The sequence below is a fragment of the Streptomyces mesophilus genome (assembly GCF_040300965.1).
GTDB classification, from domain to species: domain Bacteria; phylum Actinomycetota; class Actinomycetes; order Streptomycetales; family Streptomycetaceae; genus Streptomyces; species Streptomyces mesophilus_A.
The window spans coordinates 57,038-99,891 of the sequence record NZ_JBEPEW010000010.1 but is presented as its reverse complement, the minus strand read 5'-3'; the positions used below and the strand labels follow the sequence as shown (position 1 = coordinate 99,891).

Below are 42,854 nucleotides of genomic sequence, written 5' to 3'. Positions count from 1 at the left end.
GCGGCAACTGGGGCGGTGGCTCCGGTGGCGGTCAGCCTCAGGGCGGCGGAGCTCCCTCCGACGACCCCTGGGCGACCAGTGCGCCGGCCGGCGGCGGTCAGCAGCAGGGCGGCGGCGGTGGCGGCTGGGGCGGAAGCTCCGGCGGCTCCGGTGGCGGCTACTCGGACGAGCCCCCCTTCTAGGCCTCACGGCCAAAGGTTGGGGCTTACCCAAACTTCTTGATCACACAGGAGAAACACCATGGCGAAGCCGCCTGTGCGCAAGCCTAAGAAGAAGGTCTGCGCTTTCTGCAAGGACAAGGTCCAGTACGTGGACTACAAGGACACGAACATGCTGCGGAAGTTCATTTCCGACCGCGGCAAGATCCGTGCCCGCCGCGTGACCGGCAACTGCACGCAGCACCAGCGTGACGTCGCCACGGCCGTCAAGAACAGCCGTGAGATGGCGCTGCTGCCCTACACGTCCACCGCGCGATAAGGGAAGGGTGACCGGAAAATGAAGATCATCCTCACCCACGAGGTCTCCGGCCTCGGCGCTGCCGGCGACGTCGTCGACGTCAAGGACGGCTACGCCCGCAACTACCTGATCCCGCGGAAGTTCGCTATCCGTTGGACCAAGGGTGGCGAGCAGGACGTGGCGCAGATCCGCCGCGCTCGCAAGATCCACGAGATCCAGACCATCGAGCAGGCCAACCAGGTCAAGGGCCAGCTCGAGGGCGTCAAGGTTCGCCTTGCCACGCGCTCCGGCGACGCCGGTCGTCTCTTCGGTGCCGTGACCGCGGCCGACATCGCCTCGGCGATCAAGGCTGCCGGTGGCCCCGACGTCGACAAGCGTCGTATCGAGCTGGGCGCGCCGATCAAGGTGCTCGGTGCCCACGAGGCGTCCGTGCGTCTGCACCCCGAGGTTGCCGCCAAGGTGACCATCGAGGTCGTCGCCGCGTAACGCTGCGCTGGCTTTCAGTGCCTGGAGGGGCCGTACCCGTTTTCGGGTGCGGCCCCTTCCGCATGTGCGGCAGCATGGGTCGGGCTGGCGTTTCACGTGAAACGTCAGCCGTAGGGCTCCGCCCACGCGCCCCCGCATCCGAACTTCGTACGGATCTGCTCAAGCGCGGCAGGGGCTGGGTTTGCCGGACGGGCTGAGTGTGCCCGGACAGCTGGGGTCAGCGTGTAGCGCCTGTGACGATCCAGCGGCCCGAGCGGGTGCGGGTCCACAGGGTCAGCATGCGGACGGCCATCATCAGTGTCATCGCCAACCAGAGCGCCGTCAGGCCGCCGCCGAAGACGGGGACGAGCAGGGCGACCGGGGTGAAGACGGCGAGGGTGGCAAGCATGGCCCAGGCCAGATAGGGCCCGTCGCCCGCGCCCATCAGGACGCCGTCCAGGATGAAGACGATTCCGCAGATCGGCTGGGAGACGGCCACCACGATCAGCGCCGGCAGTGCGGCGTCATGGACCGTGGTGTCGCCGGTGAACAGCGGCAGGATCAGCGGGCTTGTCGCGACGACCAGGAGTCCGAGCACGATTCCGGAGGCGATCCCCCACTGCACCATCCGTCGGCAGGCCCCTCGGGCGCCTTCCTCGTCGCCAGCGCCCAGATAGCGACCGATGATGGCCTGGCCCGCGATGGCAATGGCGTCCAGGGCGAAGGCCAGCAGGCTCCACAGCGACAGGATGATCTGGTGCGCCGCGATCTCGACGTCGCCCAGGCGGGCGGCCACGGCGGTGGCGATCATCAGGATCGCGCGCAGCGACAGCGTACGGATCAGCAGCGGCGCTCCGGCCTGGGCGCAGGCCCGGATGCCGGCGGCGTCGGGCTTCAGCGAGGCGCCATGGCGGCGCGCTCCGCGCACCACGACGACGAGATAGGCGGCCGCCATTCCGTACTGGGCGAGGACCGTGCCCCAGGCGGAGCCGGCGATGCCGAGGTCGGCGCCGTAGACGAGGCCCGCGTTGAGGGCGGCGTTGGCGGCGAAGCCCGCGATGGCCACGTACAGCGGGGTCTTGGTGTCCTGCAGTCCGCGAAGGACGCCTGTCGCGGCGAGGACGATGAGCATCGCCGGGATGCCGATCGCGGAGATCCGCAGATACGTGATGGCGTAGGGCGCCGCGGTGTCGGAGGCGCCGAGCAGATCGACGATCGCGGGAGCGGTGGGCAGGACGACGGCCAGGGTGGCGACGCCGAGGAGTATCGCCAGCCAGATGCCGTCCATGCCCTGGCGGATCGCCGACGGGAGGTCTCCGGCGCCGACTCTGCGGGCGACGGCCGCCGTGGTGGCGTACGCGAGGAAGACGAAGATGGCGACGGCAGTGAGGAGCAGGCTCGAGGCGACCGCCAGACCGGCGAGCTGAGCGGTGCCGAGATGACCCACGATGGCGCTGTCCACCATCACGAAGAGCGGCTCGGCGACAAGCGCGCCGAAGGCCGGGACGGCGAGCGCGATGATCTCGCGGTCGTGTGCCCGGCGGGCAGCCTTGGGGGTCGGAGGAGCCTGTGTCATGAGCACCAATCTAATCTTCCACAGGTAATGGACGCAAGTAGCCTTCAGCTATTACATCGCTGCTCGTCGGGCGGATCGTGGCGCACCGTTTGTTCTGATCTTGGTCCGACTGGGGAAGTTTTTTCTCTGCACAGCGGGTGGACAAGGAAGCTGCAGGTCAGGCGCTGTTTGTAGAAGACCTTGAGGGCTTGTTCACAGGACTGTCCACCGGCCCGTGCACAGGATTGGCGGGGTTCTCCACAGCATCGGGTCCACTATCCACAGTGCCTGTGGATAACCAGATTGGCTGACGGTGCCAGGGGCCCTACCGTGGTGCGGCGCCCGCGTCTGGTCTCCTGCCTCGAAAACCCTGTGGATCTCTCGCGTCAGAAGCGGAGTCGGGCCTCTTTTTTGTCAGTGTCGTGCCGTAGGAATGAGGGCATGGCGAGGTCCGCTCGGCGGACGGGAGGAGGTGGCCCGGTGAGTATCTCCGAGCCCTTGGACGACCCGTGGGCCGACAGCGGTCCGGGTGATCGTCTGCCTGCTTCCCGTCAGCGTGCCAACGGTGGCCGCGGTCGCGATGATCAGCACGAGCGCGGTCGCGACAGCGGCTGGGACGGTGGTTCGGCCTTCGAGCGCGTACCGCCGCAGGATCTCGACGCGGAGCAGTCGGTGCTCGGCGGCATGCTGCTGTCCAAGGACGCGATCGCCGATGTCGTCGAGGTCATCAAGGGCCATGACTTCTACCGGCCCGCGCACGAGACGATCTTCCAGGCGATCCTCGACCTCTACGCCAAGGGGGAGCCGGCCGACCCGATCACGGTCGCGGCCGAGCTGGTCAAGCGTGGTGAGATCACGAAGGTCGGCGGCGCTCCGTATCTGCACACGTTGGTGCAGACGGTCCCGACCGCGGCCAATGCCGAGTACTACGCGGAGATCGTCCATGAGCGCGCGGTCCTGCGCCGCCTGGTCGAGGCCGGCACCAAGATCACACAGATGGGATACGCGGCCGACGGCGATGTCGACGAGATCGTCAACAGCGCCCAGGCCGAGATCTACGCCGTCACCGAGCAGCGCACCAGCGAGGACTACCTCCCGCTCGGCGACATCATGGAAGGCGCGCTCGACGAGATCGAGGCGATCGGCTCCCGCAGCGGCGAGATGACCGGTGTGCCCACCGGGTTCAGCGACTTCGACTCGCTCACCAACGGTCTGCACCCGGGCCAGATGATCGTCATCGCGGCCCGTCCGGCCATGGGTAAGTCCACGCTGGCACTCGACTTCGCGCGTGCGGCCTCGATCAAGAACAATCTGCCGAGCGTCATCTTCTCCCTGGAAATGGGACGCAACGAGATCGCGATGCGTCTGCTGTCCGCGGAGGCGCGGGTCGCGCTGCACCACATGCGCTCCGGCACGATGACCGACGAGGACTGGACGCGTCTTGCGCGCCGTATGCCCGAGGTCTCCGCTGCCCCGCTCTACATCGACGACTCTCCGAACCTGTCGATGATGGAGATCCGCGCCAAGTGCCGCCGGCTCAAGCAGCGCAATGACATCCGCCTCGTGATCATCGACTATCTGCAGCTGATGCAGGCCGGTGGCTCGAAGCGTTCCGAGTCCCGTCAGCAGGAAGTCTCGGACATGTCGCGAAACCTCAAGCTCCTCGCGAAGGAGCTCGAGGTCCCGGTGATCGCGCTCTCGCAGCTGAACCGTGGCCCCGAGCAGCGTACGGACAAGAAGCCCATGGTCTCCGACCTGCGTGAATCCGGCTCCATCGAGCAGGACGCGGACATGGTGATCCTGCTGCACCGTGAGGATGCGTACGAGAAGGAGTCCCCGCGCGCGGGCGAGGCGGACATCATCGTGGGCAAGCACCGTAATGGTCCGACGGCGACGATCACCGTGGCCTTCCAGGGCCACTACTCGCGTTTCGTGGACATGGCGCAGACCTGAGCTTCGGGCTGAACGGGCGCCTTACGCGGGGGACATGAGCTCGTACAGGTTGCCTGCCTCGTCCGTGAAGTAGAGGCCGCGGGCGCACAGGGGATGGTCCGTGCGGCCGTTGTCGGGGGTGCGGGGGTCGTTGCCGTACGGGATCGAGGCGCTGCGCAGGCGGCCCAGGACGGCGTCGAAGGTCGTGGGATCGACGTCGAAGGCCAGGTGGTGTCCTGTGGGGCGGTCGACGGTGAGGAAGTCCAGGGTCAGGGAGCCGTTGACGCGGACCGGGGCGAAGTGGCGTTCGGGGCCCGCATAGTTCAGGCCCATGATGTCGGCGAAGAAGCGGGCCTCGCGGCCGTTGTCGTGGGCCTCGACGATGGTGTGGTTGAGGCTGATCGGCATCTCAGGCCTTTCCGGTGTCGGGGGTCAGGGCTCCGTGCAGGAATACGTCGACGAGTTCCGTGGTGTCGCCAGGCTCGCCGCCGCCCGCGACCTCGGTGAGCAGCAGGCCGAGGAAGAGCTGAGCGGTGCGTTCGGGGGTGAGGCGCAGCGCGTCGCGTTCGGGGGCGAAGAGGTCGGCCAGGGCGTCCCGGGTGGAGGCCATGGCAGCGGCGCGGTCGGGGAGTCGGGGCTGCTCACGGCCGGCTCGGGGCTGAGGCCGTGCGGCGCCCGGGGTGTGAAGCGCGCCGAGGACCGCGCCCATACGGTCCAGATCGGCTCGCAGGGCTTCGGCGGCCTCGGTCAGGCGCTCGGGCAAGGGCTTGGCGAGGTCGATCGCGGCCAGTTCGGCGAGGGTGTTGCCGGGGCCGAGCACCGCGGTCACACAGGCGTCGAGCAGCTCGTCCTTGTCCGCGAAGACCCGGAAGATCGTGCCCTCGCCCACCCCGGCCGCCTGGGCGATCCGGCGGGTCGTGACGGCCCGGCCGTAGGCGATGACCAGCGGGATCGTGGCCTGGACGAGCATGGTGCGACGCTGCTCCGGGCTCATGGCGGGAGCGCGCTTCTTGGCCGGGGGCGGAGGCGGGGTCATGGACTGCCTTTCGGCGGGGCGGCTGTCTCGCCATGGTGCGGAGTGAGCACTCACTCCGTCAAGTCCCTCGGCCCTCGGGGCTGCTCAGGAGTACTGCGTGACCGCTGCGGGGAAATCGGCTCGACCTCGTCCCCGCCGCACGATGAACTGGGCGCATGACGTCAACTGGTTTCAGCGCAGACCCTCGTACCCCCGAAGACCCGCGAGCCGCCTTTGCCCCGCTCCTCCCCTCCACCCGCCGCGCCCTTCACCACCGTGTGGCCGTCGCCCAGTCCGAGGGCCGGGCGCCCTCCGTCGTGGCCGCCGTGGTGCGGGACGGGGAGGTCGTGTGGGAGGGGGCGGCAACGTCGGTCGACGGGCACGGGCCCGACGGTGACGTCCAGTACCGGATCGGATCGATCACCAAGACCTTCACCGCCGTACTGGTCATGCGGCTGCGCGACGAAGGGCTGCTCGAGCTCGGGGATCCGGTCGAGAAGCACCTGCCCGATACGGGGATCGGTGACGTGACCGTCGGGCAACTGCTCGCCCACACCGGCGGGTTGGCGGCCGAGACGCCCGGTGCCTGGTGGGAGCGGACGCCGGGGACCGAGCGGCCGGAGCTCGGGGATGTGCTCGGCGAGAGGCCGTTCCGGCATCCCGTGGGGCGGCGGTATCACTACTCCAACCCCGGCTATACGGTGCTCGGCGCCCTCGTCGAGAAGCTGCGCGGTGCTCCGTGGGAGGACGTGCTGCGGCGCGAGGTGCTCGAACCGCTCGGGCTCACGCGGACCTCCGGCACGGCGCAGGCGCCGGCGGCGGGCGGTTGGGCCGTGCACCCTTGGGCCGATGTGATGATGCCCGAACAGGTCGAGGATCTCGGTCTGATGGCGCCGGCCGGTCAACTGTGGTCCACGACACGGGATCTGGCGCGGTTCGCGGTCTTTCTCGCGCAGGGGGACGACCGGGTGCTGAGCGCCGAGACCGTACGGGAGATGCGCGCGCCCGCGGCTCCGCCGGAGGACGGGGACTGGGAGGGCGGGTACGGGCTCGGGGTGCAGCTGTTCCGGCGCGACGGGCGCTCGCTGGCCGGGCACACCGGGTCGCTCCCGGGGTTTCTGGCCTGCCTGGTGTTCAGCGTGGAGGAGGGGCTCGCCGCGGTCGCGCTGGCCAACTGCACGTCCGGGCCGCTGGTCGGGGCGCTCGCCACCGATCTCGTACGGATCGTGGCCGATGCCGAACCCCGCTTCCCCGAGCCGTGGCGGCCGCTGCCCGAAATCGAGCCGCGCGTCCTGGAGTTGGCGGGTCCTTGGTACTGGGGCACGAGCGGCTATGGGCTGCGGGTGCTCGCCGACGGGATCGAGTTGGGGCCGCTGCAGGGCAAGGGGCGGTCCTCGCGGTTCCGGGCCGAGGAGGACGGGACCTGGACCGGGCTCGGCGGGTACTACGCGGGTGAGACGCTGCGGGCGGTACGGCGGCCGGACGGGACGGTCAGCCATCTCGACCTCGGGTCGTTCGTGTTCACGCGGGAGCCGTACGACACGGGGGCGCCGGTGCCCGGCGGGGTGGATCCGGAGGGCTGGCGGGGGCTGAAGCTTCCGTAGGCGGTGAGGTGCTCGGGGGTTTGCGGTGCTCGGGTCGTGAGGCGTTCAGGGGCGTGAGGTGTTCAGGGTCGTGAGGTGTTCAGGGTCGTGAGGTGTTCAGGGTCGTGTTTCACGTGAAACACGACCCCGAACCGGGTCACAGCGCCAGCTTGAAGCCCACGTGGGAGGGCTCGAAGCCGAGCCGCTCGTAGAAGCGGTGGGCGTCGGTGCGGGTGGCGTCCGAGGTGAGCTGGACCAACTGGCAGCCCTGGCGCCGGGATTCATCCACCGCCCACTCGATGAGCCGGGTGCCGAGTCCGCTGCCGCGCTCGTCCGCGTGGATCCGTACGCCCTCGATGACCGAGCGGGTGGCACCACGGCGGGAGAGGCCCGGGATCACCGTCAGCTGCAGTGTGCCCACGACCTTGTCCGCGCGGGCCGCGACCATCAGATGCTGGTTCGGGTCGCCGGCCAGGCGGTCGAAGGCCGTGCGGTACGGGGTGAGGTCGTCGGGGGACTCCCGCTGGGCGCCCAGCGGATCGTCGGCCAGCATGGCGACGATGGCCGGGATGTCCTCCAGGGAGGCGGGACGGATCTCGAGATCGCTCATGGGGCCGACCCTATGCAGCGGCCCCAAGCGGCGTACTACGCGGGCACCTTGAGCTCTTCGACGGCCCGGACAAGGGGGGCCAGTTCCGGGTCGCGGGCCGCCTCGTCGAGGGCCTCGCGCAGGGCGCCGTCGTTGGTGGGGCGGGCCGCGGTCAGGAGCGCCTGGCCCGCTTCCGTGACGTCGGTGTAGATACCGCGGCGGTCGGTGTCGCAGATGTAGCGCGTCAGCAGACCCCGGTCCTCGAGGCGGGCCACCAGGCGGGTGGTCGCGCTCTGGCTGAGCACCACCGCGTCGGCGACCTGCTTCATCTGCAGATGACCGCCGGGGCCGCTGTGCTGCCGGCTCAGTACGTCGAGCAGTGAGTACTCGCGGACGCTGAGGTCGTGGGCGCTCTGCAGCGCCTTCTCGATACGGGTCTCGATCTGGCCGTGGAGCAGCGAGAGCGCGCACCAGCTCTGCGCGAGGGCGGTCATCGCGGGGTCGGTCGCGGTCATGGCTCTCTCCCTTCGGGCACTGCTGTTCACCAGGATAGGGCACGGATGCAATAGCCCGCGTTTGCAATTAACCAGCGTCTGCAACTATTGTGAACGCTCGTAAGGCGCCGAAGCAACAGTACGGCGCATCCTCCTGTGAAGGTGAACCCCTCATGCCTCTCGCACTCCTGGCCCTGGCGATCGGGGCCTTCGGGATCGGCACCACCGAATTCGTGATCATGGGTCTGCTGCCCGAGGTCGCGGCGGACTTCGATGTCTCCATTCCGCTCGCCGGCTATCTCGTCACGGGCTATGCGCTCGGTGTGGTCCTCGGCGCCCCGCTGATGACGGCGCTCGGCACCAAGATCTCGCGCAAGCGGATGCTGATGCTCCTGATGGGGCTGTTCATCGTGGGCAATGTGCTCTCCGCTCTGGCCCCCGCCTTCGGCGTCATGCTGGCCGGCCGGGTCGTCGCCTCCCTGGCGCACGGCGCGTTCTTCGGTATCGGCTCCGTGGTCGCTGCCGAGCTGGTCGCGCCGGAGAAGAAGGCCGGTGCGATCGCGATGATGTTCACCGGTCTGACGGTGGCCAATGTCGTGGGCGTCCCGCTCGGCACCCTCGTCGGGCAGAGCCTCGGCTGGCGCGTGACCTTCGGGATCGTCGCGGTGCTCGGTGTCGTCGGGCTGCTCGGTGTGGCCAGGCTGGTGCCGGATCTGCCCAAGCCCGGGGGCGTACGGCTGCGGCATGAGGTCGCCGCGTTCCGCAATGTGCAGGTGCTGCTGGCCATGGCGATGACCGTGCTCGGCTTCGGCGGTGTCTTCGCGGCGATCACCTACATCACGCCGATGATGACCGATGTCGCCGGCTACGCCGACTCCTCCGTGACCTGGCTGCTCGTCCTGTTCGGGCTCGGCATGGTGGGCGGCAACCTCGTCGGCGGCAAGTTCGCCGACCGGGCGCTGATGCCGATGCTGTACGTCTCGCTCGGCGCCCTTGCCGTCGTCCTCGCGCTCTTCACCCTCACCGCGCACAACAAGATCGCGGCGGCGGTGACCATCGCGCTGGTCGGTGCGCTCGGGTTCGCCACGGTTCCGCCGCTGCAGAAGCGGGTGCTCGATCAGGCCGCCGGGGCGCCGACGCTGGCCTCCGCCGTCAACATCGGCGCCTTCAACCTCGGCAACGCGCTCGCCGCGTGGCTCGGTGGCGTGGTCATCTCGGCCGGGCTCGGCTACACGGCGCCCAACTGGGTGGGTGCGCTGCTTGCCGCCTCCGCGCTGGTCCTCGCCTTCGTCTCGGCCGGGCTCGAGCGGCGGGCCGGGTCGGTGGGACGGGTGGTCGCGAGCGGCTCGGCGGCGGCTTCGGCTGTGGCGGCTGCTCGGCGCTGACCGGTCCGGCCGGCCTCAACGAGGCTGTTCCTCACGGGGGTTCAGCCCTCTCGTACACCTGAACAATGTCGGGTGCGGGTGGGTGGCGCCTGCGGCGGGCGGGATTTCCCCTACCCGCCCCTTCCCGAAACTGGGGCTTCGCCCCAGGCCCCGGCATCCGAACTTCGTTCGGATGTCCTCAAGCGCCGGACGGGCTGGTTGATTGCCGCCGCCGTGCGACGGCGGGGGGGGGCGGGGAAGTGGGTTCGTTGGCGACGGGGGCTCTGGCGGGGGCTCCGCCCCCTGCACCCCCGGATGCGGGACGCAGCCGCTCGACGGCGGAAGGGGGCGGGGGGGTGGGAAGGGCGCGTTGACTGGTTGGGCCTGGGCGGGGGCTCTGCCCTCTGCACCCCTGGGTGCGGCACGAAGCCGCAGCCGCGCGATGGCGGACGGGGTGGGGTGGGGAAGCGGGTCCGTTGACTGGCCGGGCTCTGGCGGGGGCTCCGCCCCTTGCACCCCCGGATGCCGAACGAAAGCCGCAACGCGCGACGGCGGACGGGGTGCGGTGGGGAAGCGGGTCCGTTGACTGGCCGGGCTCTGGCGGGGGCTCCGCCCCTTGCACCCCCGGATGCCGAACGAAAGCCGCAGACGTGCGACGGCGGAACGGACCCCACCCACCCGCGGGGTGGACCAGCACCCCCACCGGCCGTCAGCCGCGTACCGGCGGAAGGGGACGGGGTGGGGTGCATTGTCATTCGGGCACCCCCGACGACAACGGCAACCCTTCGCGGAGACGGTGCCATTGCCCGAATGAGCAAGCACCCCACCCCGGCCCCGACCCACGACGAAACCGCACGCGCAAACGCCGCACCGGCGGTAAGAGGCAGACGCAGCAGAACCCCGACAGCAGGCCTCGGGAGGCGCCGTGACGGGCCGGGGCGTGGCCCGATGGCAGGTCCCCGGGCTCAGCCCGCCAGGCCCCCCGGACCCAACCCGCCGCTGAGCCTTGGACTCAGCCCGCCGCCGAGCCCCGGGCTCAGCCCGCCAGGCCCCCCGGACCCAACCCGCCGCCGAGCCCCGGACACAGCTCACCCCCGAGCCCCGGACACAGCCCGCCCCCGAGCCCCCGGGCTCAGCCCGCCGCCACCGTCAGCGGTGTGAAGCGGCGGGGCCAGTCGCCGGGGAGTTCTGGGATGCCGTACGTCATCACCGCGTTGAAGGCCACCGGCTCCAAGCCCTGGGACTTGATCCAGGTGAGGAGCTCCTCGTGGCGGACGTCGATGTCCGTGCGCAGCGGTCGGTCGGTGTGCGCCGCCAGGGAGGCGACCAGGGACTTCGCCGTCTCCGTGTCGCGGGCGATCAGTGGGCCGATGACGTGGGTCTCCATGTTGGGCCAGGCGGCCGCGTAGCCCAGGAGTTCACCGGAGGGCGACTCCGCCACCCGCAGCTGGTCGGCGAAGGCCGGCAGGCGTGTGAGGACATGGGTGCGGTCCGGGCCGAAGACCTCGGCGTCCAGGCGGAGCAGCGCCGGGAGGTCCTCCGCCGTGGCCGCGCGTGTGGGGACGGCCGGCGCCGGGCCCGAGGCGCGAAAGAGGCCGCGCACCATCTCGGCGCGGCCGATTGTCTTGAAACCGAGCTCCTCGTACAGCGGTTGACCGTTCGGCGTCGCGTGCAGCGTGACCGGAGAGCCCTCAAGGAGCGCGAGCACCTCCTTCATCAGCCGCCGCCCCACACCTTGCCGGGCGTGCCGCTGAGCCACCAACACCATGCCGATCGCGGCCAGTTCGGGCTGCTCCGACGTGCCGTACGACATGACCGTGCAGGCGGCCACCAGGCCACCCGCAGGGTCGTCGATGCCGTAGCCCTGTCCGGCGGAGAGAAGCAGGCCCCACTTGTGTTCTTCACGCGGCCATCCACGGTCCTCGGAGAGGTCCGCACAGAGAGGCATATCGCGTGGGGTGAGGCGGCGTACGGGCAGGTCAGCAAGGGAAGGTGTCGACACGCAGGTCAGGCTGGCTGACGGACTGCCTTCGCGTCCAGTGCTTTCCGGGAGCCGGGGCCGTGCTTTCGGCCACGCTCCGCCGAGCCAGCGCGGTGCTTGCGGCCGCGCTTCGTCAGACCCCAGGGCTTGAGCACCGAGATCACGGTCATGAAGAGATACGCGGAGAGGGAGACGATCGGGCCCATGATCAGGTCCGTGGGGTCGGGGAGCGCTCCGCCCGCGGAGACGACCGCGGCGTTGTGGGTCACTCCGGGGCGCAACGCGAAGGTGGAGGCCGTGGTCGTGGCCAGGGTCAGCCAGAACTTGGTGTAGACCCACCGGTGCCGCGCGAGACCCCAGGGGGTGCCGAGCGAGAGCAGCACTCCGCTGAGCAGCGTGAGCAGCGCCAGCGGAAGCACCAGCCAGTCCGCGAAGATCTTCATCGAGCGGACCGCGGCCTCGGTGGTGGCCGCGGAATCGGTGGTGATCGCCGCGGTGGCCAGGGCGAGCAGCCCGAGCGTGAGCCCGAGCCAGCCGGCAGCGGCGGCGACATGGACGACGAGGGTGGCCCGGCGTGCGGGGCGGCTTAGTTTCACGTGAAACACAGTGCCGCCGAGGCCGGACCCGGGTCGTCTGACAGCGGGAGTAACCGCGCGTACTAGCGTCGGCGTATGTCACGCCTTCACCTCTTCGACCTGGACGGGACCCTGCTCCACGGCAGTGCGGCCCCCGTGGAGATCTCCCGGCAGCTCGGCCTGGGTGCCGAGATTGCCGAGATCGAACGGACCTTCGTCGCCGGGCGGCTCAGCCCGGTGGAGTACGCGGTGCATGTGCGCGAACTCTGGGCGCAGCTGACCGTCGCCGATGTGACGGCCGCCTTCGAGGGGGCGCCCTGGCTGACGGGTATCGAGGAGGCCTGGGCCACGATCAGGGCGCGCGGGGAGTACGTGGCGGTGGTGTCGCTGTCGCCCTCGTTCTTCGTGGAGCGACTGCTCGGCTGGGGAGCGCATGCGGCACACGGCTCGGTCTTTCCGAATGTGCCGTTCACCTCACCTGTCGATCCCGCCGGCATTCTCGATGCTGGAGGAAAAGTGAAGATCGCGGACGCGCTCTGTGAATCATTCGGGCTGGCCAGAACCGACTGCGTCGCGTACGGCGACTCACGCTCGGATGCCGAACTGTTCGCCGCGGTGCCTGTCTCGGTGGCCGTGAATGCGGATCATCACGTGGCTCAACTGGCCACTCATGCCTATACGGGCCGTGATCTGCGTGAGGCTTGCGAAATCGTGAAGCCGGTTCCGTAAGGGAAATTACCGGTGAGTAGTAGTCGAATTTCGCGAACAGGGGAAGGGGCTTGTGCGGGGGAGCGCGGCCGGTATGGTCGACTCCGGTTCGTGCCAGGCCCCTTGTGGTTCCCGGCACGCAGGTCACTGCAGCCTAACGTCATGGAGGGATCGGTTACCCGGACTTCCCGCTATTTGTCCGATGTCCACGCAATGCATGCCACGCTGCCGTGGCGGGACTGCGGCCTATATCACTTTCACCGGTGCGTCGGTAATGACGGTATGTCCGGAGGTGAATGCGGCGGCCGCATTGCTGCAGAGCGACGTGTGACACAGCACATGTGATGCAGAGCGGGGAATATCGCGCAACTTCCGTCAGGGAAGTGCACAGACCGACCGAAAGATGTTCGAGGCGAGGCACAACATGGACGCTCCGACCACCACGTCGGCCGATAACGGCATTTCAGGTGAGGGCGGCGGCTGGTTCACCCCGCACAAGCCCGTAAGCCCGCCGAACCCTGAGCCGGCCGCCCCGACCGCCGCCGCTCCCGAGGCCGGTGCGCCCGAGGCCCGCACCGCCGAGCCCGCGGCGCCCAAGCCCGGGGCTTCCCACCCCATGGCGCCCCAGCCCGAGGCTTCCCACCCCACGGCGCCCCAGCATGAGGCCCCCGAACCCAGCACCCCCAGGCCCGCGGCACCCCGGCCCGCCCCCTCACCGGACGCCCAGCTCATCCAGCGCACCATGGCCGAGATCGGCCCCATCGCCGACAAGGTCACCTCGTACTTCTACGCGCTGCTCTTCGTGAACCACCCGCACCTGCGCGGCATGTTCCCCGCCTCGATGGACACCCAGCGCGACCGGCTGCTCAAGGCGCTGCTCACCGCTGCCGAGCACATCGACAACAAGCAGGTCCTGGTCACGTATCTCCAGCACCTCGGCCGCGGCCACCGCAAGTACGGCACGCATGCCGAGCACTATCCGGCCGTGGGCGAGGCCCTGCTCGGCGCCCTGAGCCACTACGCCACCGACAGCTGGAACGCGGAGACCGAGGCCGCCTGGGTCCGCGCGTACACCACCATCTCTCAGGTGATGATCGACGCCGCGGCCGAGGACGAGCGGAAGTCGCCGCCCTGGTGGTACGCCGAGGTGGTCTCGCATGATCAACGCACCCCCGACATAGCGGTGGTGACGGTCCGGCCCGACCAGCCGTACCCCTTCCTCGCCGGGCAGTACACCAGCCTCGAGACCCCCTGGTGGCCGCGAATATGGCGGCACTACTCCTTCGCCTCCGCGCCGCGGACCGACGGGCTGCTCTCCTTCCATGTGAAGGCCGTCCCGGCCGGCTGGGTCTCCAACGCCCTGGTGCACCGCGCCCGGCCCGGCGACACGCTGCGTCTGGGGCCGCCCGCCGGCACCATGACGGTCGACCACACCACCGAGAACGGGATGCTCTGCCTCGGCGGCGGCACCGGCATAGCGCCCATCAAGGCCCTGATCGAGGATGTAGCCGAACACGGCGAGCGCCGGCCCGTGGAGGTCTTCTACGGCGCCCGCAGCGATCACGACCTCTATGACATCGACACCATGCTCCGGCTGCAGCAGTCCCATCCGTGGCTGGCCGTACGTCCCGTCGTGGACCGCCTGGACCGGCACCATGTCCAACTGCCGGACGCCGTACGCGACTACGGGCCGTGGAACGAGTACGACGCCTATCTGTCGGGGCCGCCCGGCATGATCCGCAACGGTATCGACGCGCTGCTCGGTGCGGGGATACCGTCCGAGCGCATACGGCATGACGAGTTCGAGGAACTGGTCGCCGCGGCGCACTGACCTCGCGTGACGTGCGGAGTGCTCAGCCCAGGTCGGGCGCGTGCATCGCCCGTACGCCCTCGATGTTGCCGTCGAGATAGTGCCGCAGCGACAGCGGTACGAGATGGACCGAGGCGATCCCGACCCGGGTGAAGGGGATCTTGACGATCTCGTACTCGCCGATGCCCTCCTCCATCTCCGGGCCGTGCCGCAGCGAGGGGTCCATGGACTCGAGGTGGCAGACGAAGAAGTGCTGCACCTTCACGCCGGTGGCCCCGCCGTCGGCCCCGATGTGTTCGACGGTGTCCACGAAGCAGGGCACGACATCGGTGATCTTGGCGCCCAGCTCCTCGTACACCTCGCGGTGCAGGGCGTCGACCACGGTCGCGTCCCCGGCCTCGACTCCCCCGCCGGGCGTGACCCAGTAGGGATCGATGCCGGGCTTGGTGCGCTTGATGAGGATCAGGTCGTCGTCGTCGAGCAGGACGGCTCGTGCGGTGCGCTTGACCACGGGTCGGACGGTCATGGTGGAAATGTGGCCCGTCATGTTCCACGTGAAACACGACGGAAGTCCTGAAGCGTCCCGAGCCGGGGCTCGAGGCCGGTCCGCCGGCGCTCAGCACCAGTCGGTTGCCGCCCCCAGAAGCCACTCGTGCGCCCGCGCGATATGCGGCATGGCGAGGGTGCCGGTGCGGACGACCAGGAAGTACGTGCGCAGCGGAGGCACCGGCGGTTCGAGGAGCGCGACCACGTCGCCGCGTTCCAGGGCGCCTTGGCACAGGTAGCGCGGCAGCACCGCGAACCCGGCGCCCGCGGCGGCGCAGGCGAGCACGGCCCGCAGATCGGGGACGACCACGGTGCCCGCGGTGGCGGGCCGGGTGTCGAAGACGGCCGCCCAGTAGCGGGCGACCAGCGGCAGTGATTCATGCACCTCGACGACCGGCAGGCCTTCCAGGGCGAGCGCGCCATGGCGGCGTATCGCGCCGGCACCGAGCTTCTGCTGCCAGGAAGGCGCCGCGACCAGGACATGCTCCTCGTCGCAGAGCGCCGTGGCGGTCAGCAGCCTGCCGCGTGGCCGGGCCGCGGAGATGGCGAGATCGTGATGACCGGCGGCCAGGCCCTCCAAGGTCTCCTCGGCTGTGCCGAACGAAGCCCGCAGAGTGAAGCCCTGACCGTCCTCGCCGGTCAGGGCGGTGAGCGCGGGCAGCGCGCGCTCGGCGGTGAACTCGGGCGGTCCGGCCAGATGGAGCGTGCGTACGGAGGACTCCTCGGCGATCCCGCTCTCGGCTATCTCGACCAGCGCGTCCAGATGGGGCGCGGCCTTGTGCGCGAGCTCGTCGCCGATCGAGGTGGGGGTCACACCCCGTGCCTGCCGTAAGAACAGCGGGCGGCCCAACTGCCGCTCCAGGGTGCGGATCTGTGAGGTGACCGCCGGCTGCGAGAGCCCGAGGAGTGCGGCGGCGCGGGTGAAGGAACCGGCCCGGTGCACCGTGACGAACGTCCGCAGCAGGGCCAGATCCATGCGTCCCCTCCCCCTCACGGCCGGGCGGACCGCTCTCGCGCGGCGCCCGGACCCGCCCAACTATAAATAAGTCGATAGGTCGCTGTCGCTACCGTGATTGGACACTGACACAGAGTCAACTAGCCTTATTCGAGCGGTTCTTCGCGCGCAGAACCGGGACGGTCCGAGCCACGAGGGGGGAGGCTCGGGCCGTCCGTTGTACGTAGCCGGGGTACTGCGTGGCAGTGAGCGGCGTACTAGGCGGACGACACTTCCAGCGCGCGCAGCACATCCCTCACCAGATCTTGCGGGTCCTCCGCGCCCACCGAGAAGCGGATGAAGCCCTCCGCAACGGCATCCCCGCCCCACCGTCCACGGCGCTCGGCGGTGGACCGTACGCCCCCGAAACTGGTGGCCTCGTCGACCAGCCGCAGCGCCGTGAGAAAGCGCTCGGCCCGCGCCCGCGAGCCGAGCGTGAAGGACACGACGCTGCCGAAGCGCCGCATCTGCCGGACCGCGACCGCATACGAGGGGTCGCCGGGCAGCCCCGGATAACGCAGCCCCGACACCTCGGCCCGGGTGCTCAACGCCTCGGCCAGAGTGAGGGCGTTCGCGCACTGCCGCGCGTGCCGCAGCTCGAGCGTGGCGAGGGAGCGGTGGGCGAGCCAGGCCTCCATCGGCCCGGGAATCGCCCCGACGATCTTCCGCCACCGCCGTACCGGCTCGAGCAGTGCCGCATCGCGCGAGGTCACACAGCCGAGCAGCAGATCACCGTGCCCGGTGAGGCCCTTGGTCGCGGCGGCCACGGCGAAGTCCGCGCCGAGGTCGAGCGGGCGCTGGCCGAGCGGAGTGGCCAGGGTGTTATCGACGGCGACCAGCGCACCTTGGGCGTGCGCTGCCTCGGCGAGGGCGCGGATATCGCATACGTCGAGCCCGGGGTTGGACGGCGTCTCCAGCCAAAGGAGCCGGGCGCCGTCGAGGAGCGCACGCTGAGCGTCACCGGAGCCGCCCGTCGGGGCGGTGCGGACCTCGATGCCGTACGCGGTGAGCTGCTCCCGTACGAGAGGGAGTGCCTGGTAGCCGTCCGACGGCAGCACCACGGCGTCACCGGCGCGCAGCTGCGAGAACAGGACGGCGCTGACCGCGGCCATCCCGGAGCCGAAGACGAGCGCCTGCGCACGGGAGTCCGCGGGGGACTCGAGCTCGGCTATGGCCCGCTCGAGCAGGCTCCAGGTGGGGTTCTCGTCGCGGCCGTAGGTGTACGGGCCGGTCGGATCGCCGGCCAGGTGGTAATGCGAGGTGAACACCGGCCCGGGAAAAGGCGGTTGAAACTGAACGGGCTCGGGGAGACCGGCGCGCAGCGCCCGTGTGCTCTCCCCGAGCCCGTCCTTCGGCTCACGTATGCCCTCGGGATCCACATCCCCGCTCATGCGGCCCCCCTCTCACCGAGCGCGCCCCGCACAGCCGAGAGCAGGCCCGGGCAGGCCGCCTCGACCAGTTCCAGGCAGGCGTCGAAGCCGTCCCGCCCGCCGTAGTACGGATCAGGGACGTCCAAGTCCCCTTCTGCGCCCGGGTCGTACGCGCGCAGCAGCCGCACCTTGGCGGCGTCCGCCGGGGTCGGGGCCAGGCGGCGCAGATCGCGCAGATGGCCCTCGTCCAGGGCGATCACCAGGTCGAGGCGGGCGAACCAGCCGGTCTGGAACTGCCGGGCGGCGTGCTCGCTGCCGTAGCCGTTCTCCTCGAGGACCGCGACCGTGCGGTGATCCGCCCCGTCGCCCTCGTGCCAGCCGCCCGTGCCCGCGCTGTCCACCTCGACCAGACCGTCGAGGCCGGCCTCTGCCACGTACGAGCGGAAGACGTGCTCGGCCATCGGCGAGCGGCAGATGTTGCCGGTGCAGACGAAGCAGACGCGGAAGGCGCCCTCCGGATACGCCGCCACGCGTCAGTCCTTGTCCGGCAGGACCATGTGCATCGCCCAGGACACGATGCTGATGATCAGGCCGCCGACGATGGCCGTCCAGAAGCCCTCGACATGGAAGCTGAGATCCAGCTTGTCGGCGAGCCACGAGGTCAGCAGCAGCATCAGGGCGTTGATCACGAGGGTGATCAGGCCGAGCGTCAGGATGAACAGCGGGAGCGTCAGCAGCTTGACGATCGGCTTGACCAGGAAGTTGACCAGGCCGAAGACCAGCGCGACCAGGATCAGCGTGAGCACCTTGCGGGGCGTGCTGTTGCCGGGGAGCGTGATGTCGTCGATCAGCCAGATGGCCACAGCGAGGGCGGCCGAATTGGCGATCGTCTTGACTACGAAATTCTTCATGTGTCTGATCGTGGCAGACGTGATCGCGGCCGGGCACCGGCGTGCGGCACCAGGTGTACGGCGGGCAGGGGAGCAGACGGGTATGAAGGCGTTCCGACTGGATGAGCTCGATGCGGAGCGGGCCGCCAATGACGGGGCCTACCTGCAGTTTCTGCGCGAGCGGAACATGTCCGTCGGGCTGTACGCCCTGGACGCCGGGCAGAGTGATCCCCAGCAGCCGCATCAGCAGGACGAGGTCTACCTCGTGGTGAGCGGGCGGGCCTCGCTCACCGTGGGCATGGAGACGACGACCGTGGCGCGCGGGAGCGTGGTCCATGTGCCCGCCGGAGTGCCGCACAAGTTCCATCACATCAGCGAGGATCTGCGGGTTCTCGTGGTGTTCTCACCGCCCGAGGGCTGAGGCCGGACCAGGCCCGCCCCTAGGGGGTGCTTCAGGGAAGGACAAGGGCTGCGAGGGCCCCGCTGGGCACCCCCGTCCGCCTAGCATCGAGGCAGGAGCTCACAGGGAGGTCCCAGGAATCCGGGCCGGAGATCGGCCGGGGCAGAAAGGCAGGACGCCATGAAGGAGATACTCGCGGGGATGCCGTGGTGGGTGAAGTGGATCGCGATCCCGGTGATCGCCCTCGTGGTGTTCGGCAGCGTCCTGTGGACGCTCGTCAGCTTCGTCGTCGGCCTGCTCTTCAAGGTTCTGGTCTTCGCCGCCCTGGTCGGTGGACTCATCTATCTCGTACGGAAGTTCAAGGACTCGAGCGCGTCTTCGCGTAGCGAGTGGTGACGTTCCCGGTGGGGTGAACCGGCATCCGGTTCCCTCGCGCGAGGGAAGTTTCCGGCCAGGGCCTGCACATCAGGTCCGCTGCCGTTAAAGTCCGGAAACCGACGCGGGGCGACAGGCCCTGGCCCCGCGCGATCGGACCGCCCACCCCCGCACCCCACAGGCGGGGGATCCCTCGCGCCTGGGGAGTGCACCGTGGCCTCGGCAGAATCCGTCACCGCCCCGACCCCCGCCGCCTCGACCGCCTCGCCCGCGCCGACCCTGATCGGGTCCGTACAGCGGGCGATGCGCCTGCTCGAGGCGGTCGCGGCGCATGCCGGCGGCGCCCCGGCGAAGCAGCTGGCCCGCGAGGCCGGACTGCCCCTGCCCACCGCGTACCACCTCCTGCGCACCCTGGCCCACGAGGGCTATCTGCGCCGCGACAAGGGGGTCTTCGTCTTCGGTGACGCGGCCGAGCGCCTTGCCAGCAACGGGGCGAAGGAGAAACGTCGCGCCATGATCGGCGAGGTCATGGAGCACTGGCGCGATGTGATCGGTGTGCCGGTCTACTTCGCGGTCTACCGCGACGGCGAGGTCGAGATCGAGTCCGTCGCCGACAGCCCGGGCAACAGAGCCGTCGAGGAGTGGGCCGCCTTCCGGCAGACCGCGCACGCCCATGCGATCGGCCAGTGCCTGCTCTCCCAGCTGGACGACGAGGCCCGGCGCGACCATCTCGCGCGCCATCCCGTCCAGCCGGTCACCCCGTACTCCGTACGCGACGAGCGCACCCTGCTGCGCCGGCTCGCCGCCCTGCCCCGGATGCAGCCGGTGGTCGAGCGGCAGGAGTACGCGCTCGGCCAGGTCTGCGCCGCCATCCCGATCACGGCCGGTTCGACCGCCGCCACCATCGCGATCTCGCTTCCCGCGCACCAGGCGGGCCGACTGCTGCCCGCGGCACGGCAGTTGCAGGCGGAGGTGGGGCGCAAGCTGGGATCGCTGGCGTTCTCGATCAGCCTGTGAGGCCGCGGGTTCGGCCCGCGGACCTCACGCTTTACGGAACCACCGCCCGTGTCACCCTCCGAAGTGCCCTGGCGAGTGCTTGTACGGGTGCGGCGCGTGGCGTATCAGTATCTGAAAACTCACTCCTTGTGATCCGATGAGTACGTTCAGCAAACTGCCAGGAGCATCAGGAAGATGATTCCTGGACGTGAAACTTGGTACACGGTTCCGGGCCCAACTCAAGACGCGGCAGACGACGGGGTAGGCGATGCGCGAGTCCGTACACGCAGAGGTCATGATGAGCTTTCTCGTCTCCGAGGAGCTCTCTTTTCGCATCCCGGTGGAGCTCCGGTACGAGACGCGTGACCCCTATGCCGTGCGCCTGACTTTCCATCTGCCCGGAGACGCCCCGGTGACCTGGGCGTTCAGCCGCGAGCTGCTGGTCGACGGAGTCAACGGGCCCTGCGGTGAGGGCGATGTGCACATCGCACCGCATGGCAGCGACCCGCTGAGCGACGCGCTGATCCGGCTCCAAGTGGGGACCGATCAGGCCCTGTTCAAGGTCTCCATCGCGCCGCTGATCGCCTTCCTCGACCGTACGGACCGGCTCGTCCCGCTCGGCCAGGAGCGCGCGCTCGCCGACTTCGACACGCATCTCGACGAGGCGCTGGGGCGCATCCTGGCGGACAGCACGGGCTGAGAGCCCTCTCGTACGGGATCGGCCCTCTCGTACGGGATCGGCACCTCGTACGGGCCTACTTCTTGCGCCGCCGACCGCTGCCCCCGCCCAGTTTGACGGCCTTCATCCGGCCCGTGGAGGTCAGGGATTCCGGACCGGTTGCCGCCGCGCCCGGCCCCTTGTCCTTCGCCACCACCAGCGCCGCCAGCGCCGTCGTCACGGGTACGGACGCCACCAGGCCGATCGAGCCCACAAGGGTCCGTACGATCTCCTCCGCCACCAGCTCGCTGTTGGCCACCGTCCCCACGCTGGACTGGGCGATCGAGAAGAGCAGCAGCAGGGGCAGCGCGGCGCCCGCGTAAGCGAGGACCAGGGTGTTGACCACCGACGCGATGTGATCGCGGCCGATCCTGATACCCGCGCGGTACAACTGCCGTGCGCTCATGGACGGATCGGCCTGGTGCAGCTCCCAGACGGCGGAGGTCTGGGTGACCGTCACGTCGTCGAGCACACCGAGCGAACCGATGATGACGCCCGCGAGCAGCAGACCGCTCATGTCGATATCGGGATAAAGGCCATGGATCAGACCGGTGTTGTCGTCCGTGTTGCCGGTCAGCGAGGCCCAGCCGATGAACAGCGAGCCGAGCAGCCCGATCAGGAGCAGTGAGATCAGCGTGCCGAGCACCGCCACCGACGTACGGGCGGTCAGTCCATGGCACATGTACAGCGCGAGCAGCATGATCGCACTGGCCCCGACCACCGCCACCACCAGCGGATTCGAGCCCTGCAGAATCGCCGGCAGGATGAACAGGGTGAGGACCGCGAAGCTCACGGCCAGCGCGACGAGCGCCATCACCCCGCGCATCCGGCCCACCACGACCACCGCCACCGCGAAGATCGCGGCGAGCAGCCACATCGGGGTGCCGCGGTTCACATCCGTCACCGAGTACTGGAGCTCCTCGGGTGCGTCGGGGGCGTAGGCGACCACCACCTCCTGCCCCTCCTCCAACTGCCGTGGCGCGTCCGGCTGGACGATCTCGGTGAACTTTCGGCCCTTGTCGGGACCGTCCGTCACCTCGACCGTCGCCTTCTTGCACTCCCCGGTCGCCTGCTGCTGCGCGGAGTTGCCCTCGGCGGTCGAGGTGTCACCGGTCGGCGGGACCTGGGAGGCGTTGACGTCCTTGCAGTCGACCTGCTGCACATCGGTGACCGTCGCCGCGTACGTCTGGCGGTCGAAGCCCACGCCGGTGCGCTTGTGCTCGGGCGTACCGCCGGGCCACAGGATCGCGAGCCCGACGACGACCGCCGTGGCGAACGGGATCAGGACGGCCGCGATCACCTTGCGCAGATGCTTGGAGACGGGGGCGGCCGGGCCATGGCTGTGGCTGTGCCCATGGCCGTGGCCCTCCGGCGGTTGCTCCGGGGGACGCGGGGGCTGAGGCGGCTGCTGAGGTGGCTGAGGCGTGGTGGTCACCGACCGATCATCGCAAGAACGACAGGGGCCCTCTGTTCAGCGTGGCCGACATGACGCTAGCGTGGGGGCACCTTTGCACACGCGGGAGCTCGGAGCACCGGGCTGAGAGGGCGCTGACCTCCGTACGAGATGTACGGATACGGCTGCGTCGACCGCCGAACCTGTTACCGGGTAATGCCGGCGTAGGGAGATCGGTCTCATGACCACACAGGACGTACGCACGCCTGCCTCCAGCACCTCTGCTTCGGTCGAGGAGGAGGCCGGGAAGTCCATCGGCTGGCACAAGGCATACGTCCAGGGCTCGCGCCCTGACATGCAGGTGCCGGTGCGCCAGGTGCACCTCACCAACGGCAAGTCGGTCACGTTGTACGACACTTCGGGCCCGTATACGGACCCGAACGCCGACACCGACGTACGGCGCGGCCTCGCACCGCTGCGGGAGAACTGGATCATCGCCCGCGGCGACACCGAGGAGTACGCGGGCCGGCCGGTCCGCCCCGAGGACGACGGCATCAAGCACACCTCGCCGCGCGGGGGCAATCTGCGCAACCTCGACGCGGTGTTCCCGGGCCGGCCGCGGCTGCCCCGCCGGGGCCGTGGCGGCGAGGCGGTCACGCAGCTCGCGTACGCCCGGCGCGGGGAGATCACGCCGGAGATGGAGTACGTGGCCATCCGCGAGAACGTCGCGCCCGAGGTCGTACGGGACGAGATCGCCGCGGGCCGCGCCGTGCTTCCGGCGAACATCAACCACCCGGAGATCGAGCCGATGATCATCGGCAAGCGGTTCCTGGTGAAGGTGAACGCCAACATCGGCAACTCTGCCGTGACCTCCTCCATCGAGGAGGAGGTCGAGAAGATGACCTGGGCCACCAAGTGGGGCGCCGACACGGTCATGGACCTCTCGACCGGCCGCAACATCCACACCACGCGCGAGTGGGTGCTGCGCAACTCCCCGGTCCCGATCGGCACGGTGCCGCTCTACCAGGCGCTCGAGAAGGTCGACGGCCGCGCCGAGGAGCTCACCTGGGAGATCTACAAGGACACGGTCATCGAGCAGGCCGAGCAGGGCGTGGACTACATGACGGTGCACGCCGGCGTGCGGCTCCCGTACGTCCCGCTGACGGCCAACCGCAAGACCGGCATTGTCTCGCGCGGTGGCTCGATCATGGCGGCGTGGTGCCTCGCGCACCACAAGGAGTCCTTCCTGTACGAGCACTTCGAGGAGCTCTGCGAGATCCTCGCCGCGTACGACGTCACGTACTCGCTGGGCGACGGTCTGCGGCCCGGGTCGATCGCGGACGCCAACGACCGGGCGCAGTTCGCGGAGTTGGAGACCCTGGGCGAGCTGAACAAGATCGCCAAGGCGCACAACGTACAGACGATGATCGAGGGCCCGGGCCATGTCCCGATGCACAAGATCAAGGAGAACATCGACCTCCAGCAGGAGATATGCGAGGAGGCCCCGTTCTACACGCTGGGCCCGCTGACCACGGACATCGCGCCCGCGTACGACCACATCACCTCGGGTATCGGCGCCGCGATGATCGGCTGGTGGGGCACGGCGATGCTCTGCTACGTCACGCCCAAGGAGCACCTGGGCCTGCCCAACCGTGACGACGTGAAGACCGGCGTCATCACGTACAAGATCGCGGCGCACGCGGCCGACCTGGCCAAGGGGCACCCGGGTGCCCAGGACTGGGACGACGCGCTCTCGGACGCGCGCTTCGAGTTCCGCTGGGAGGACCAGTTCAACCTGGCCCTGGACCCGGACACGGCACGCGAGTTCCACGACGAGACGCTGCCGGCGGAGCCCGCGAAGACGGCGCACTTCTGCTCGATGTGCGGGCCGAAGTTCTGCTCGATGAAGATCTCGCAGGACATCCGGCGCGAGCACGGGGGTTCGCAGGCGGAGGTCGAGGCGGGGATGGCGGAGAAGTCTAAGGAGTTCGCGGCCGCGGGGAACAGGGTTTATCTGCCGATCGCGGAGTGATCCTTCCTGATGTGCCGGTGTCCCCAGTCGGTCCGGGGACACCGGCATTTTCGTGACCGGGGCCGCGCAGACATGGCAGCGTGGCCCTCAACTGCCGTACGGGGAAGGGGAACGATGGCTCTGGCGGATCAGCTGCCCGCTCTCATCGGTGTGGTCGTCGGAGCCTTCGGCTCGTATGTCGCCGCGAGCCTCACGGAGCGGAGCCGGTGGCGGCGGGCACGAGCCGAGCGGTGGGACGAGAAACGGTTCACCACGTACGTGGTCTATGCGAACGTGCTCAAATCCCAGCTCCGTATCGCCCAGCGCATAGGGGCGGCCCGAGGCTTCGAGAACACCTCGGACCCGCTGGAGGTCGAGGAGGGGCTGCGCCAGCTCGCGGAGGCGGAATCGCGGCGGGCGACCGAGTGGGAGTCCGTGCTGCTCGTCGGGGACCACGCGACCATCGCAGCTGCCCGTGCCTGGCACGAGGCCGTCTGGAACCTGGAGTTGTACGCCAAGGGGCTTCGGGAGGACCCCGAAGGGTGGGCCGCGTCGGAGCAGCGGGTCAGTGCGGCGCGGGACAGGTTCTACGCGTGTGCCCGAGGTGACCTCGGGATCAGCGGACCACCACCGCCGTCCGGCAACTGGCCCCGGGTATGGCAGCACCAGGAGCTGGGCTGACGCCGCAGGGCCGTCAGTCCGGCTGATGCTCCGGCCCCCCGAAGTCCGGGCTGGAGAAGTCCGGGCTCGAGTAGCTGGGCTTGGGGCCCGCGGCGGGGCCGCCGTCCGGGCTGCTGAAGCCCGGGTGGCTGTAGCCGAGTTGGGGCATACGGCTGGACGGCGGGCTCGCGGTGGGGTGCCTGGCGGCGCCCGGGTCGGCCAGTGCCTCGCGGAGGAAGGGAAGCACCCCCCGCTCCAGGAGGGCGTCCCGCCAGGCTTCCCTGGCGCGGGAGACCTCCTCGGTCAGTTCACCGCTTCCGGCCGCCGTCAGCGAGTTGGACCCGTTGCGCAGGGCGGTCATCAGGAGCCCGACCGCCGCGATCAGGATGCCTGCCGCGGTGAGGGCCCCGAAGAACCAGCCGGCCGTCAACAGGGTGTCGGCGAAGGCGGGTTCGGGGGTGAGCATCTTCAGGATGTAGCCGATGAGCAGGAAGATCGCGGCCGCCGTGCCGGCAAGCACCGGCGCCAGGACCGCGACCACGGCGACCAGACCCGCGCCCTCCGCGACCTCGCCCATGCTCGTGGCCAGGCCCATCGGCCCCGATGAGGACGCAGAGGGCTCTGAGGGGCCGGATTCGGAGACCGCGGTCTCGGTGCGTGCGGGTTCGCGCAGCTCCTCACGGACCTTGACGTAGTGGTCGTACTCGGCCGCCGCGGCGGCGGTGATGAGCGCGGTCGCGTTGAGCGCCATCGTGCGCAGTTGTTCCGGGTTCAGACGGTCGCCCACGGCGGCCAGATCAGGGCGGTGCGGCGCGGAGCGCAGCGCTTCATCGAGGATCCGCTCATAGTCCTGGCGGTCCTCGTTCAGCAGGTGCGGAGCGCTGTTCATGTGCATCCCCCGATGCTCCGTAGGGCCGTGACTCCCGCTCGATCTCGGGCAGTGGGGCGGAAACGGAGGAGAGCCTGCTACGGATAAGCCGATGGTAGAGCGGCTCAGGCACGCGGTGACAGGGGGTTTCCGGAAATTGGCCCGGGAGCCGATCAGGGAGTAGGTGCTGTGCACCTGCCCCCGAATCGCTCAGCTATCCAAGGGCAGTCGGCGGACCAGCAGCTTTCCGGCCATGGTCACGCCGCCGTCCATCGCGACGGCAAGACCGTCCGCGTACACATGCGGGCCTTCCACCTGAGGTCCGCCCCCGTCCGCGCCGTCCTCCGAGCCCACCTCGCCGAGCAGATATGGGATCGGGCTGTGGCCGTGGACGACCCTGCTGCCGCCGAACGCCCCGAGCAACTCCCGTACGGCCTCGGGTCCCGACTGATCGCGGAAGGCGAAGCGCTTGGTGAACTTGCGGAAGAGATCCCAGCACTCGTCCGCGTCATTGCGCGTGAGCGCCTCTCGGATCGTGTCATTGACCTGGGGAATCGAATCGCCGTAGTCGAGATACGCCGTGGTGTCGGAGTGCATCAGCAGATGGTCGTCCTCCAGCTCGATCGCGTCGAGCCGGGACATCCACTGCAGATGGACGTCCTGCAGGCGGTCCATATCGGACTTCTGGCCGCCGTTGAGCAGCCAGGCCGCCTGGAAGGTGGCGGTTCCCGCACCGGAGTTGACGGGGGTGTCGCCGAAGCGCTTGGCTCCGATGAGCAGCAGCTCGTGGTTGCCCATGAGCGCCTTGCAGTAGCCGCCGGCCGCGGCGGCCTGGGCGGAGAGCCGCATCACCAGGTCGATGACGCCGATGCCGTCGGGCCCTCGGTCGGTGAAGTCGCCGAGGAACCACAGGCGCGCATGGCCCGCGCACCAGTCGCCGTCGGCGTCGACGAGGCCCTGTTCGCGCAGAGCCGCGAGCAGTTCGTCGAGGTAGCCGTGCACATCGCCGACCACGTACAGCGGACCGAGCTCGTCGCCGGACGGCTCGGGCGCGAGCGCCTGGTCCGGCACCGGGACCTGCACGGTGTCCCCGCGGTTGATCACCGGAAGGTCGCGCTGGGTCGGCGTATAGCCCTCGGGCTCGCCGGTATCGCCGAAGCGGTCGGCGGCGGCGTCACCGAAGCGCTCGGGCGCCTCGCCGAAGCCGGCGGTCTGCTGCACATACGCGGGTACGCGGAAGTCGCGGACCGTGTCCGTACGCACCACGGGTCCCTGACCGGCCCCCTGAGTCATCGACCCCTCCACCACCGTCGCGCCGCATTCCGCCACCGGATCGGACTGCCTGGTCGCGGCTGCCCGTGGTGTCGTGCGCCCATCATAGGAATGCGCCTGGCGCTCTGTGATGCACCAGGGGTGGTGAATCGTGGCAGGACTCGGGGGCGAAGGGGATTTCTCCCGAATTGCGGGCACCTTGCGGCCGCTTCGGAACGTCCGTCGGCCGCTTCGGAACGTCCGCGGGCCGCACCGGAACGTCCGCAGGCCGCACCGAAACGTCCGCAGGCCGCATCGGAACGCCCCCGTCCACCGTTTCGGAGCGGCCGCCGGGCGACGTGCGGCGCCCGGCGGCCCCGTTCACTGCTCGGGTGTACGTGGCGGACTCACCGTCGTGCGGGGGCGGCGGCGCTGCGAGGAGGTGCGGACGATCAGTTCGGTCGGTATCACCTGCTCGAGCGGAGCGGCCGAATCGACCCCCTCGATGGCATCGATGAGCAGCTGGACCACGGCTGTCCCGATACGGCGCGGTTTGAGCGAGAGCGTGGTGATGGGCGGCTCGGTGGTGGCGTACACCGCGGACTCGCTGCAGCAGACGAGCAGCAGATCGTCGGGGACGCGCAGCCCGTAGCGCCGGGCGGCGGCGAGCAGATCGGTGCCGTTGGGGTCGAAGAGCCCGTACACCGCGTCGGGCCGGTCGGGCCGCGCGAGCAGCCGGTCGGCGGCGACGGCGCCCGCACACGGGTCGTGCGCCGGGTAGGCCTCGTACACCGGGTCCTGGCCCACGCGCTTGCACCAGCGCAGATACGCGGTGGTGGACAGGTGCGTATAGGTGTCCGTGGTGGTGCCGGTGAGCAGGCCGATCCGGCGGGCGCCGGCCGCGGCGAGATGCTCGAGGATCTCCATCACGGCGGCCTCGTGGTCGTTGTCGACCCAGGCGGTCACCGGGAGCGAGCCCGCCGGGCGGCCGTCGGAGACCACGGGTAAGCCCTGGCGGACCAGTTCGCTCACGACGGGGTCCTGGTCCGAGGGGTCGATCACGACGGTGCCGTCGAGCGCGACGTTGGACCACACGTCATGGCGCGAGGTCGCGGGCAGGATGACCAGCGCATAGCCGCGGGCGAGCGCGGCGGAGGTGGCGGCTCTTGCCATCTCCGCGAAGTACGCGAACTCGGTGAAGGTGAAAGGTTCATCCCCGTAGGTCGTCACGGTCAGGCCGATGAGGCCCGACTTTCCGGTACGGAGCGTGCGGGCCGCTGCGGACGGGCGGTAGCCCAACCGGTCGGCGACCTCGCGGACATGGCGGCGGGTGGCGTCGGGGAGCCGGCCCTTGCCGTTGAGCGCGTCGGAGACGGTCGTGATGGAGACACCGGCAGCGGCGGCCACGTCCCGGATGCCCGCCCGACCCTGCCGGTTACCGCCTCCGCGGGGGGTGCCCGCCCGGCTCACCTGGTGCTTCCCTGCTGCTGTCATGGCGAGCCGATAGTAGGGCTCATGAGGGTGGTCGGCGGGGGCGCATATTCACTCGTTGACAGGCACGTTTCTGCAAGGTCCACTTCCCTCAATTCCCATTGATACCAAGGTAGTTAAGGGCTTGCTGCTCCATCACTACGCCGTGTGGGTACATGCGCCTGGCAAGTGGCACATGTTTCGAACTGGTCTCAACTCACCTTCACGGGTGATGCGCGCCACGGCGCGAGCCACCGGCGCGCGGCATCGCGCAGGGCGCTCCCCCTCTGTTCCGCGCCGCGGCTCTCCGTAGCTCTCTCGTTGTCCACAGGCCATTCGCAGGCGGACGGAATCCTCATAGAGTGAGCAGTATTCGAACCTGAGTGGCACGAAGCCTTCAGTGGACAGAGCCTTCAGTGGCATGAGGAGGACCCGCGGTGAGCCAGAGCCCGAAGCTGCGCGCCGAGCTGGACGGCATCCCGACGTACAAGCCGGGCAAGCCCGCCGCGGCCGGCGGTCCGGTGGCGTACAAGCTGTCCTCCAACGAGAACCCGTACCCCCCGCTCCCCGGCGTGATGGAGCAGGTGACGGCGGCCGCCGGCAGCTTCAACCGCTACCCGGACATGGCCTGCACCGGCCTGATGAACGAGCTGTCGGACCGCTTCGGCGTCCCGCTCACGCATCTTGCGACCGGCACGGGCTCGGTCGGTGTCGCCCAGTCCCTGATCCAGGCGACCAGCGGCCCGGGTGACGAGGTGATGTACGCGTGGCGCTCCTTCGAGGCGTACCCGATCATCACGCAGATCAGCGGTGCGACCTCGGTGAAGGTGCCGCTGACCGCGGGGGAGGTGCACGACCTCGACGCGATGGCGGCCGCGATCACCGACCGCACCCGGCTGATCTTCGTCTGCAACCCCAACAACCCGACGGGCACGGTGGTGCGCCGGGCCGAGCTGGAGCGGTTCCTCGACCAGGTGCCGAGCGATGTGCTCGTGGTGCTCGACGAGGCGTATCGCGAGTTCATCCGCGACGCCGAGGTGCCGGACGGCATCGAGCTCTACCGGGACCGGCCCAATGTCTGCGTCCTGCGCACCTTCTCCAAGGCGTACGGTCTCGCGGGTCTGCGCGTCGGTTTCGCGGTGGCGCACGAGCCCGTCGCGGCCGCGCTGCGCAAGACGGCGGTCCCGTTCGGTGTGAGCCAGCTCGCGCAGGATGCCGCGGTGGCCTCGCTGCGGGCGGAGGACGAACTGCTCGGCCGGGTCGGCTCGTTGGTCGGCGAGCGTCACCGGGTGGTGGAGACGCTCAGGGGTCAGGGCTGGACCGTCCCCGAGACGCAGGCCAACTTCGTCTGGCTGCGGCTCGGGGAGCGCACGGTCGAGTTCGCGGGTGCGTGCGAGAAGGCCGGTGTCGTGGTGCGTCCGTTCCCCGGTGAGGGTGTGCGGGTCACGATCGGCGAGGAAGAGGCCAATGACCTCTTCCTGGGGGCCGCGGAGGCCTTCCGCAAGGAGCTGTAACCGCTCTTATTCGGTGACCGGTTCCACTCTTATTCGGTGACCAGTTCCACCCGGATCGGGTCGCCCTCACGAACGGTGGCGAGGCGACGGGGGTCGCCGTCGAGCGCGCCCAGCAGATTGCAGGGGCTCGCGAGGCGGCACTCCTCGCCGCGTGAGATCGGCGTCGGGCCGTACGGCAGCGCGAGGGCGTCACCGTCGGTCCAGAACGCGACCGTGCCGGGGTCGACGACCTGCTCGGCACCGGCCTCGCGCTCCACGCTGACGCCGGTGTCGAAGTACACCTCCTCGCCCCATGTGTGGGCCGAGGCGGTGATCGGGAGCGCCTTGGCCAGCGCACGGCTGGTCGGGGTGTCCTCGAGCGTCGCGGTCAGATGGTCTGCGGGCCAGGAGATCCGTATCTGCATGCCGCGGATTCAACAAGATGTTGAAGTTCTTGGGAAGGGCCGTCTCGATCGGTGGCCGCCCGTCCCGGATGTCGCGCAGAAATTCCCCGAACCCGCCCGCCCGTGATGTCACAACGGCGGGTCCTCGCCCGTCATATGGGGTGGAAGCGCGGAAGGGGACCCCCTTGAAGTTGCCGACAATACGTACGACATAATGCTTGTGAATGTGAACGCGTTCACAAACGTGTCCCGTTTGATCCCGTGATGACTAGGACAATGCGGGCAAACTGCCGCAGTGACCACGGCGACGTAAGGAGACTGACGACGTGGACTTGGCTCTGGCGCCGGAGACCCTGGCGCGATGGCAGTTCGGCATCACCACCGTCTACCACTTCCTTTTCGTCCCCATCACGATCTCGCTCGCGGCTCTCGTGGCCGGCCTGCAGACCGCGTGGGTTCGGACAGAGAAGGAGAAGTACCTCAGGGCGACCAAGTTCTGGGGAAAGCTGTTCCTGATCAACATTGCGATGGGTGTCGTGACCGGCATCCTGCAGGAGTTCCAGTTCGGTATGAACTGGTCCGACTACTCGCGCTTCGTGGGTGACATCTTCGGCGCGCCCCTCGCGTTCGAGGCGCTGATCGCCTTCTTCTTCGAGTCGACCTTCATCGGTCTGTGGATCTTCGGCTGGGACAAGCTGCCCAAGAAGATCCACCTGGCCTGCATGTGGATGGTCTCGATCGGCACCATCCTCTCCGCGTACTTCATCCTGGCGGCCAACTCCTGGATGCAGCACCCGGTCGGTTACAAGATCAACGAGGAGAAGGGACGTGCCGAACTCACCGACTTCTGGCACGTCCTGACCCAGAACACCGCCATTGCGCAGATGTTCCACACCATGACCGGTGCGTTCATGGTCGGTGGCGCGTTCATGGCCGGCATCGCCGCGTACCACCTGATGCGCAAGAAGCACATCGAGACCATGAAGACCTCGCTGCGGCTCGGTCTGGTCACGCTCGCCATCAGCGGTGTGCTCTCCGCGGTCAGCGGCGACCACCTCGGCAAGATCATGTTCGAGCAGCAGCCGATGAAGATGGCCGCGGCCGAGGCGCTGTGGGACGGCGAGGAGTCCGCGCCGTTCTCGATCTTCGCGTACGGCGATGTCGACGAGGGTCACAACAAGGTCGCCATAGAGATTCCGGGCCTGTTGTCCTTCCTCGCGCACAACAACTTCGACGAGTACGTCCCCGGCATCAACGACCTCAACAAGGAGATGCAGGAGAAGTACGGACCCGGTGACTACCGGCCGAACATCCCGGTCGCCTACTGGGGCTTCCGCTGGATGATCGGGTTCGGGATGGCCTCGCTCGGCATCGGACTGCTCGGGCTGTGGCTGACGCGGAAGAAGTTCATGCTGCCGCAGGCGCTGCGGGTCGGTGAGGACGAAGTGCCGCATCTGGTGGTCTGGAAGAAGCCGCTGAGCGCCAAGTGGGGCAAGTGGTACTGGCTCCTCCTCCTTTGGACCATGCTCTTCCCGCTGATCGCCAACTCCTGGGGCTGGATCTTCACCGAGATGGGCCGCCAGCCGTGGGTGGTCTTCGGCGTCATGAAGACCTCAGCCGCCGTCTCCCCCAACGTCTCGCAGGGCGAGGTCATCACCTCGATGAGCATCTACACGCTGCTCTACGCGGCGCTCGCCGTGATCGAGGTCAAGCTGATCGCCAAGTACGCCAAGGCCGGACCGCCGGAGCTCACGGAGGACGACCTCAACCCGCCGACCAAGATCGGCGGGGACTCGAAGGACTCCGACCGGCCGATGGCCTTCTCGTACTGAGGGAGGAAGAGGGATATGGAACTCCACGACGTCTGGTTCGTCCTCATCGCCGTCCTCTGGATCGGCTACTTCTTCCTCGAGGGCTTCGACTTCGGGGTCGGCATCCTCACCAAGCTGCTCGCCCGCGACCGCACCGAACGCCGGGTCCTGATCAACACGATCGGTCCGGTCTGGGACGGCAACGAGGTCTGGCTGCTCACGGCCGGCGGTGCCACCTTCGCCGCGTTCCCCGAGTGGTACGCGACGCTGTTCTCCGGCTTCTATCTGCCGCTGCTGTTCATCCTGATCTGCCTGATCATCCGCGGTGTCGCCTTCGAGTACCGGCACAAGCGGCCCGAGGACAAGTGGCAGACCAACTGGGAGCACGCGATCTTCTGGACCTCGCTTGTCCCGGCGCTTCTGTGGGGTGTGGCCTTCGCCAACATCGTGCGGGGCGTGAAGATCGACAAGGACTTCGAGTACGTCGGCAACTTCTGGGATCTGCTCAACCCGTACGCGATCCTCGGCGGGCTTGTCACGCTCACGCTCTTCACCTTCCACGGTGCGGTGTTCGTGGCGCTCAAGACCGAAGGCGATATCCGGGTACGGGCAAGGAAGTTGGCGCTCACGCTCGGGCTTGTCACGGCCGTGCTCGCGCTCGCCTTCCTGATCTGGACCCAGATCGACAACGGTGACGGCAAGTCGCTTGTCGCGATGATCGTGGCGGTGCTCGCCCTGGTCGGTGCGCTCGGGGCCATCAAGGTCGGGCGCGAGGGCTGGTCGTTCGCACTGTCCGGGATCACGATCGCGGCGGCGGTGGCCATGCTGTTCCTGACGCTCTTCCCGAACGTCATGCCGTCCTCGCTGAACGAGGAGTGGAACCTCACGGTCACCAACGCCTCGTCCAGCCCGTACACCCTGAAGATCATGACCTGGTGCGCGGCGATCGCCACTCCGATCGTGCTGCTCTACCAGTCCTGGACCTACTGGGTGTTCCGCAAGCGGATCGGTACGCGGCACATCGCGGCCGACGCGCACTGAGCGCGCTTTGAGCGTGTGATGTCCAGGGGTGCGCCAACGACTGCTCTGATACGGGCTGTTGGCGCACCCCTTTCTCGTACTGGAGGCTGTTTCACGTGAAACCGGTCGACCCTCGCCTCATCCGCTACGCCGGGGCCACCCGCCGCTTCCTCATCGCGATCGTGGTGCTCGGTCTTGCCGGGGCCGGTCTGGTCATCGCCCAGGCGATGCTGATCGCCGAAGTGGTGGTGGGCGGCTTCGAGAAGGGCCTCTCCGCCGGGGAGTTGGGCACACCGCTGCTGCTGCTCGCGGCGGTCGCCGTGGGGCGCGGGCTTGTCGGCTGGCTCACGGAGCTGGCCGCGCACCGGGCGAGTGCGGCGGTGAAGTCCGAGCTGAGGGGGAGGTTGCTCGGGCGGGCGACCGCGCTGGGTCCGGGCTGGCTGAGTGGTCAGCGCACGGGCTCCCTTGTCGCCCTCGCCACCCGCGGGGTGGACGCTCTCGACGACTACTTCGCCCGCTATCTGCCCCAGTTGGGGCTCGCGATCGTCGTCCCCGTGGCCGTGCTCGCGCGGATCGTGACCGAGGACTGGGTATCCGCGGCGATCATCGTGGTCACGCTGCCCCTGATCCCGCTCTTCATGATTCTGATCGGCTGGGCCACGCAGGCCCGGATGGACCGCCAGTGGAAGCTGCTGTCGCGCCTCTCCGGGCACTTCCTCGATGTGGTCGCCGGGCTGCCGACGCTCAAGGTGTTCGGTCGGGCCAAGGCGCAGGCCGAGTCGATCCGGAAGATCACCGGCGAGTACCGGCAGGCCACGATGCGGACCCTGCGGATCGCCTTCATCTCCTCCTTCGCCCTGGAGCTGCTCGCCACCCTGTCGGTCGCGCTGGTCGCGGTGACCATCGGGATGCGGCTCGTACACGGCGAGTTGGACCTCTACATCGGCCTCGTCGTCCTGGTGCTCGCCCCCGAGGCGTATCTGCCGCTGCGGCAGGTCGGGGCGCAGTACCACGCGGCGGCGGAGGGGCTGGCGGCCGCCGAGGAGATCTTCGAGGTCCTGGAGGCGCCGCTGCCGGCGAGTGGTGAAGGACCCGCGCCGCGCGGGGAGTTGAGCCTCGAGGGCGTGACCGTGCGCTATCCCGGGCGGGACACGGCGGCCGTCGAGAACGTGTCGTTCACGGTCGGCGAGGGCGAGACCGTCGCGCTTGTCGGGCCGAGCGGCGCGGGCAAGAGCACCTTGCTGCATGCGGTGCTCGGGTTCGTACGGCCTGATGAGGGGCGTATCCGCGTCGGCGGGACGGATCTCGCGTCCGTGGCGCCTGACGCGTGGCACGAGCAGGTGGCGTGGGTGCCGCAGCGGCCGCATGTGTTCGCGGGGACGCTGGCGGAGAACCTACGGCTCGCACGGCCGGACGCCGACGACGAGCAGGTACGCCGGGCGCTGCGGGATGCGGGAGCCCTCGAGTTCGTGGACGCGCTGCCCGAGGGCCTCGGCACGCTGCTCGGTGAGGACGGGGCCGGGCTCTCGGCCGGGCAGAAGCAACGGCTGGCGCTGGCCCGGGCGTTCCTCGCGGACCGGCCGGTGTTGCTGCTCGACGAACCGACGGCCGCGCTCGACGGGGGTACCGAGGCGCAGATCGTGGACGCGGTACGGCGGCTGGCCCGCGGTCGTACGGTGCTCCTCGTCGTGCACCGGCCGGCGCTGCTCGCGGTGGCGGACCGGGTGGTCCGGGTCGAAGGGGGTGCGCCGGGCGGGGAGTTGGTCATGCATGACGCTCCCGTGGCGGCGGTGAGGGAAGGTGTCGCCGAGGCGGCCGCCGGGGGTGAGGGTCTGGTCGCCGCGACGGTCACGGATCCTGTGGAGACCGTCCCCGAGCACGGAGTGCTCGCCCGCGTACGGAAGATGGCCGGTCAGCGGCGCGGGCGGCTGCTGCTCGGTCTCTTCCTCGGTTCACTCGCGCTGGGCAGTGCGGTGGGTCTGATGGCCACGTCCGGCTGGCTGATCTCCAAGGCCTCGCTGCAGCCGCCCGTGCTGCATCTGATGGTGGCCGTCACCGCGACCCGCGCCTTCGGCATCGGCCGCGCGGTCTTCCGGTACGCCGAGCGCCTGGTCACGCATGACGCGGTCCTGCGGATGCTGGCCGACGCACGGGTCGCCGTCTACCGGCGGCTGGAGCGGCTGGCCCCGGCCGGGCTGCGCAAGACCCGGCGCGGGGATCTGCTCGCCCGGCTCGTCGGTGATGTGGACGCGCTGCAGGACTACTGGCTGCGCTGGCTGCTGCCCGCGGGGGCTGCCTTGGTCGTAGGCGTGGGTGCGTCCGGGTTCACGGCGTGGCTGCTGCCCGAGGCCGGGGCTCTGCTGGCCGGCGGTCTGCTGCTCGCCGGCGTCGGGGTGCCGTGGCTGAGCGGTCTTGTGGCCCGCAGGGCCGAGCGGCGCCTCGCGCCCGCGCGCGGGGAGATGTCGACGCGGGTGGCCGATCTGCTCACCGGGACCGCCGAGTTGACGGTCGCGGGCGCGCTTCCCTCCCGTACGGACAAGGCCCGCGCCGCCGACGCCGAGCTGACCCGGATCGCCTCCCGAGGTGCGTGGGCCACCGCGCTCGGGACCGGGCTCAGCGCGCTGATCTGCGGACTCACCGTGGTCGCGGCTGGGGCCGTGGGAGTGGCGGCGGTCGGGGACGGGCGCCTGAGCGGGGTCTCGCTCGCCGTCGTCGTGCTCACTCCACTGGCCGCGTTCGAGGCCGTGACCGGACTGCCGCTCGCCGTGCAGTACCGGCAGCGGGTGCGGCGCAGCGCGGAACGGGTCTTCGAGGTGCTCGACGCGCCCGCGCCCGTACAGGAGCCGGCGACGCCCGGCGCCGTGCCCGCCGGGCCTTTCCCGCTGGAGCTGCGCGGGATCTCGGCCCGGCATGCGGGCCAGGACCGGGACGCGCTCGCCGGGGTCGACCTGACCCTGCGGCAAGGGCGGCGGATCGCGGTCGTCGGACCGTCCGGGTCCGGCAAGACCACGCTGGCCCAGGTGCTGCTGCGCTTCCTCGACGCACGGGAGGGCGCCTACACGCTGGGCGGGGTGGACGCGTACGGCCTGGAGAGCGACGGGGTGCGGCGGCTGGTCGGGCTGTGCGCGCAGGATGCGCATCTCTTCGACAGTTCCGTACGCGAGAACCTGCGGCTTGCCCGGCCGGACGCCTCGGACCGTGAGCTGAGGGACGCGCTGGCGCGGGCTCGGCTCCTGGAGTGGGTGGACTCGCTGCCCGACGGTCTGGACACGCTCGTCGGCGAGCACGGGGCCCGGCTCTCGGGCGGGCAGCGGCAGCGGCTCGCGCTGGCGCGGGCGCTCCTCGCCCGGTTCCCCGTCCTCGTCCTCGACGAGCCGGCCGAGCATCTCGATCTGCCGACCGCCGACGTACTCACCGCCGATCTGCTCGCGGCGACGGAGGGCACCGCGACCGTAATGATCACGCACAGGCTGGCCGGGCTCGATGCGGTGGACGAGGTCCTGGTGCTCGAGCACGGGCGGGTGGTGCAGCGGGGTGCGTACGCCGAGCTGGTCGGGGCTGAGGGGCCGCTGCGGCGGATGGCGGAGCGGGAGCGGGAGGCTGAGGCGTTGGTCGCGGTGAGCGACGCATAGGAGCTCGCGGAAACCCCGGGAGACGCCCGCCGAGCCGTCGAACCGTCCGCCTCGAGCCGTAAGGCCCTCCACCCCGACTTTCCTCATAAATTCGGACTAACTAGTCTCAAGGGCATGCAAGCCCCCGCCGTACCCGAAGAGCTGCCCGAAGATCCCCCTCCCTTCCCGGAGCGGGACGTGACCGGCACCGCCGCCGCAGAGCAGGCCGCGCGCAGTCTGCAGTCGCTCCCCGAGGAGCTCGCGGCCCGGCTGCCGCAGCTGCTCGAGGCCATGGTGTCCGTGGGCAGCGGGCTCGATCTGCACTCCACGCTCGACCGCATCGCGGAGACGGCGGCCAGTCTGACCGGCGCCAAGTACGCGGCAATCGGCGTGATCAACGACAAGGGTGACGGGCTCGCCGACTTCATCACGTACGGCATTCCGCAGGAGCACCGGGAGCTGATCGGCGCCCTGCCGGACGGCAGGAGCGGGCTGCTCGGCGCGCTGATCAAGGATCCGGCGACGGTACGGCTCGACGATCTCAGCCAGGACCCGCGCTCCATGGGCTTCCCGCCGCACCACCCCCCGATGCGGACCTTCCTCGGCGTACCGATCCGGGTGGGCGGCGAGGTCTTCGGCAATCTCTATCTGACCGAGAAGCGGGGCGGCGGCAGTTTCAGCATCTACGACCTGCACATGGTCAAGGTGCTGGCGACCGAGGCCGGGATCCAGATCGGCAATGCGCGCCTTTACGAGGCGACCCGGCAGCGCGAGCGGTGGATCGACGGATCGGTGGCGGTCACCACGGCGCTCCTGTCCGGCGCCGACGCCGATGAATCGCTGACCGTCGTCGCCGAGCAGGCGCGCAAGCTCGCCAATGCCTCGGCCGCGTTCGTGCTGCTCACCGCCGAGGAAGGCGGCCTGGAGATCGTGGCCGAGTCCACCGAGAGCGGGCCCTCGTCCGCACTCGGGCTGCTGGTGCCGCCCGAATCGCCCGTCGTCGATCTGGTGCTCTCGGGCGAACCGGTCTTCATCGACGACGCCGCCACCGACGGCCGGCTGATCACCAAGCTGTCCCGGGCCTACGGCCCCACCATGTTCCTTCCGCTGGAGAGCGGCGGCCGGGTGCTCGGCGTGCTCGCCGCGCCGCGGGTCGGGGGCGCGCAGCCGTACACCGAGGCCGAGAAGACCCTCGCGGTGCAGTTCGCCGCGCAGGCCGCGCTCGCGCTCATGATGGCGGAGGCGCAGCGAGACCGGGAGCGGCTCGCAGTCTTCGAGGACCGTGACCGTATCGCCCGTGACCTGCACGATCTGGTGATCCAGCGGCTGTTCGCCACCGGGATGATGCTGGAGAGCGCACAGCGCAGGTCGGTGGTGCCCGAGGTGCAGACCGGCGTCGGCAAGGCGATCGACGAGCTCGACGTCACCATCCAGGAGATCCGTACCGCGATCTTCGCGTTGCAGCAGGGGCCCGCGGAGGCGCCGTCCGGGCTGCGGACCCGGGTGCTCCGGGAGATCAACATGGCTGCGGTGCCGCTGGGGTTCAAGCCCTCGCACCGCTTCCTCGGGCCGGTGGACACGGTGGTCGGCGAGCTGACCGGCAAGAACCTGATCGCCGCGCTGCGCGAGGCGCTGTCCAATGCCTTCCGGCATGCCCAGGCCGGGCAGATCGAGGTCGTGGTCGACGCGGGCGCCCAGCTGCCGGACGGCCGGGAAGGCGTACGGCTGACGGTGGCCGACGACGGGGTCGGGATTCCGGAGGGCGGCCGGCGCAGTGGCCTGAAGAACCTCAAGCGACGGGCCGAGTCCCTCGGCGGCGACAGCTGGTACGGGCCGGGGATCGGGGACGACGGGGCCGGGACGATGGTGGTGTGGCAGGCGCCGCACTGATGCGGGGGCCGTACTGAGACGGCTTTGGTTTCACGTGAAACATGCGGGGCGGTCATGGTCCGGCCGTCGCGCATGGCCACTGTTCGGCTCAACTGCCCGACCCCATATGGGGCAAGGGTCACCCCTGTGCCCTGTTCGTACGGGCGTGGCGTCAACCGGCGGGTGACGATCCGTGCATGGTCCTGATGCCGCGTCGCCTTCCGCCCGTACTCCTTGCCGGGACGCTGCTGCTCGCGCTCGCCGCGCCCTCGGCCTCCTCCGACTCGGGGGAGGACGGCCCGGGCGGGCACGGCCACGGTCCCGGTACGGGCGGCAAGGTGGCGCGGCTGCTCGAGAACGCGGCGAAGGCGACACAGGAGTACGAGAAGGGGCGCCGGGCCGCCGAGACCCAGCGCAAGAAGGCCGAGCGCCTGGAGGGTGTGCTCGCCCGGCAGCGTCTGGAACTGAAGCGTCTGAACGCCGAGTTGGGGCGGATCGCGCGAGGTCAGTACCGCAGCGGCGGCGGCATCCCGTACACCGCACAGCTGCTGCTCGCCGACGATCCGGACGAGCTGATGCGCGGTCAGCGGCTCGCCCTGCAGGCCAATCTGGCCATGAACCATCTGATCGACAAGACCCAGCGGGCCGCCCGCAGGGTCGACGAGGACCGGCAGCGGGCGGCGGCCGCCTGGCACTCCCTCGACGCGCGCAGGGTCCGGCTCGCCGCGTTGAAGAGCGGGATCGAGAAGAAGCTCGAGGACGCCCGGTGGACGCTGCAGGGCGAGGCGGACGCCCAGGTCGCGGCGGGCGCCTGCCGCGGTGCGGTACGGCTCGACCAGCCCTCACTGCCGCAGGGCCGCGCCTGGGTCGCGCCGGTCGAGACGTATGAACTCTCCGCCGGCTTCGGTGGCAGCGGCGACCGCTGGGCCCACCGGCACACCGGGCAGGACTTCGCCGTCGGCATCGGGGAGCCGGTGCGGGCGATCGGCGCCGGGCGGGTGGTGAAGGTGTCCTGCGGGGGCGGCTTCGGGATGGAGGTCCTGGTCCAGCACCCCGGCGGCTACTACTCGCAGTACGCCCATCTCGCCTCCGCCGCCGTCGACCAGGGCGACAAGGTGCGCACGGGTCAGTGGCTCGGGCAGGCCGGCACGACGGGCAACTCGACCGGGCCGCATCTGCACTTCGAGGTGCGGCTCACTCCGTATCTGGGATCGGGGGTCGATCCCAGGAAATGGCTGGCCGAGCGGGGTGTGAAGCTCTGACCTCGATGAAGGTCAGCCGCGGGCTTCGGCGATGAGCTGCTCGATGATCACGGCCACGCCGTCGTCGTTGTTGGCGACCGTACGGCCCCAGGCGGCGGCGACGACGTCCGGGTGGGCGTTGCCCATCGCATAGCCGCGGCCGGCCCAGCTCAGCATCTCGACGTCGTTCGGCATATCGCCGAAGGCCACGACCTCCTCGGCGCTGATGCCGCGCTCCGCGCAGCACAGCGCGAGCGTGCTGGCCTTGGAGACACCCGCGGCGCTGATCTCGAGCAGCGCGGTGGGGCTTGAGCGGGTGACCTCGGCGCGCGCTCCGACGGCGCTGCGCGCGAGGGTGAGGAACTCGTCGGGGGCCAGCTCGCCGTGGTGGGCGAGGAGCTTGAGCACCGGCTGGTCGGCCAGGTCGAAGTCCTCGGCGAGCAGCTTCTCGACCGGGGCGATGGTGATGATCGGGTCCATGTGCAGCGGCGGATAGGCGAGTTCATGGCAGATACCGCCGGTGCGCTCGATGGCGAACGAGGTGCCGGGGACCGCCGCGCGCAGCACCTGGATGACGTCCAGGGCCCTCTCGCGCTCCATCGATCGCAGCTTCACGAAGCGGTGCTGCCCGGGGCCGCCGTGCAGATCGACCACCGCCGCGCCGTTTCCGCAGATCGCCAGGCCGTGGCCGTGCACATGGTCGCTGACGACATCCATCCAGCGGGCCGGGCGGCCGGTGACGAAGAAGACCTCAATCCCGGCCTCCTCGGCGGCGGCGAGCGCCGCGACCGTACGCGGGGAGACGGACTTGTCGTCCCGCAGCAGCGTGCCGTCCAGATCCGTGGCGATCAGCCGGGGGCGGGGGTGGGCGGGCACGGGGTGCTGGTCTGCTGCGGAGGTCGTCACAACGGCATTGTTCCGCATATGCCCGAGCGCCGGGTTGCCGGGTGCACATCTGAGTGGGGACGAGCCCCGGTGAGTGGCTTTCTGTCCCACCGGGGCTCTGGGGTAAGGCAGTTGAGGGTGTCTGGGCTGAGACCTACAGGTCAGGGCTGAGGGGGTCAGGACCTGCACGGCTCAGGACCTACAGGCTCAGGAGCTCAGTCGGGCGGCCGCTTCCTTCGCGATCTGCTCGTAGCCCTGCTCGTCGGCGGCGAACACCGAGTCCGCGATCGGCATATGGATCACCAGCTCGGTGAAGCCGAGAGCGGCATACGGCCGGGCGAACTCGACGAAGGCGTCGACCGAGCGCAGCGGGTGGGCGTCGGCGGCATGGGTGTCCGGGTTGAACTCCGGGGTGAAGCCCGTGAGCAGGATCTTGTCCAGGCCGGCCACGTCCCTGCCCTGCTCCGCGCAGGCCTTGCCGAGCTTGGCGACCTGGGCGGCCACGGCCTCGACGGACTGCTCGGGGGTGCCGGCCTCGTACACCTTCGGGTCGCCGGTGGTCACCCAGGCCTGGCCGTGCTGGGCCGCGAGCCGCAGCCCGCGCGGGCCGGTGGCCGCGACGGCGAGGGGCAGGCGCGGGGACTGGGCGCAGCCGGGCAGATTGCGCGCCTCGGTCGCCGAGTAGAACGTGCCCTCGCTGGTGACCTCCGCCGGCTCGCTGAGGAGCCGGTCGAGCAGTGCCACGAACTCGGCGAACCGGTCCGCCCGCTCCTTCGGCGTCCACTGCTCCTCGCCCGGCTTCTTGAGCGTGGTGGCGTCGAAGCCGTTGCCGCCCGCGCCGATGCCGAGGGTGATCCGGCCGCCGGAGATGTCGTCGAGGGAGATCAGCTCCTTGGCGAGCGTGACGGGGTGCCGGAAGTTCGGCGAGGTCACGAGGGTGCCCAGGCGCAGGGTGCTCGTCGCCGTGGCGGCGGCGGTGAGCGTGGGAATCGCGCCGAACCAGGGGCCGTCGCGGAAGGTCCGCCAGGCGAGGTGGTCATAGGTGTACGCGGCGTGGAAACCGAGCTCCTCGGCGCGCTGCCACTTGTCGCGGCCGCCGTTGTGCCAAGGGGTGGTGGGGAGGATGACGGTGCTGAGGCGCATGCGGTCAGCGTACGTCGGGGGTGCCGGCGTGCGTCGAGGTGCGGGTTCGGGTGGCGCTGCGGGCAGGGCCCGGGAGCTTCCCCCGGACCCCTGTTCCGCAGTGCGCCTTGCGGGCGCTCGGCCTCAGCCGCCGGACGGGCCGGCCTCGAGCGCCGACGCGGCCGACTTCTCGAGGCGGCCTGCCCGGTCCAGAGCCTTGGACCGGGCCGCCGTGTGGGCGTCCCCGAGTGCCCCGTACTCCTGTGCCGCGCGGGAGAACAGGTCCACCGCGTCGCCGAGCAGGCTCATGTCCGGGGACTGCTCCTGCTCGTTCCTCGCGCTGTTCTCGCCGTCGCCGTCGCCGTCGCCGTCGCCGTCGCCGTCGCCGTCGCCGTCGCCGTCGTCCTCGTCGCGGTCGCGGTCGCCGTCGTCTTCGTACTCGTACTCGTCCAGGAATGCGGCAAGCATTTCCGCGTACTGGTCGAGGGTCTGCGCGCGTTCGTAGCGCAGGTCCGGGTCCTGTGCGCCGTCCAGCACGGCGAGTGCGCGGTCCATCAGCGGACGGGCGAGTGCGAGGCTCTCGGCGCTCGCGTACTCGAGGTCGTCCATCCCGTCGGCCCAGAAACGGCGCCACGCCAGCGACCGCAGCACCCGCACCTCGCCCGCCCGGTCACCGCCCTCGCGCCACAACTCCAGGGCCCGGCCGTAGGCCGCGTCCGCCGCGTCCTCCAGGCCCGCACGTGCCAGGCACTCGGCCGCGCCATGGGCGAACTGTGCCTGGGGCAGCGGGTCGTCCCAGTCCTTGGCGACCTCGGCGGCCCCCAGGAACTGCTCGGCCGCGGCCCGCGGATCGTTCAGCTCGCGCAGCAGCTCGGCCAGCATGGAGCGCGCCTGCGCTTCGGCCTGCGGGCCCTGGCGTACGAGATCCG

At 69.8% G+C, this 42,854-nt stretch carries 38 protein-coding genes and 2 pseudogenes (1 of these 40 cut by a window edge); 20 read left to right on the top strand and 20 right to left on the bottom strand.

Annotated elements, in window-relative coordinates:
* From ABT367_RS06435 to rplI, 3 genes and pseudogenes are all read left to right on the top strand, one after another.
* A pseudogene (locus ABT367_RS06435) lies at nt 1-182 on the top strand (single-stranded DNA-binding protein); the annotation flags it as partial.
* 58 nt (nt 183-240) lie between these two features.
* A complete protein-coding gene (gene rpsR, locus ABT367_RS06430) occupies nt 241-477 on the top strand; it encodes a 30S ribosomal protein S18 (RefSeq protein WP_006381652.1) in 237 nt (78 codons plus the stop codon).
* Between the two features lie 18 nt (nt 478-495).
* Nucleotides 496-942 (top strand): 50S ribosomal protein L9, encoded by a 447-nt coding sequence (gene rplI / locus ABT367_RS06425; RefSeq protein WP_165331413.1) that lies wholly within the window; start codon nt 496-498, stop codon nt 940-942.
* A 217-nt stretch (nt 943-1,159) separates the two neighbouring features.
* Here the strand turns inward: rplI and ABT367_RS06420 are convergent, their stop codons facing one another.
* Nucleotides 1,160-2,497, bottom strand: a complete 1,338-nt coding sequence (locus ABT367_RS06420; protein WP_352250177.1) for an MATE family efflux transporter — start codon at nt 2,495-2,497, stop codon at nt 1,160-1,162.
* 459 nt (nt 2,498-2,956) lie between these two features.
* Here ABT367_RS06420 and dnaB point away from each other — a divergent pair, with 459 nt between their 5' ends.
* Nucleotides 2,957-4,429, top strand: coding sequence for a replicative DNA helicase (dnaB, locus tag ABT367_RS06415; RefSeq protein ID WP_352250175.1), 1,473 nt, complete (start codon nt 2,957-2,959; stop codon nt 4,427-4,429).
* Nucleotides 4,430-4,450: 21 nt separating this feature from the next.
* Here the strand turns inward: dnaB and ABT367_RS06410 are convergent, their stop codons facing one another.
* The gene (locus ABT367_RS06410; protein WP_352250173.1) at nt 4,451-4,816 is read right to left on the bottom strand and encodes a VOC family protein; all 366 of its coding nucleotides are present in this window, start codon (nt 4,814-4,816) and stop codon (nt 4,451-4,453) included.
* Between the two features lies 1 nt (nt 4,817).
* Nucleotides 4,818-5,402, bottom strand: coding sequence for a TetR/AcrR family transcriptional regulator (locus tag ABT367_RS06405; RefSeq protein ID WP_352250171.1), 585 nt, complete (start codon nt 5,400-5,402; stop codon nt 4,818-4,820).
* A 299-nt stretch (nt 5,403-5,701) separates the two neighbouring features.
* Between ABT367_RS06405 and ABT367_RS06400 the strand changes: the two genes are divergently transcribed.
* The gene (locus ABT367_RS06400; protein WP_352250169.1) at nt 5,702-7,027 is read left to right on the top strand and encodes a serine hydrolase domain-containing protein; all 1,326 of its coding nucleotides are present in this window, start codon (nt 5,702-5,704) and stop codon (nt 7,025-7,027) included.
* Between the two features lie 136 nt (nt 7,028-7,163).
* Here the strand turns inward: ABT367_RS06400 and ABT367_RS06395 are convergent, their stop codons facing one another.
* Both ABT367_RS06395 and ABT367_RS06390 read right to left on the bottom strand, forming a co-directional pair.
* Nucleotides 7,164-7,616: a GNAT family N-acetyltransferase gene (locus tag ABT367_RS06395; protein ID WP_352250167.1), complete on the bottom strand. Its 453-nt coding sequence runs from the start codon at nt 7,614-7,616 to the stop codon at nt 7,164-7,166.
* A gap of 35 nt (nt 7,617-7,651) precedes the next feature.
* Nucleotides 7,652-8,110, bottom strand: coding sequence for a MarR family winged helix-turn-helix transcriptional regulator (locus ABT367_RS06390; RefSeq protein ID WP_352250165.1), 459 nt, complete (start codon nt 8,108-8,110; stop codon nt 7,652-7,654).
* Between the two features lie 152 nt (nt 8,111-8,262).
* Between ABT367_RS06390 and ABT367_RS06385 the strand changes: the two genes are divergently transcribed.
* A complete protein-coding gene (locus tag ABT367_RS06385) occupies nt 8,263-9,474 on the top strand; it encodes an MFS transporter (protein WP_352250163.1) in 1,212 nt (403 codons plus the stop codon).
* 1,111 nt (nt 9,475-10,585) lie between these two features.
* Here the strand turns inward: ABT367_RS06385 and ABT367_RS06380 are convergent.
* Nucleotides 10,586-11,455, bottom strand: a complete 870-nt coding sequence (locus ABT367_RS06380) for a GNAT family N-acetyltransferase (RefSeq protein ID WP_352250162.1) — start codon at nt 11,453-11,455, stop codon at nt 10,586-10,588.
* A gap of 5 nt (nt 11,456-11,460) precedes the next feature.
* Entirely contained in the window at nt 11,461-12,030 is a 570-nt protein-coding gene (locus ABT367_RS06375; RefSeq protein WP_352250160.1) for a DUF2269 domain-containing protein, read from the bottom strand.
* A 75-nt stretch (nt 12,031-12,105) separates the two neighbouring features.
* Here ABT367_RS06375 and ABT367_RS06370 point away from each other — a divergent pair, with 75 nt between their 5' ends.
* Complete coding sequence (locus ABT367_RS06370) at nt 12,106-12,738, top strand: HAD family hydrolase (RefSeq protein WP_352250158.1); 633 nt, start codon at nt 12,106-12,108, stop codon at nt 12,736-12,738.
* A gap of 403 nt (nt 12,739-13,141) precedes the next feature.
* A complete protein-coding gene (locus ABT367_RS06365) occupies nt 13,142-14,548 on the top strand; it encodes a globin domain-containing protein (protein ID WP_352250157.1) in 1,407 nt (468 codons plus the stop codon).
* A 22-nt stretch (nt 14,549-14,570) separates the two neighbouring features.
* Here the strand turns inward: ABT367_RS06365 and ABT367_RS06360 are convergent, their stop codons facing one another.
* The 5 genes from ABT367_RS06360 to ABT367_RS06340 all read right to left on the bottom strand — a co-directional run bounded on the left by ABT367_RS06360 (nt 14,571) and on the right by ABT367_RS06340 (nt 18,348).
* Complete coding sequence (locus ABT367_RS06360) at nt 14,571-15,053, bottom strand: NUDIX hydrolase (RefSeq protein ID WP_352250155.1); 483 nt, start codon at nt 15,051-15,053, stop codon at nt 14,571-14,573.
* A 90-nt stretch (nt 15,054-15,143) separates the two neighbouring features.
* Nucleotides 15,144-16,049, bottom strand: a complete 906-nt coding sequence (locus ABT367_RS06355; RefSeq protein WP_352250153.1) for a LysR family transcriptional regulator — start codon at nt 16,047-16,049, stop codon at nt 15,144-15,146.
* 236 nt (nt 16,050-16,285) lie between these two features.
* Nucleotides 16,286-17,458: a cystathionine gamma-lyase gene (locus tag ABT367_RS06350; RefSeq protein WP_352250151.1), complete on the bottom strand. Its 1,173-nt coding sequence runs from the start codon at nt 17,456-17,458 to the stop codon at nt 16,286-16,288.
* Nucleotides 17,455-17,967, bottom strand: coding sequence for a low molecular weight protein-tyrosine-phosphatase (locus tag ABT367_RS06345; protein ID WP_352250149.1), 513 nt, complete (start codon nt 17,965-17,967; stop codon nt 17,455-17,457). The genes ABT367_RS06350 and ABT367_RS06345 overlap by 4 nt, the downstream gene beginning before the upstream one ends.
* Before the next feature lie 3 nt (nt 17,968-17,970).
* A complete protein-coding gene (locus ABT367_RS06340) occupies nt 17,971-18,348 on the bottom strand; it encodes a phage holin family protein (RefSeq protein ID WP_352250147.1) in 378 nt (125 codons plus the stop codon).
* An 82-nt stretch (nt 18,349-18,430) separates the two neighbouring features.
* Between ABT367_RS06340 and ABT367_RS06335 the strand changes: the two genes are divergently transcribed.
* The 4 genes from ABT367_RS06335 (at nt 18,431) to ABT367_RS06320 (ending at nt 20,798) form a co-directional block, all read left to right on the top strand.
* Nucleotides 18,431-18,748: a cupin domain-containing protein gene (locus ABT367_RS06335; RefSeq protein WP_352250145.1), complete on the top strand. Its 318-nt coding sequence runs from the start codon at nt 18,431-18,433 to the stop codon at nt 18,746-18,748.
* 159 nt (nt 18,749-18,907) lie between these two features.
* Nucleotides 18,908-19,123 (top strand): DUF5326 family protein, encoded by a 216-nt coding sequence (locus tag ABT367_RS06330; protein ID WP_165333456.1) that lies wholly within the window; start codon nt 18,908-18,910, stop codon nt 19,121-19,123.
* Nucleotides 19,124-19,405: 282 nt separating this feature from the next.
* Nucleotides 19,406-20,119, top strand: a complete 714-nt coding sequence (locus tag ABT367_RS06325) for an IclR family transcriptional regulator (protein WP_352250181.1) — start codon at nt 19,406-19,408, stop codon at nt 20,117-20,119.
* A gap of 247 nt (nt 20,120-20,366) precedes the next feature.
* Nucleotides 20,367-20,798: an SsgA family sporulation/cell division regulator gene (locus ABT367_RS06320; RefSeq protein ID WP_165333457.1), complete on the top strand. Its 432-nt coding sequence runs from the start codon at nt 20,367-20,369 to the stop codon at nt 20,796-20,798.
* Nucleotides 20,799-20,853: 55 nt separating this feature from the next.
* Here the strand turns inward: ABT367_RS06320 and ABT367_RS06315 are convergent, their stop codons facing one another.
* On the bottom strand, nt 20,854-22,251 hold the full coding sequence (locus ABT367_RS06315; protein WP_352250143.1) for a YibE/F family protein: 1,398 nt from the start codon (nt 22,249-22,251) through the stop codon (nt 20,854-20,856).
* Between the two features lie 199 nt (nt 22,252-22,450).
* On the opposite strand from ABT367_RS06315, the gene thiC reads away from it, so the two are divergent.
* Both thiC and ABT367_RS06305 read left to right on the top strand, forming a co-directional pair.
* Entirely contained in the window at nt 22,451-24,241 is a 1,791-nt protein-coding gene (gene thiC, locus ABT367_RS06310; protein ID WP_352250141.1) for a phosphomethylpyrimidine synthase ThiC, read from the top strand.
* Nucleotides 24,242-24,355: 114 nt separating this feature from the next.
* On the top strand, nt 24,356-24,901 hold the full coding sequence (locus ABT367_RS06305) for a hypothetical protein (RefSeq protein ID WP_352250139.1): 546 nt from the start codon (nt 24,356-24,358) through the stop codon (nt 24,899-24,901).
* 13 nt (nt 24,902-24,914) lie between these two features.
* Here the strand turns inward: ABT367_RS06305 and ABT367_RS06300 are convergent, their stop codons facing one another.
* From ABT367_RS06300 to ABT367_RS06290, 3 genes and pseudogenes are all read right to left on the bottom strand, one after another.
* A complete protein-coding gene (locus tag ABT367_RS06300) occupies nt 24,915-25,775 on the bottom strand; it encodes a hypothetical protein (RefSeq protein WP_352250137.1) in 861 nt (286 codons plus the stop codon).
* 183 nt (nt 25,776-25,958) lie between these two features.
* Nucleotides 25,959-26,891 (bottom strand): annotated as a pseudogene (locus ABT367_RS06295) (metallophosphoesterase); the annotation flags it as partial.
* A gap of 489 nt (nt 26,892-27,380) precedes the next feature.
* Nucleotides 27,381-28,493, bottom strand: coding sequence for a LacI family DNA-binding transcriptional regulator (locus tag ABT367_RS06290; protein WP_352250133.1), 1,113 nt, complete (start codon nt 28,491-28,493; stop codon nt 27,381-27,383).
* A 413-nt stretch (nt 28,494-28,906) separates the two neighbouring features.
* Here ABT367_RS06290 and hisC point away from each other — a divergent pair, with 413 nt between their 5' ends.
* Complete coding sequence (gene hisC / locus ABT367_RS06285) at nt 28,907-29,983, top strand: histidinol-phosphate transaminase (RefSeq protein ID WP_352250131.1); 1,077 nt, start codon at nt 28,907-28,909, stop codon at nt 29,981-29,983.
* Nucleotides 29,984-30,012: 29 nt separating this feature from the next.
* Here hisC and ABT367_RS06280 read toward each other — a convergent pair whose 3' ends face one another.
* On the bottom strand, nt 30,013-30,387 hold the full coding sequence (locus tag ABT367_RS06280) for a cyclophilin-like fold protein (RefSeq protein WP_352250129.1): 375 nt from the start codon (nt 30,385-30,387) through the stop codon (nt 30,013-30,015).
* A gap of 305 nt (nt 30,388-30,692) precedes the next feature.
* On the opposite strand from ABT367_RS06280, the gene ABT367_RS06275 reads away from it, so the two are divergent.
* From ABT367_RS06275 to ABT367_RS06255, 5 genes are all read left to right on the top strand, one after another.
* Nucleotides 30,693-32,198: a cytochrome ubiquinol oxidase subunit I gene (locus ABT367_RS06275; protein ID WP_352250127.1), complete on the top strand. Its 1,506-nt coding sequence runs from the start codon at nt 30,693-30,695 to the stop codon at nt 32,196-32,198.
* A 15-nt stretch (nt 32,199-32,213) separates the two neighbouring features.
* Nucleotides 32,214-33,218 carry a cytochrome d ubiquinol oxidase subunit II gene (gene cydB, locus ABT367_RS06270; protein WP_352250125.1) on the top strand — a complete coding sequence of 335 codons (1,005 nt, stop codon included), beginning with the start codon at nt 32,214-32,216 and terminating at the stop codon, nt 33,216-33,218.
* Nucleotides 33,219-33,313: 95 nt separating this feature from the next.
* Nucleotides 33,314-36,829: a thiol reductant ABC exporter subunit CydD gene (gene cydD, locus ABT367_RS06265; RefSeq protein WP_352250123.1), complete on the top strand. Its 3,516-nt coding sequence runs from the start codon at nt 33,314-33,316 to the stop codon at nt 36,827-36,829.
* Between the two features lie 114 nt (nt 36,830-36,943).
* Entirely contained in the window at nt 36,944-38,698 is a 1,755-nt protein-coding gene (locus tag ABT367_RS06260; protein WP_352250121.1) for a GAF domain-containing sensor histidine kinase, read from the top strand.
* 185 nt (nt 38,699-38,883) lie between these two features.
* Nucleotides 38,884-39,939, top strand: coding sequence for a M23 family metallopeptidase (locus tag ABT367_RS06255; protein WP_434975410.1), 1,056 nt, complete (start codon nt 38,884-38,886; stop codon nt 39,937-39,939).
* A gap of 12 nt (nt 39,940-39,951) precedes the next feature.
* On the opposite strand, the gene ABT367_RS06250 is transcribed toward ABT367_RS06255, so the two are convergent.
* From ABT367_RS06250 to ABT367_RS06240, 3 genes are all read right to left on the bottom strand, one after another.
* Nucleotides 39,952-40,842 carry a Cof-type HAD-IIB family hydrolase gene (locus tag ABT367_RS06250; RefSeq protein WP_352250117.1) on the bottom strand — a complete coding sequence of 297 codons (891 nt, stop codon included), beginning with the start codon at nt 40,840-40,842 and terminating at the stop codon, nt 39,952-39,954.
* Between the two features lie 168 nt (nt 40,843-41,010).
* Nucleotides 41,011-41,946, bottom strand: a complete 936-nt coding sequence (locus tag ABT367_RS06245) for an LLM class flavin-dependent oxidoreductase (RefSeq protein WP_352250115.1) — start codon at nt 41,944-41,946, stop codon at nt 41,011-41,013.
* A 123-nt stretch (nt 41,947-42,069) separates the two neighbouring features.
* On the bottom strand, nt 42,070-42,854 hold the 3' end of the coding sequence (locus ABT367_RS06240) for a tetratricopeptide repeat protein (protein ID WP_352250113.1). It continues 2,332 nt past the right edge of the window; only the last 785 of its 3,117 coding nucleotides appear in the window; the start codon falls outside the window, past its right edge; its stop codon occupies nt 42,070-42,072.

Coding starts and splice junctions, on each gene's coding strand:
- rpsR (WP_006381652.1), top strand. CDS start 241: ATGGCGAAGCCGCCTGTGCGCAAGCCTAAGAAGAAGGTCTGCGCTTTC.
- rplI (WP_165331413.1), top strand. CDS start 496: ATGAAGATCATCCTCACCCACGAGGTCTCCGGCCTCGGCGCTGCCGGC.
- ABT367_RS06420 (WP_352250177.1), bottom strand. CDS start 2,497: ATGACACAGGCTCCTCCGACCCCCAAGGCTGCCCGCCGGGCACACGAC.
- ABT367_RS06410 (WP_352250173.1), bottom strand. CDS start 4,816: ATGCCGATCAGCCTCAACCACACCATCGTCGAGGCCCACGACAACGGC.
- ABT367_RS06405 (WP_352250171.1), bottom strand. CDS start 5,402: ATGAGCCCGGAGCAGCGTCGCACCATGCTCGTCCAGGCCACGATCCCG.
- ABT367_RS06395 (WP_352250167.1), bottom strand. CDS start 7,616: ATGAGCGATCTCGAGATCCGTCCCGCCTCCCTGGAGGACATCCCGGCC.
- ABT367_RS06390 (WP_352250165.1), bottom strand. CDS start 8,110: ATGACCGCGACCGACCCCGCGATGACCGCCCTCGCGCAGAGCTGGTGC.
- ABT367_RS06385 (WP_352250163.1), top strand. CDS start 8,263: ATGCCTCTCGCACTCCTGGCCCTGGCGATCGGGGCCTTCGGGATCGGC.
- ABT367_RS06370 (WP_352250158.1), top strand. CDS start 12,106: ATGTCACGCCTTCACCTCTTCGACCTGGACGGGACCCTGCTCCACGGC.
- ABT367_RS06365 (WP_352250157.1), top strand. CDS start 13,142: ATGGACGCTCCGACCACCACGTCGGCCGATAACGGCATTTCAGGTGAG.
- ABT367_RS06360 (WP_352250155.1), bottom strand. CDS start 15,053: ATGACCGTCCGACCCGTGGTCAAGCGCACCGCACGAGCCGTCCTGCTC.
- ABT367_RS06355 (WP_352250153.1), bottom strand. CDS start 16,049: ATGGATCTGGCCCTGCTGCGGACGTTCGTCACGGTGCACCGGGCCGGT.
- ABT367_RS06350 (WP_352250151.1), bottom strand. CDS start 17,458: ATGAGCGGGGATGTGGATCCCGAGGGCATACGTGAGCCGAAGGACGGG.
- ABT367_RS06340 (WP_352250147.1), bottom strand. CDS start 18,348: ATGAAGAATTTCGTAGTCAAGACGATCGCCAATTCGGCCGCCCTCGCT.
- ABT367_RS06335 (WP_352250145.1), top strand. CDS start 18,431: ATGAAGGCGTTCCGACTGGATGAGCTCGATGCGGAGCGGGCCGCCAAT.
- ABT367_RS06330 (WP_165333456.1), top strand. CDS start 18,908: ATGAAGGAGATACTCGCGGGGATGCCGTGGTGGGTGAAGTGGATCGCG.
- ABT367_RS06325 (WP_352250181.1), top strand. CDS start 19,406: ATGCGCCTGCTCGAGGCGGTCGCGGCGCATGCCGGCGGCGCCCCGGCG.
- ABT367_RS06320 (WP_165333457.1), top strand. CDS start 20,367: ATGCGCGAGTCCGTACACGCAGAGGTCATGATGAGCTTTCTCGTCTCC.
- thiC (WP_352250141.1), top strand. CDS start 22,451: ATGACCACACAGGACGTACGCACGCCTGCCTCCAGCACCTCTGCTTCG.
- ABT367_RS06305 (WP_352250139.1), top strand. CDS start 24,356: ATGGCTCTGGCGGATCAGCTGCCCGCTCTCATCGGTGTGGTCGTCGGA.
- ABT367_RS06300 (WP_352250137.1), bottom strand. CDS start 25,775: ATGCACATGAACAGCGCTCCGCACCTGCTGAACGAGGACCGCCAGGAC.
- ABT367_RS06290 (WP_352250133.1), bottom strand. CDS start 28,493: ATGACAGCAGCAGGGAAGCACCAGGTGAGCCGGGCGGGCACCCCCCGC.
- ABT367_RS06280 (WP_352250129.1), bottom strand. CDS start 30,387: ATGCAGATACGGATCTCCTGGCCCGCAGACCATCTGACCGCGACGCTC.
- cydB (WP_352250125.1), top strand. CDS start 32,214: ATGGAACTCCACGACGTCTGGTTCGTCCTCATCGCCGTCCTCTGGATC.
- ABT367_RS06260 (WP_352250121.1), top strand. CDS start 36,944: ATGCAAGCCCCCGCCGTACCCGAAGAGCTGCCCGAAGATCCCCCTCCC.
- ABT367_RS06255 (WP_434975410.1), top strand. CDS start 38,884: ATGCCGCGTCGCCTTCCGCCCGTACTCCTTGCCGGGACGCTGCTGCTC.
- ABT367_RS06250 (WP_352250117.1), bottom strand. CDS start 40,842: ATGCGGAACAATGCCGTTGTGACGACCTCCGCAGCAGACCAGCACCCC.
- ABT367_RS06245 (WP_352250115.1), bottom strand. CDS start 41,946: ATGCGCCTCAGCACCGTCATCCTCCCCACCACCCCTTGGCACAACGGC.